Source organism: Streptomyces sp. NPDC046900 (assembly GCF_040644975.1).
In the GTDB taxonomy this organism is placed as follows: Bacteria; Actinomycetota; Actinomycetes; order Streptomycetales; family Streptomycetaceae; genus Streptomyces.
Genome location: NZ_JBEYXD010000068.1, coordinates 1 through 46,011 on the forward strand (window position 1 = coordinate 1; position 46,011 = coordinate 46,011).

Sequence of the window (46,011 nt, forward strand, 5' to 3'; positions counted from 1 at the left end):
GACGCGGCGAGACAGGAGTCCGATGCCCTCGGCGTCAAGGACCACGCAATGATGGTGCGTCTTGCCGGCGTCCACTCCGGCCCATATCCGGCTCATTATGCTCCCGAGCATCGTCGTGACAGTAGTCCTGCAACGACTTCGCCGGCGTTGTCCTACACAGCGATCTGCTCGCAACTCCCAATCAGCGGCCGAGTCGTCGCGGGGCGACAGGCGGCCAAGTCGATCGAGCCACGGACGGCAACCTGATAACAGCCACACCTGACACCCCTGGGTGAACGAACCCTACGAATGCCTCGCTCAGCCCGATCAAGAAGGTAGGACCTGATAAGGATGAGGCCCGACCGTCAAAGACGGCTGCGGAACGTGCCGTGGCCCGGAGCGGGGGGCCTTCCCGGCTCCGGGCCATCTGGTGTTCGGCATGTTCCGGTTCAGCTCAGTGCCCGAGGAGCGGCACGTCGATCTCGCCCATGTGGTAGGCGTGGACGGCCTGAACCAGCTCGTCGGCGGAGAGTTGGTCGTCGCCGTTGGCGTGCATCTGGCGGAATGCGTCGGCCGGGTCGATGTTCTCGACCCCCATGGCGTTCAGCCAGGTCTTGAACTCGGTCGGGCTGATCTGGTCGTCGTCGTCCACGTCCGCCAGCTTGATCATGGCCCGGATGGTCGGCTTGATGACCTTTCCGAAGTCCGCGCTGCCGTTCTCCAGGACGTGTTCCTTGACGATGTCGTTGAACTGCTCGGGGGTCAGCTGGCCGTTTTCCTTGTCGATCCCGGCCTTGTCGGCGAAGAAGTTCCACATGCCCAGGTAGGTGTCGGTCAGCGCGCGGCCCCTCGGGGAGCCGGGAGCCTCGCCCAAGGCCTGCAGGATGCGCTTGGACTCGGCCTCGCAGTCGGAGCGGTCGATGCGGCCGTCGCCGTTCACATCCCAGCTGTCGAAGCGCTTCTTGATGCGGTCGAGCTGCACGGAAGTGGTCATCTCGGAGATCTCCAGGTGGTTCGTCCGGGCGGGGCCGGCCCACCGGGCAGCTCGATCCTCACGGGAGTAGGTCTGCGTCCGGGTGCCTGACTGCCGACCGGGGCTCGGTCACCGCAACACGCGGTGACCGAGCCCCAGTGGTCGTGCCGGTGGTCCGGAGGGTCACCGGACCGGAACACGAACGGCACCACGAACCGGGACCAGCACTACACGGTCAAAAGCACGCCAGCGTAGGAAACGGCGGCAATGAGAATCCAGGAGATCAGGCCGACTGCCGCCACCCGTGGTCCGGTCCGCGCCAGGGTGGGCAGGTTGACCATGCTGCCCAGCCCCACCATGGCCATGGCCAGGAGCAGTTGCTGGGCCTGTTGCGCGGCGTCGAGTACGGGAGCCGGAAGAACTCCGGTGCTGCGTACCGCGATCATGGCGAGGAAACCGAGAACGAACAGGGGCAGCAGCGGGGTCCGCCGGCCGGACGCCGCGGCGCGCGACCCCGCGGTCCCCGCCGCCGTCCGCTGTCTGCGGAGGGTGTACGCCACCGTGGCCACCAGGGGCGCGAGGAGCGCGACACGCATCAGCTTGACGAGCACGGCCTCGCCGAGTGCCGCGGGACCCGCGGTCTGGGCTGTCGCGACGACCTGACCGACGTCGTGCACGCTGGCCCCCGTCCAGCGGCCGAACTGGACGTCATCCAGTCCGAGGGGGTGGTGCAGGAGGGGCAGCACCCCGATGGCGAGGGTGCCGCAGAGCGTGACCAGGGCGACGGACGCGGCGATGTCCTCCTCGTCGCTGCTGGTGACCTGACTCACCGCACCGATGGCGGAGGCGCCGCAGATGGAGTAGCCGGTCGCGATGAGCAGGGGCTGGTCGCCGCGCAGGCCCATGCGGCGGCCGAGCCAGGTGGTGCCCCAGAACGTGGCGGCCACGACGCAGAGCACCATCCCCGCCGTGGCCCAGCCGAGGCCGAGCACGTCCTTGAGGCTCAGCTGCAGCCCCAAGACCACGATGCCGATGCGCATCAGCCGTTTCCCGGCGAGAGTCAGTCCGGGCCGGGCCCGGCCGCGCACGGTCGCGCGCAGACCCGGCAGGTGGGCGGCAGCCATGCCGAGCACGACGGCGGCGGTGGGCACCGGCACAGCGGGCAGCAGCAGGTGCATGGTCCATGCCAGGCCGGCGCCGAGGGCGGCCACCAGCAGACCGCAGAGAACGGCCGCGGCGGCCCGGCGGCGGCGCCCGCCGCCGGTTCCGGGGGCGGGGGCGGCATCGGCAGGGGCAAGGAGCGTCGCCGGATGGGAGACGCCGACGGGGGTCCCGGTCGCGGTACGGCCGTTCACCGTTCGCCGACCGGCAGCCGGTAGATCCGCCTCACACTGGTGCCCAGGCGGGAGATGTCGGCCCCGTAGATGTGCAGCGATACGGCCATTCCGGCACCGCCGTTCCACACCTCGTGGATGTCGCCGGGCGGCGCGAAGCCGCAGACCTCGCCCTGGGCGTTGACGACCTCCTGGGTCGGGACGAGGCGGGAGGCGGCGCCGTCGGGGACCAGCCGGAACCGGCGTTCGTGCTCCTCGCCCTGGTGCACGCCCGTGACGCACCACGACACGTGGTCGTGGATGGACGTGCGCTGGCCCGGCAACCAGACCAGGGCGACGATCGAGAAGCTGCCGTCGTCCTCGGCGTGCAGGACGTGCTGGCGGTAGTGGTCCGGGGCGCCCTCGGTGTGCCGGTCGAGCAGCAGGTCGGGGGCCCCGAGGTGCGGCGCCAGCCGCTCACCGACGAGTCGGGCGGTGGGACCGGGGGGCAGACCGCGGCCGACCGTCTCCCGCACTTCGTGTACGAGGCGGGCCAGGCGGACGGTGGGCGCGGAGTACGCCGGAGCGGTCACGGAGGTCATATCGCCAGCGTCCGGTCGCACCGGCCCAGACGTCCACTGACAGTTCCTTCACCCGACCCCTGCAAACGCTTATGCGTGGAGTGGCCCGGTCAGCGGCCGCTGCGCCGTGCGGCGACCGTCTTGAGCGCGTCGAGCACCAGGGCCGCGGCCGGGATACGCAGATGCTCGCGCGGCACGTACGCCGCGACCCGGCGGCGGGAGACGGGGTCCAGCGGGCGACCGGTGATCCGCTCCAGCCGCATGAAGGAGAGCACCAGGCCGGGCATCATCGCAACGCCCAGCCCCTCGGCGACCAGCGACTGCACCACCAGGTTGTCGTCGGTGGCGAAGGCGATGTCGGGAGCGAATCCCAGTTCGGCGCACTCGTGGAGGAAGTTGACCCGGCAGCGCAGGCAGCCGGCGATCCAGCGTTCGCCCGCCAGATCGCCGAGCCTGACCGAGCGGGACCGGGCCAGCCGGTGCCCGGCCGGCATGAGCACCATGAGCTGGTCCTCCAGCAGCGGGATCTCGACCAGCTCGTCCGGCACCGCTTCCTCCAGCCCCGGATACGTGAAGGCGAGGGTGATGTCGCACTCGCCGCGGGTGACCCGCTCCAGCGACTCGGGCGGCTCGTCCCCCAGCAACTCCACCCGTATTCCGGGGTGGTCGGCCGCGAGCAGCGCCAGTGCCTCGGGGATCAAGGTGGCGTTGGCGCTGGGGAAGGCGCACAGCCGAACCCGCCCGGTCTCCAGCCGGGTCACCGCCGCTATCTGCTCCCAGGCCACGGACATGCTGTCGAGAATCGTGTCGGCGTGCCGGGCCAGCGCCTCTCCCGCCTCCGTCAGTCGCATGCGCCGGCCGATGCGGACGAACAGCGCGGTGCCGGCCGAGCGCTCCAGCGCCTTCATCTGCTGGGTGACGGCCGGTTGCGTGTAGCCGAGCACCGAGGCCGCGGCTGAGTAGGAGCCGGCCTGGACCACGGTGTGGAACGTCTTGATGTGTCTTGAGTCGAACACTCCCGAATCATAAGGGGAACTTTGGGCCCCTTCGGGGGTTGAGGAACATCCATGTCGGATCGTGCGCTAAGCCCTCGCAGCCTTGATTGGCGCTTTGACCAGGGCTGATCGTACGGCGCAGCCTTCGCAGATCGATGTTGTCGATCTTCGGAGGACCTGGTGGCAGTCGAGTTTCTGTCGGATCAAGCAGGCGGTACTGGTCCTGCGCCGGTTCGTCGACGGCACACGCATCGCCCAACTCGCCCGCGACAACGGCATCTCGGTCCCGACCGCCTACCGTTACCTGCATGAGGGCCTGACCGTGCTCGCCGACGATGCCCCGGACCTATCCACTGTACTGGAACGCGCCGTGGCGGCCGGCTACACGCACCTCAACCTGGACGGCACCGCCGTACGTACCGACCGCGTCGCCGCCCCCCGCCCCCAACGGAGCCGACCTGTGGTGGTCCGGAAAGCACCGCCACCACGGCGGGAACGTACAGGTCATCTCCGCCCCGGACGGCTGGCCGCTGTGGATCTCCCCGGTCCGCCCGGCCGCGAGCACGATGTCACCTGCGCCCGCGCCCACGCCTCATCGACGCCCTCAACCGGCTCGCTGCCGCCCTGGGCATCCCCACCCTGATCGACCTCGGCTACGAGAACGCGGGTGACGGCTTCCGCCACCCGGTCAAGAAGCCCGGGCGGCGAACTCACCGAACGAGCCCAGACATTCAACGCCATGATCCGAAGGGTCCACGCCGTCGCCGAACGCGCCAACGCCCTGCTGAAGGTCACCTTCAAGGCCCTGCGCCGGGTCAGCCTCGACCCCGCGGCCACCACCCGCATCGCCCGGGCCGCCCTCGTCCTGCTCCAGCTCGAACACGGCCGCACCACCTGAACGAAGATCACCAACCGTCACAAGACGTTACCGAGAAGGGTTCAATGCTTTCCAACGCGGTACCTATGTCGTCACGCTGCTGCTGACCGTTGTCACCTCTGCGGTTCTCGCTACCCCCGTCGCCCAGGGCGTCGGCGTAGTCGCATGACGCCCGGTTCGTAGCGATCTGTCAGTTCGGCGGTGTCCCGGAACGTGACAGGCACGGCTTCCAAGATCATGGAGTTCTCTACGCCCCATGATCCGAGTGGAAGACCGTGCCTGTCGACGCATCATCGCTGATCCCGCCTGCCCTTGACCAGCTCCGCGAGCATCCCGAGGCCGTATCCGACGAGGTTCCGCACCTGCTGGAGCGGCTGGCTGAGGTGCCCGACCCGCGAGACCCGCGCGGCGTACGGCACGCTCTGGTTGCCGTGCTCGCGCTAACCGCGTGCGCGGTTCTGGCGGGGGCGACCTCTCTGCTGGCAGTCAGCGAGTGGATCGCCGACGCCCCGCCGCACATCCTGGAACGCCTCGGCATACGCCTCGACCCACTGTTCCCGAAGCGGTTCCTGCCTGCGGAAACGACGGTCCGGCGGCTGCTGGCCCGCATCGACGGCGATGCGCTGGACCGGGCGATCGGACGCCGGCTCGCCGACCGACGCCCGAAAGCGACCGGGCTGCGCGGCCTCGCAGTGGACGGCAAAAGCCTGCGCGGCGCGGCCAAAGCGACGGGCCGCAAGATCCACCTGCTCGCCGCACTGGATCACACCACCGGCCTGGTCCTGGCCCAGCTGGACGTCGGCGAGAAAACGAACGAGATCACCTGCTTCCAGCCGCTGCTGGACACCATCGCCGACCTGGCCGGAGTCGTCGTCACTGGCGACGCGATGCACACCCAGCGCGAGCACGCCGACTACCTCATCGGCCGGGGCGCCCACTACATCGTGATCGCCAAGGGCAACCAGAAGAAGCTGCGCCGACAGCTCAAATCCCTTCCCTGGAACGACATCCCACTTCAGGGACGCACCCGGGGCATCGGCCACGGTCGCTCCGAGACCCGCCGGATCAAGGTCGCCACCGTGAACAGCCTCCTCTTCCCCGGAGCTCGCCAAGCTGTCCAGATCAAGCGCCGGCGCACCGACCGCAAGACCGGCAAGACCACCATCAAGACCGTCTACGCGGTCACCAGCCTCACCGCCGAACAGACCACCGCGGCCCAGCTCGCCAAACTCGTCCGCGACTACTGGAAGATCGAGTCCCTGCACCACGTCCGCGACACTACCTTCGCCGAGGACGCCTCCCAGCTACGGACCGGCAACGCACCCCGCGCAATGGCCACCTGGCGCAACCTCGCCATCGGAGCCCTCCGCACGGCCGGAGTGAAGAACATCTCGGCCGGCCTCCGCCGCAACGCCCGCGACCCCCGTCGCCCCCTCGCGCTCCTCGGCCTCAGGTGATCACAAACCGGGCATCGTGTCGCTGCGCCGAAACCCCGATCCCCGCCGTGGTCGCCGTACAGCACTTCCGGCAGTCCGGGGAAATGTGTGAGCTGCGGCCCACGGTGATCTGAACCCTGCTCAGCTACTGGGGGTCATGAGCTATCAGACTGAGAGATGAGATGAACTGAGAAAGAGACGACTCGCGGACCGCGCGCATCGCATCCATGCACTGGCGGCAGCAGTACCAGACGGCCGTCATGGCGGTCTGCCGCTTGCGGAAGCCGTTGCTGGAGGTCAATATGCCGGCGGACTGGGCAGTTCCCCCGGACCTGATCGGTTCCATGTTCGAGACCTTGCTCGCAGAGCCCACCGAAGCCCTGGATCACGAAGTCCGCGGTCAGGCGGATGAGGTCCTGCAGGCTCCCCTGTTCGAATTCGAGCTGGAACCTGAGTTCGTCGAGGAGGTTCAACTGGAGGCACTCAACGGTCTGCTGATGCTGGGTGAGGGGCTGATGGCGCTAGACGCCAAGCGTGCGGACTACATCGTGTACCGAGTCCGGGCTATGACCACCTATGTGGACGAGGTCATCGCCGATTCACTGAGACTGGACCCGGACGAGGGCACTCATCGGCGCTATCTGTCCCGACTCAGGAACGATATCCGAGCTTACGGCCTAGGCTACTTCGGCTCGCGGAACATCGAGCTGGAGTTCGCCTGCCATGGCGCAATCGTCCAGAGCTCAGATGTGGACTTCTTCTCCTCGGCGGCGGGTCGGGAGCTTCTGATACGAGGTGACGAGTACAGCGCCGAGGTCGCCACGGCACTTCGCCGGTTCCTGTCGTAAGCGTCCGGAGCCGGGATTCAGAAAGCCGTCACATTGCCACGAACCAGGCGTCACACGACTACGCCGAAGCCTTGCCCCGTCGCCTTGCACCGTGCACTGTTCCACCGCGGTTTGAAGCCACGCATCGTTGCCCTCTCTGCCCGGCTCGCGCAAATCGGCCTGGTCCTCCTGATGCTGTCGCTCAACGGCGCCGTTTTCCTGCTGATGGACGTCGTGCTTGGCCGCACGGCAGCCATCTCCATCACGGCCGTGACCACGGCGATCTTCGCTGGCCTGTGGTTCCTGCTGCCCTGGACCGCCCGACGCGCGTAATTCCGGGATTTCCGTGATGCGTACAACGAACACTCCCGAGCACGCCGACTGTTGGTCACGGGTGACCACGCGGACGAGTTGCCCACCGCGTGAAGCTGGCGACGTGCTGCCGTCTCAGTTTCCGTCTCATTCAGCCCCGTTCACGGCCGTTCAGGCGAGGCCTCAAGCCATCCCCGCATCGGCAGACAGCTAACCCTGAACGCAGGTGAACGCCCCTGCACATCACTCCGCAAGCTACCAACACAGTTGGAAAGCGTGTTGGGGCAACCGCCGCCTAGCACCGTCTCGCAGTCGGCATAGCCTTCGAATCTGGCCAGCTACGATTCGGGGGTGCTCACACGGTGCCCCCTCTGAGTACGCCGCCTGGCCAGCTGTTCGTCGATGTCATTGATGAAGAGAGCCAGGAGGTCGCCCGACTGTACCTGTCTGCCACTGTGCCCAAAGTCTCGGCGAATTGCGGTGAGGAGCTCCTCGAAACTAAATATCGTATCCTCGGATGCGAGAACTTGTGCTTCTCTTTTGAACTTTGACCAGGCGAGCAGAACATCGTCAGAAGCCCACGTAATCAGATCTGGCGTAATTTCCCGCAGGAACTGCGCCACCTCATCTGCGTTCGAAGAATCGGGATTCATAACCGTTCTCATGAGGCCACTTACTAGCCTAGTGTAAACGGGTATTTTGCTGGCCCGAATCTCTGCTTCAACAGCTTTGCGGCGTTCGAGGTAGCGCCCGATAACCAACGTGGCGACGGTTACGAGAACCGTCGCCATTGCAGTCACCGCTGCGGCGGCAACCGTGGAGTTAACGCCGTGAAAAACCTGATGCCCCACGTACCTCGCCAGAAAGGCTATGGCCTCCACCGCACCGAACAACAAAGCGGCAAGGACTGCGAGGCTGCCGATGCCTTAGATGAATGCACGCATGGGTGCACTGTGACACGAAGCTCGGCACCGACGAGGCGGATCCATCAAAGTCGGGGATCGGCCGGCCAGGTCGGCCTAGCAACCGGACAGGGGTGAACAGAGGCGAACCGCCCCGCATGCAGCCTGACAGCTACCAACAGACTTGGAAAGCGTGAACGCCAACGTTCAATCCACCGCTGCCCAGTCCGTGTCAGACCCGTGCCAGATCGTGCGGGGAACCACGGGGAACAGCGGACAATACGACGGCGAGCAGCCGAGCGCCAGTGCCACTCCGTTGCTAGCCAGCAGCCTATGCCTCTCTAGATCACCTCAGCTGGAGCTGTCACAAAGAGGGTGTGCCGGACGTCATAGCGCTGGCGGAGATCACGGCCATGCCGCGGGGGGATGGACCTCCCCGCCCTCGGGGTCTTCGTCAGGGGTGAGGTCTCCTGGCACGCCGACAACCGCCAGGTCAGGGTCCGGCTCGACGAGTGGCGGGCAGACGACGAGTGATCGTCCTTGGGCCGTCCCTGGGCCGTCCGAGGCCGCTCAGTGGTGGCCGGTGACGACTACTAACGACAGTCGCAGCAAGCGAGAGCCGCAGGTCACCCGATTGGATCTGCGACACTGATAAAGCCATGCCTAAGCCCGGAGAACTCACTTTCGTCGCGCCGCGCGGAGCCAAGACGCCGCCGCGGCACCTTGCCGATCTCACGCCCGCCGAGCGCAAGGAGGCGGTCGCCGCGATCGGTGAGAAGCCGTTCCGTGCCAAGCAGCTCTCGCAGCACTACTTCACCCGGTACGCGCACGACCCGGAGCAGTGGACCGACATCCCCGCCTCGTCCCGCGCCCGGCTCCAGGAGGCGCTGCTGCCGGAGCTGATGACGGTCGTACGGCATCTGTCGACCGACGAGGACACGACCCGCAAGACGCTGTGGCGGCTGTTCGACGGAACCCTCGTCGAGTCCGTGCTCATGCGGTATCCCGACCGGGTCACCATGTGCATCAGCTCCCAGGCGGGTTGCGGCATGAACTGCCCCTTCTGCGCCACCGGCCAGGCGGGCCTCGACCGCAACCTGTCCACCGCCGAGATCGTGCACCAGATCGTCGACGGGATGCGGGCACTGCGCGACGGCGAGATCCCCGGCGGCCCGACACGGCTGTCGAACATCGTCTTCATGGGCATGGGCGAGCCCCTCGCCAACTACAAGCGCGTCATGGCGGCCATCCGCGCCCTCACGGACCCCGCTCCGGACGGGCTCGGGCTCTCTCAGCGCGGCATCACCGTGTCGACCGTCGGACTCGTGCCGGCCATCCACCGCTTCGCCGACGAGGGCTTCAAGTGCCGGCTCGCCGTCTCGCTGCACGCGCCGGACGACGAGCTGCGCGACACCCTCGTCCCCGTCAACACCCGGTGGAAGGTCCGTGAGGTTCTCGACGCCGGTTTCGAGTACGTCGAGAAGTCCGGGCGCCGGCTGTCCATCGAGTACGCCCTCATCCGGGACATCAACGACCAGGCGTGGCGCGGTGATCTGCTGGGCCGGCTGCTCAAGGGCAAGCCCGTGCACGTGAACCTGATCCCGCTCAACCCGACCCCCGGCTCCAAGTGGACCGCGTCGCGGCCCGAGGACGAGAAGGCGTTCGTCGAGGCGATCGCCGCCCACGGAGTGCCGGTGACGATCCGGGACACCCGTGGCCAGGAGATCGACGGGGCGTGCGGGCAGCTGGCGGCCAGCGAACGTTAGGGCTGTAGTCTGAGCCCGGTCATTACATCTTCATATTCCGACAGGGGAGCGCCACAGCGCTGAGAGTGCGGGAGAGCCCGCAGACCCTCTGAACCTCGCCCAGGTCATTCTGGGTAGGGAGTTCGGTCTTCACTCGAGCTGTTGCGCCCTGCCCGGGAACCCTTCGAGGCTCCCGGGCAGGGCCGCGTCTCTTCCTGGTCACCCAGGAGGAATTCAGTGAGCATCACCGGCAAGCGGTTCGCGGCCGTGGTCGTCGGGCTGGGCATGGTCACGCTGTCCGCGTGCGGGTCGTCCGGCTCGGCGAGCGGGAGCGGCGGCGACTCCAAGACCGTGACCCTCGTCAGCCATGACTCGTGGGCCGCCTCGAAGAGCGTCGTCTCGGCCTTCGAGAAGGAGTCCGGATACACCGTCAAGGTCCTCAAGGACGGCGACGCCGGCCAGGCCGTCAACAAGGCGATCCTGACCAAGGACAACCCGCAGGGCGACGTCTTCTTCGGCGTCGACAACACGCTGCTGTCCCGGGCCGTGGACAACGGGCTGTTCCAGCCCTACGAGGCCAAGGGTCTCGACCAGGTCGGCGCGCAGTACCAGCTCGACAAGGGCGAGCACCGGGTCACGCCGATCGACTACGGCGACATCTGCGTCAACTACGACAAGAAGTACTTCGCCGACCACAATCTCACCCCGCCGGCCACCTTCGACGACCTCACCAAGCCCGCGTACAAGAACCTGCTCGTCACCGAGAACGCCGCCACGTCCTCGCCGGGTCTCGGCTTCCTGCTCGGCACCGCCGCGAAGTACGGCGACGGGGACACCGCCGGCTGGCAGAGCTACTGGAAGAAGCTCAAGGACAACGGAGTGAAGGTGGTCGACGGCTGGGAGCAGGCGTACGACCAGGAGTTCTCCGGTTCCGCCGGAGGCCGCAAGGCGGGCGGCGACCGGCCGCTCGTCGTCTCGTACGCATCGTCGCCGCCCGCCGAGGTCGTCTACGCCCAGCCGCGGCCCAAGACCGCGCCGACCGGTGTCGCGACGGGCACCTGCTTCCGTCAGATCGAGTTCGCGGGCCTGCTGAGCAACGCGCACAACAGCAAGGGCGCGAAGGCGTTCATCGACTTCCTGATCAGCAGGCGGTTCCAGGAGGACATGCCGCTCAACATGTTCGTCTACCCGGTGGTCCAGGGTGCGAAGGTGCCCGCCGAGTTCACCGAGTACGGCCCCGCGGCCAAGAGCCCCGAGACCATGGCCCCGGGCAGGATCGCCACCAACCGCGACCAGTGGGTGAAGTCGTGGACCTCGCTCGTACTGAAGTAGCCCGGGAGGCGGACGCGGAAGCAGGCGCGTCGGCCGCAGGGGCTCGGAGGAGGCGCGGGAGGCGGGGGAGCGTGGCGCGGCTCGGGCTGATGGCCCTGCCCGTCGCGTTCTTCGCGGTCTTCTTCGCCTACCCCGTCGCCGCGATCGTCGCCCGCGGTCTGCGCGTCGACGGAGTGTGGCAGCTCGGACGCCTCGTGGACGTGCTCGCCCAGCCCGACATCCGGCATGTCCTGTGGTTCACGACCTGGCAGGCGCTCGCCTCCACCGCCCTCACGCTGCTGGTCGCGCTCCCAGGCGCATATGTCTTCGCGCGCTACGACTTCCCGGGCAAGCAGGTGCTGCGCGCGGTCGTCACCGTCCCGTTCGTGCTGCCGACCGTCGTCGTCGGTACGGCCTTCCTGGCGCTCGTCGGCCGCGGCGGTCTGCTCGACGATCTGTGGGGGCTGCGGTTCGACACGACCGTGTGGGCCATCCTGCTCGCCCACGTGTTCTTCAACTACGCGGTGGTGGTCCGGACCGTCGGCGCGCTGTGGGCACAGCTGGACCCGCGGCAGGAGGAGGCGGCGCGCATGCTCGGCGCCTCCCGTCTCGCGGCGTGGCGGAAGGTGACACTGCCCGCGCTGGGCCCGGCCGTCGCGGCCGCCGCCCTGATGGTGTTCCTGTTCACCTTCACCTCGTTCGGCGTGGTGCAGATCCTCGGCGGTCCCACGTTCTCGACGCTGGAGGTCGAGATCTACCGGCAGACCTCGGAGATCTTCGATCTGTCCACGGCCGCCGTGCTGACGCTCGTCCAGTTTCTGGCGGTGGGGGCGATCCTCGTCCTGCACGCCTGGACCGTGCGCCGCCGGGAGAGCACGCTGCGCCTGGTCGACGCGTCCCGCACGGCGCGCAGACCGCGCGGGGCGGGGGAGTGGGCACTGCTCGGCTCGGTCCTCGCCACGGTCGCCGTCCTGCTCGTGCTGCCGCTCGCCGTCCTCGTCGGGCGGTCCCTGGACGCGCCGGGGTTCGCGTACTACGAGGCGCTGACCCACGACGACGGCGGCACCTTCCTGGTGGCGCCGATCCACGCGATCGGCACCTCGTTGCAGTACGCCGTCGCGGCCACCGGCATCGCCGTGCTGATCGGCTCGCTCGCCGCCGCGGCCCTCGCCCGCAGGGACGCGGGCCGGCTCGTACGGGGATTCGACGCGCTGCTGATGCTGCCGCTCGGCGTGTCCGCCGTGACCGTCGGCTTCGGTTTCCTGATCGCCCTGGACAAGCCACCGCTGGACCTGCGCGGTTCCTGGGTCCTGGTGCCGCTCGCCCAGGCGCTGGTGGGTGCCCCCTTCGTCGTGCGGACCATGCTGCCGGTGCTGCGGGCCGTGGACGCACGGCTGCGGGAGGCGGCCGCCGTGCTCGGCGCGTCGCCGTGGCGGGTGTGGCGCGAGGTCGACCTGCCGATCGTGCGGCGCGCACTGCTGGTCGCGGCCGGGTTCGCGTTCGCCGTGTCGCTGGGCGAGTTCGGGGCGACGGTGTTCATCGCCCGGCCGGACAACCCGACGCTGCCGGTCGCGGTGGCGCGGCTGCTAGGACGGCCCGGTGACCTCAACTACGGCCAGGCAATGGCTCTTTCGACGATTCTGATGGTGGTGTGCGCGGTGGCGCTGCTGGTCCTGGAGAGGCTGCGGACCGATCGGACGGGGGAGTTCTGACCATGCTCAGACTCGAGACGGCGACCGTGCGCTTCGCGGGACGCGCCGCGCTCGACGCGGTAGGCCTGGATGTCGCCGAGCACGAGATCGTGTGCGTGCTCGGGCCGAGCGGCAGCGGCAAGTCGACGCTGCTGCGGACCGTGGCGGGTCTGCAGTCCCTCGACTCCGGACGGGTGTTCCTCGACGGCCGGAATCTGGACGGCGTTCCCGCTCACCGGCGCGGCGTCGGCCTGATGTTCCAGGACCACCAGCTCTTCCCGCAGCGGGACGTCGGCGGCAACGTCGCCTTCGGGCTCCGGATGCACGGGGCGGCACGCTCCGAACAGCAGGCCCGCGTACGGGAGCTGCTCGATCTCGTCGGACTGCCCGGGGCCGCGCGCCGGGCCGTCGGCTCGCTCTCCGGCGGCGAGCAGCAGCGTGTCGCGCTCGCCCGGGCGCTCGCCCCTCGGCCCCGGCTGCTGATGCTGGACGAACCGCTGGGCCAGCTCGACCGGTCGCTGCGCGAGCGCCTGGTCGTGGAACTCCGTGAGCTGTTCGGCCGGTTGGGCACGACCGTGCTCGCCGTCACCCACGACCAGGGCGAGGCCTTCGCGCTCGCCGACCGGGTCGTCGTGATGCGCGACGGAAGGATCGCCCAGTCGGGTACGCCACTTGCGGTGTGGCAGCGGCCCGCGGACGAGTTCGTGGCACGTTTCCTCGGCTTCGACAACGTGGTGGAGGCGACGGTCGCCCAGGACGCCGCGGACACTCCCTGGGGCAAGGTGCCCGTCCCGGAGGGCTCCCCGCAGGGGCGCGGCACCCTGCTCGTGCGGCCCGCGGGCGTACGGCTCGTGGACGCGTCCGAAGGCCTGCGCTGCACCGTGGCCGCACGCACCTTCCGCGGCACCCATGTCGCGGTGCGACTGCGGCCCGCGGAGGGCCCCGCGCTGGAGGCGGCGTGCCCGCTGCGGGCGGCGCCGGACCCCGGGGACGAGGTCGGGGTCGTGTTCGACGCCGCCGAGGTCGTGGTGCTGGGCGGCGCTTCCGGTGCACAGCCGGGCTGAGATCCCGCCCCGGTGGGTGCGATGGCTCGCCCCGCTACGCACGACGGCCCGCCCCGGGAAGGGGCGGGCCGTCCTGCTTACGGGTTACGGGCCTGAAGGCGTCAGCCGGCCTTCGACGCGCCGCGACGGCGCATGCCGAAGAACACCGCGCCACCGCCTATGACGACCAGGCCGCCGGCGATACCGGCGATCATGGGCGTGCTGGAGCTGGCACCGGTCTCGGCGAGGTTCGACGTGCCGGCCGCGGGCGAGGGCGAGTTGTCCCCGGTGGTGGTGGGGGCCGTGCTCTCCGACGCCGACGCCGACGGGCTGTCGGACGGGGACGGAGTGGTGGAGGGCTGCGGGGTCTCCGAGGCCGGCGGCGTCGTCTCGGAGGTCTTGCAGGCGGTGGACGGGGTGGTCAGGTTCGGCTTGATGTCCTCGTCGACCAGGTTCTTCCCGGCGGTGACGTGGACGCGGTAGGTGGCGTTCGGCTTCCAGTCCTCGGCGAAGGTGATGGTGGTGCCTTCGCGGGAGCCCTTGACCTCCTGCGAGCCGACCTGGTGGTCGTCGGCGCCGTTGTTCTCGAGGAACACGGTCACGGTCGCCGGGGTGCCGGAGAAGTCCTTGTCGGTGACGACGATGACGCCCTTGTCGCCGTCGCACTTCGCATCGGCGGAGAACTCACTGATGTTGCAGGCGAGCGCGTTGCCGGCTGCGCCGAGCGCGAGCACAGCGGTTGCGGAGGCGACGCCAAGAATGCGCACCGTACGCGCGGTGCGGGAGGATTTGGACACGATTGCCCTTCACGGGATGCGCAACTGCGGGGGGTTTGAGGGGCGTTGCAGCAACAACAGCGCCCCCAAGAGGCTCACCTGTTTATAAGCGGCGACTAAGTGCTGTCAACGGCGATGTCCGGCATGACGGTCGACTTTGCCGGGTCGTTAACCATTGGCGTGTTTGAAACCCGCTCAGAGAGCTCAACCCCCCGCCGCGGCGACCCCGTTCAGGGGCGGCGGTTCAGCCCTGAACGGCCGCCGGGTCCATCCACATGACCTCCCAGGTGTGGCCGTCCGGGTCGTCGAAGGCACGGCCGTACATGTAGCCGTGGTCGATCGCCTCCCGGCTGCCCGTGCCACCGGCCCCGAGGGCCCGGTCGACGAGCTCGTCGACCTTCTCGCGGCTTTCGGCGCTCAGACAGAGCAGCACCTCGCTGGTCTTGGTGGCGTCCGCGATCTCCTTCTCGGTGAAGTCGGCGTAGCGCTGCCGGCCCAGCAGCATCGCGATGATGGTGTCGCTGATGACGACGCAGGCGCAGTCGTCCGTGGTGAACTGCGGATTGATCGTGTAGCCGAGCTCCGTGAAGAACTTCTTCGACGCGTCGACGTCGGCGACGGGCAGGTTCACGAAGATCATCTGCTGGTACATGAGCGGTGCCTCCCGGCGGTGAGGTGGTCCGTACGCAGAGATGGACCACGGACCGAGGAAGAACTCATCGGTGGCACGGGAGGAACTTCACGGCTTTTTCCAAGCGGGCCGGCGGCCGCCCCTCGAGGGGTCCCGCGCCGGTCTTCCGAGCGGCGCGTATTTCCCGAGCGGACCGGCGCCCGTCTCGCGAGCGGGTCGGGGCGTATTTCCCAGGCGAGCCGAGGTCGCGGCTCCCAGGCGGCGACCTTCCAGCAGGGTCCGCGGCGTCCTTCTCAGCAGGCCGGCGGCGTCCTTCTCACCAGCTCTCAGCGCGCCAGCGGCATCGCCGCGATCTCCGCCACCGCCCAGGTCACCGGCACGAACACCGCGACCAGAGTGCCCGTGCGCAGCAGTGCCGCGGTGCGCAGCACCCTGGCCGGAGCGCCCAGCCGCACCAGCGCCGCGACCGTGTCGGCGCGCTCCTGCTTGGCCTGCACCGCGGCCATGGCCAGCGTCGCGAGCGCGCAGCCGACCACGAGCACCGCGCCCAGCGTGGTGAGCGGCCCGAACGCGGGGCGTGCGCCGGTGTACATCGCCACCATCGCGTACGCCCCTGATGCCACCGCGCACACCACCCCGAGCGGCCGCCCGATCCGACGGGCCTCCTCCTGCAGGCCGCGCCCGGCGAGCAGCCGCATGGCACCAGGGCGCGCGGACTGCAGCATCCAGCCGCAGAGATGGGCGAGTGCAGGCCCGGCCAGGGCCAGCCCCAGCGCCGTCAGCGCCCAGCCGGCCAGCACCCCGGCGGGCCCGTCCGCGAGACCGCCGGGCAGGTGGAGCCCCGGTGCATGGTCGGTGCCGCCGGCGCGGGTCTCCACGGCGAGTCCCGCGGCGAGCGCGGCCACCCCCCAGGGGAGGCCGCCCGGGGCGGGCCGGGGAGGGGGCGGCAATACGGGCGCGGCTGCCTCGTCAGGAAGGCCGGGTGACTGCGCGTCCGGAGTGTTCTCGGCCTCGTCGGCGCTCGGTGTGCCGCGGCCCGCCCGCTTCTTGCGCTGCGGCCGTCCGCCCCGAGGGCGCAGGGCGAGTGCGCTCGCCAGGGACGCCGTGATCGGGACCACCGAGAGGAGCGTGAGCACAGCGGGCACCGGCAGGGACTGGTCGGCGGCGAGGAACCCGGAGGCCGTGCCGTCGAACGGCATTCCCGTCAGATCGCCGCGCAGATGCAGGAAGACCAGCAGTGCCAGCAGCGAGCCGAACACGGTCGACAGTGCCGTGGTCGCCATGGAGAGGCCCATCAGCCGGACCGGTCCCAGGCCGATGGCGGCGAGACCCGAGCGCGGCCGGGTCCCCGGGTCCGTGCGGGCGACGGCGACCGCGAAGTACACCGTGGCGGCCATCGGCGCGAGGCACCAGATGAGCCGCAGCACGGAAACGGCCGACGCCTCCGGGTGCCCCATGGCGTACCCCAGCGTGCACAGCAGCAGGAAGCCGGTGCCCGCCGAGGCCGCCGCGACCAGGAACCGGCGCAGCAGGATCAGCGGGTGCGCCCCGCGGGCTAGACGGAGAGTGAGCACGGCGCCCGGCCTTCCTCGGGCACAGGGGGCAGATGAACGGTCTTCACTTGCCGTCCGTCCAGCAGGGGTACTGTGCGGTCGGCGACGACCGCGGCGTCCGCCGGGTGCGCGGCAAGGATGATCGTGATGCCGTGCGAGCGGGCCGCGGCGGTGAGCGTGCGCAGGACCTGGACGCCGTCGGCCTGGTGCAGGGAGGCGGTCGGTTCGTCCGCGAAGAGCACCGTCGGGCACGCGGCGAGCGCCCGTGCGACGGCGATCCGCTGCCGCTCGGCCTGGGCCAGCTCGCACGGGCGCTTGCGGGCGCAGTCCCCGACGTCGAGGCGCTCCAGCCACTCCAGGGCGGTGGTCTTGGCCCGGCGGCGGCTGGTGCCGCGGAGCATCAGGGGGAGGGCCGCGTTCTCCCATGCGTTCAGTTCGGGCAGCAGCAGCGGCGCCGGATCGATCCAGCCGAACCGGTCGCGGCGCAGCCGTTCCCGCTTCATCGCTCGCATGGTGTGCACAGGTGTGCTGTTGAACCACACCTCGCCCCGCTGGACGGGGAGCAACCCCGCCAGGCACTGGAGCAGGGTCGTCTTGCCGCTGCCGCGCGGGCCCGTGACGGCGAGGACCTCGCCCTCGCGTACGCCCAGGGAGACACCGCAGAGCGCGGGTGAGCCGTTGTGCTGGAAGTACAGGGATTGTGCCCAGAGCACGTCGTTGTCCGGCGGGGCCACCATCGCGTACACCTCGGTTCAGATCCGTTGTCCCGTGCCGATCCCCGTCCGGGGGACCCGTTCGGGGGAACGAAGGCAGAAGCGATCGGTCACATCGCACGCTAGGCAGACTGCGCCGGGAGCTGCGGACAGCAACGGCCCCGGACCGCCGTTTCTCACTCCAACGGGCGGCACGGGGCCGTTGTTTGATCATCCAGAAGGATGATCGGAACCTCGGGCGACTCAGAGCTTGGTCCACGCCTCCGTCAGCGTCGCTCGCAGGATCTGCTCGATCTCGTCGAACGTCTCCTGGTTGGAGATCAGCGGCGGGGCGAGCTGGACGACCGGGTCACCGCGGTCGTCGGCACGGCAGTACAGACCGTTGTCGAACAGCGCCTTGGAGAGGAAGCCGTACAGGACGCGCTCGGTCTCCTCCTCGTTGAAGGACTCCTTGGTCGCCTTGTCCTTGACCAGTTCGATGCCGTAGAAGAAGCCGTTGCCGCGGACGTCGCCGACGATCGGCAGGTCGTGCAGCTTCTGCAGGGTCGACAGGAACGCGGACTCGTTGTCGAGCACGTGCTGGTTGAGGCCCTCGCGCTCGAACAGGTCGAGGTTGGCGAGGCCCACGGCCGCGGAGACCGGGTGGCCGCCGAAGGTGTAGCCGTGCAGGAAGGTGTTGTCGCCCTTGTAGAACGGCTCGGCCAGGCGGTCGGAGATGATGCAGGCGCCTATCGGGGAGTAGCCCGAGGTCATGCCCTTGGCGCAGGTGATCATGTCCGGGACGTAGTCGAACTTGTCGCAGGCGAACATCGTGCCGAGGCGGCCGAAGGCGCAGATGACCTCGTCCGACACGAGCAGCACGTCGTACTGGTCGCAGATCTCGCGGACCCGCTGGAAGTACCCGGGCGGCGGGGGGAAGCAGCCGCCGGCGTTCTGCACCGGCTCCAGGAAGACCGCGGCGACCGTGTCCGGGCCCTCGAAGAGGATCTGCTGCTCGATCTGGTCGGCGGCCCAGCGGCCGAAGGCCTCGGGGTCGTCACCGAAGATCGGGGCGCGGTAGATGTTGGTGTTCGGGACCTTGTGCGCGCCGGGGACCAGCGGCTCGAAGGGGGCCTTCAGGCCCGGCAGGCCGGTGATGGACAGGGCGCCCTGCGGGGTGCCGTGGTAGGCGACCGCGCGCGAGATGACCTTGTACTTGGTGGGCTTGCCGACCAGCTTGAAGTACTGCTTGGCGAGCTTCCAGGCGGTCTCGACGGCCTCGCCGCCGCCGGTGGTGAAGAAGACCTTGTTCAGGTCCCCGGGCGCGTGGTCGGCGAGACGTTCCGCCAGCTCCACGGCCTTCGGGTGGGCGTACGACCACACCGGGAAGAACGCCAGTTCCTGCGCCTGCTTGAACGCCGTCTCCGCCAGCTCGGTGCGACCGTGGCCCGCCTGGACCACGAACAGACCGGCGAGACCGTCGAGGTAACGCTTGCCCTTGTCGTCGTAGATGTAGGTGCCCTCACCCCGGACGATGGTGGGGACGGGCGCGTTCTCGTACGAGGACATGCGGGTGAAGTGCATCCACAGGTGGTCGTACGCGGTCTTGCTGAGGTCCTTGCTGCTCACGGCTATCGGGTTCCCCACATGTAGGTCTGCTTCTTGAGCTTGAGGTAGACGAAGCTCTCGGTGGAGCGCACTCCGGGGAGAGCCCGGATGCGTTTGTTGATGACGTTCAGAAGGTGGTCGTCGTCCTCGCAGACGACCTCCACCATCAGGTCGAAGGAGCCTGCCGTCATCACGACGTACTCGCATTCGGACATGGCGGTCAGCGCATCGGCGACGGACTCCAAGTCGCCCTCGACGTTGATCCCGACCATCGCCTGCCGCCGGAAGCCCACGGTGAGCGGGTCCGTGACAGCGACGATCTGCATCACGCCCTGGTCGAGCAGCTTCTGGACGCGCTGGCGCACGGCCGCCTCGGACAGGCCGACCGCCTTGCCGATCGCGGCGTACGGCCGGCGGCCGTCCTCCTGGAGCTGCTCGATGATGGCGAGGGAGACGGCATCCAGCTGGGTGCCGCCGTTCCTGGACTCGCGGGAGTCCCTCTGGTCTGCGCTTCGACTGGCCACGACCTCACTGTGCACGACGTCTCGATAGTTCCGCAAGGCTGGATCGATGAAATTCGTTGTTTCTGTGATGGAACCCTGCGGATTTCGCAGCCACGACGGGATCGGGGCTGTTGAAAACGTGGGTGCACGGACTAGGGTGGGTGTCTCAGCGATTGGACACCGAACTTGGAGGGCCGGCAGTGAGCACCGAGCTGCGTCGTCTGCGCAATTACATCGACGGCGAATTCCGTGACGCCGCCGACGGACGGACCACCGAGGTGGTCAATCCTGCGACCGGCGAGGCGTACGCGACCGCCCCGCTGTCGGGTCAGGCGGACGTCGACGCCGCGATGGCGGCCGCCGCCGCTGCCTTCCCGGCCTGGCGCGACACGACCCCCGCGGAGCGCCAGAAGGCCCTGCTCAAGGTCGCCGACGCGTTCGAGGAGCGCGCCGAGGAACTGATCGCGGCGGAGGTGGAGAACACGGGCAAGCCGATCGGCCTGACCCGCTCCGAGGAGATCCCGCCGATGGTCGACCAGATCCGCTTCTTCGCGGGTGCCGCCCGCATGCTCGAGGGCCGCTCGGCCGGCGAGTACATGGAGGGGATGACCTCGATCGTGCGCCGCGAGCCGGTCGGTGTCTGCGCCCAGGTGGCGCCGTGGAACTACCCGATGATGATGGCCGTGTGGAAGTTCGCCCCGGCGATCGCGGCGGGCAACACGGTCGTCCTGAAGCCGTCGGACACCACCCCGGCCTCCACGGTGCTGATCGCCGACATCATCGGCTCGGTCCTGCCCAAGGGCGTCTTCAACGTCATCACCGGCGACCGCGAGACCGGCCGCATGATGGTCGAGCACCCCACCCCGGCGATGGCGTCCATCACCGGCTCGGTCCGCGCGGGCATGCAGGTCGCCGAGTCCGCGTCCAAGGACGTCAAGCGCGTCCACCTCGAGCTCGGCGGCAAGGCTCCGGTCGTCGTCTTCGAGGACACCGACATCGCCAAGGCCGTCGAGGACATCTCGGTGGCCGGCTTCTTCAACGCCGGCCAGGACTGCACGGCCGCCACCCGCGTCCTCGTCCACGAGTCCATCCACGACGAGTTCGTGGCCGCGCTGGCCAAGGCCGCGTCCGAGACGAAGACGGGCCGGCCGGACGACGAGGACGTGCTGTACGGGCCGCTGAACAACCCGAACCAGCTCAAGCAGGTCTCCGGCTTCATCGAGCGCCTGCCTGCGCACGCCAAGGTCCAGGCCGGTGGCCACCGGGTCGGCGACCAGGGCTACTTCTACGCGCCGACCGTCGTCTCGGGCCTCCAGCAGGACGACGAGATCATCCAGAACGAGGTCTTCGGCCCGGTCATCACCGTCCAGTCCTTCACGGACGAGGACCAGGCGATCGAGTACGCGAACGGCGTCGAGTACGCCCTCGCGTCCTCGGTGTGGACCAAGGACCACGCGCGCGCCATGCGTATGTCCAAGGCCCTCGACTTCGGCTGCGTGTGGATCAACACGCACATCCCGCTGGTCGCCGAGATGCCGCACGGCGGCTTCAAGAAGTCCGGTTACGGCAAGGACCTGTCGGCCTACGGCTTCGACGACTACACGCGGATCAAGCACGTGATGACGTCGCTGGACGCGTAACAGGCGACGCCGACCGAGCGGCCCCGGACGGGAGTTGTTCCGTCCGGGGCCGCGGCGTTTCTCCGGCCGCGGGACAACTGGCCTCCCGAGCCGGCCGATTGACGTCCCGGTTCCGCGAAGGCGGCTCCCGGCGGGCACGGGCCCTCGAGGAACGCCTCCTCCCCGTCGGAGGCGAAGACCGCTCGAACCTGCTCGACTGTCTCAAGCGCCCTGCGGATGACCGGACTTCGCCGGCACGCACCGCCACGCGAGGCCCCCGGCCGTCAGATAGGCGAGCGCGCCGATCACCATGCTGATGCGCAGCCCCTCGCTGTAGTCGGCGCCCGTGGCGAGCAGGCTGCCCCCGAGGGCCACACCGGTGGCGCTGCCGATCTGGCGGGTGGTGTTGAACAGGCCCGAGGCGGCCCCCGAGTACGCCGCGGGCGCCGCACCCATCACGGTGGTGGTCGAGCCGGTGAGGGCGAAGGAGGTACCGAACCCCGCGGCCATCATCGGAGCCACCAGCAGCGGATAGGCGGGAGTGGCTCCTGCCGCGGCCCAGCCGGCGAGTCCCAGGGCGGCGAGCAGCATGCCGCAGACCACCAGCGGACGGTCGCCGGTACGACGGGCGAGCCGCCCGGACAGGACCGATGCGAACATGGTCATCGCCACCGCCGGGAACAGTGCGGCCCCCGTTTCGAGGGCGCTGAAGCCGCGCCGGCGCTGGAAGTCGAGGCTGGCGGTGAACACCATGCCGTAGAAGCCGAAGTTGAACAGCAGGCCGATGACGGCTCCGCCGCTCATCGCACGCGAGCGCAGCAGGCCCGGCGGCAGGGCGGGAGCCCTGGCCAGCCGCTCGCGCACCGCGAATGCCGCGGCGGCCGCGACGGCCAGGCCCAGTCCGGCGAGAACGGCGGGATCGGTCCAGCCGCGCCGCCCGGCCTCGTTGAGCGCGGCGGTCAGCAGCGCCACCGCCGCCACGACCGCGCACTGCGCGGGCCAGTCCGGAGCCCGGGTGGTGCGCCGGGGCGAGGGCGTCACATGGCGCAGCGTCAGCAGCAGACACGCGACGCCGACAGGCAGGTTGATGAGGAAGACCCACCGCCAGCCCACGGTGGAGACAAGCAGCCCGCCCAGCAACGGCCCGGCGGAGGCCGCGATGCCCGCCATCGACCCCCACAGTCCGAAGGCGCGCGAGCGTGCGGCCGGGGCGGGGTAGGCCTGCTGGAGCAGGGCCAGGGAACCGGGCACGATCAGCGCGGCGCCGAGCCCCTCCACCAGCCGGGCCTCTACCAGGAAGGAAGCGCTCGGCGCGAACGCGCACGCGGCCGAGGCGACGGTGAACACCACCACGCCCCAGCAGAAGACCCGGCGGTTGCCGAGCCGGTCGCCCAGCGCACCACCGGTCATCAGCAATCCGGCGAAGACCATGGTGTATCCGTCCGTGATCCACTGGATGCCGGTGAGCGAGGCCGACAGTTCCCGGCCGACCACCGGAACGGCGACGTTGATGATCGTCACGTCGAGGATCACCATGAAGTAGCCGGCGCACACCGCCAGCAGAGGTGCCAGGGACCGTTGTCCGGACTCCGGGGCCGACTTGGGAAGGGCCAGGGGCCCGTCGCCGCCGGCCGACTCCGCGAACGCCACGTCCCCCACCCCATCCCGTCCGCGCAGGGCTCTACGCAAAAGCCACAGTAAGGGACATGTGGTTCATGTCGTGGCACGGAGTCGATTCACACCGCCTCCGCCGCGGAGTGGGGCCCGAAAGTGTTCGAGCGGCAGCCGTAAGAGCCTTCACGCTTTCGTGGCACGGCCGTTGACGGTCGGTGGGGTACCCCATTCGGCGGTATTGCGGTGACGGGCGGTGCGCTGGACCGTTGAACCAGTATGAGCAGAAGTCGCAGGTTGCGGGATCTGTCGGGGGAGTTGGCATTCGACCAGTTGAGGGCCGAGTTGGCCAGAGCGGCCATGTCGGTGACCGGGCCGAAGTCGCCGCGGAAGAAGGCTGAGGAAACGCTTCGCCTGATGGGCGCGGAGCTGGACGACGGCCTCGGTGAGGCAGCGCCGCCCGGCTCGGACTGAAGTCGTTCACCGGCCTTCTCGGTTTTCCTAGGCGGTCGTCGGCGTTGTCTCGGCGACGGCCGGCCCGCTGTCGTCGGCGGGCGGCTGGACGACCGCGGGTGGCTGCTCCATGCCGCACACCCGGCCGTCGGCCGTCTCGGCGCGGACGGTGCCGGTGCAGGCGTATGGGCGCATGCGTGCGCACGAGGTGCGCGCGGTAGGCGAGTTGGGCTTCCCGGCGTCCCTGCCGCAGCCGATCGTCGTGGTGAGCACGCGAGTGACGCTCGGGCTTTGCCATCTCTTTACAACCTGCTCCGTCGCTGCCTCGTCTCTTCGCTCGACCCGTGACCCAGCCCACCGAGTACCGGGCGGGCCGACGAAAGAGAGCGATTCCATGCGCCGAACTGTCCTCAGCTCCATGGCACTTGCGTGCACCGCAGTGCTGGCGGGCACCGTGCCCGCGTTCGCCGACGGGGCGACCGCGACCCCCAGCCCCGTCCCGACCCGGGCGTCGAGCGCCGCCCCCAGCGCCGAACCCACCCGGGCCCCCAGCGCCGTACCCAGCCGCGCGTCGAGCCCGGCACCGGCCCGGGGCCAGGTCTCCGTCGTGCCGTCGGGCGCACCCGACACCGGCGTGGTGGCCGACTCCTCGCCGTCCGGGGCCACGGACGGTCTGATCGGCGGCGGCGCTGCCGCGGTGCTCGTCGCCGGGGGTGCGGCGGTCTTCGTCGTACGCCGCCGGCGGGCGACCGGGGCATGACCCCGCTCTCCAGGCGCGCATTCGCCACTGCGGCGCTGGCCTCGCTGCTCGTGGGCTGCGGTGGCCACCCGGCTCACCAGGCCACGGCCGCACGCTCCGGAAGCAGGCCGCCGTCCTCGCCGGCATCCGCGAAAGCGGTGCAGCCCCTGGGCCGTTCGGTCCCAATCAGGCTGCGGATCCCGGCCATCGGGGTCGACTCCTCCGTCATGCCCCTGGGGCTGGCGCCGGACGGCACCGTGCAGGTGCCCCCCGTCACGGCACACGACCGGGCGGGCTGGTACCAGCACTCGCCGACGCCGGGTGAGGTGGGACCGTCGGTCATCCTCGGCCATGTCACGGTCGGCGTCTACGGGGCCGGGGTCTTCCGCCGGCTCGCGCGGCTGCGCCGGGACGACCGGATCGTGGTGCGCCTGGAGAACGGCACGGCGGCGGTGTTCACCGTCAGTGCCGTACGGACGGTCGCCAAGGCGGACTTCCCGGCGAACGACGTCTACGGGGACGTGGACCGTCCGGAGCTGCGGCTGATCACGTGCGGCGGACCCCGCACCGGCGACGGATACCTCGACAACGTGATCGTCTTCGCCGCGCTGACCTCCTCGACCCCCTGACCCTCCCGGCGCCCTCCGGGCTCATCCCTCACCCTCGGCTTCGCTCGAGCGAAGGGACCCCATGAGCGGGGAGGACCGCCATCCGGGATGCCGGGCCCACGGAACGTACGCCGACGGCCCGGCATCCTTCTCTACGAGTGCCCTCACGACCATGGAGAGCGTTGAAACGGTCCCGTGACAAGGCGGCGTCCGAGCTGTTCGCCGTCCTCTATCCACGCCTCGCCGGCTGGTGCCGCCGTCTCGTCGACGACGACGAGACGGCCCACGAGATCGCCTCGGAGGCGTTCACCCGGCTCTGGGCCCGCTGGACGTCCGTGGAGGAGCCCCGCGGTTTCCTCTACGTCACCGCGGCCAACCTCGTCCGGGACCACTGGCGCAAAATGGAGCGCGAGCGCAGAGCCATGCGCCGCGCCACCTCGGAAGCCGCCGTCCACCCTCACAGCGAACAGGCGGACCCTTCGGTGCGTCTGCTCGTGCAGTCGCTGCCCGAACGACTGCGGGTCCCGATCCTGCTGCACTACTACGCCGACATGCCGATCCGGGAGGTGTCCGTGCTGACCGGGCGCAAGGAAGGAACCGTCAAGGCCGATCTCCACGCGGCCCGCGAACTGCTCCGCGTCCACCTGAGGAGAAGCCTTGACCACACGCTTTGACGACGACCCGGAGCACGGATCCGAGGACCCCCTCGCGGTGATCCTGCGCCCCGCTCCCGAGCACCTCGGCCCGCCCCCCGGCCGGTTCGAGGCGATCCGCCGCGCCGCAGCGCGCCGCCGGCTGCTCCGCGCCGCGGCCGGGGCGGGCGCGTCCGTGGCCGTCGCCGTCCTCGTCGCGTTGCCGCTCCGCCTGACGGCATCCGAGGCACCCGCGTCCCCGACGGTGCCCCTGGCCCCGCCGCCCGCGACCGGCCCCGCGCAGCGTCACGCCCCGTCGGAGCCGCCAGCCACGTCGGCGAACCCCACTCCGTCGGCGTCGCCCCCGCGCGTCAGCCCCACTCCGACCGGCGGGCCGCAGGACGGCGGCTCCCGCCGCCCGAGCAGCTCGGCGGTCCCGACCCGCGAGCCGTCGGCGACACGGACGTCGGCGCGATCCGAGCCGTCGGCGGGAAGGACCGGGGCCCCCGCCTCACTCGACGGCCGTACCCCGCGGTAGGCGGCGGGCCGTGCCCGGTGCCGCGGGTGCCCTCGCGGGCCTGCCTCGCCGCGCCTGAATCGCTGTACCTGGGTACGGTTTGACCACAGGGTCCGGATGAGGGAGTGAACATCCGTGGTGTTCTGGTATGGCCACAACCTCGGCGGATGGGGCTGGTTCGCCATGTCGGCGGCCGCGATCCTCTTCTGGGCGCTGATCACCAGCGCCGGTGCCCTGTTCGTCCGGGCCCTGCTGCGATCCGAGGGCAGCGGGGCGCCGGATGTCACCGCGCCGGACGGGCCTGCTCCCGAGCGGCTGCTCGCCGAGCGCTTCGCGCGCGGAGAGATCGGCGAGGACGAGTACCGCCGCCGTCTGGACGTTCTGCGCAACGACGGGCGACCGCTCGGACAGAGGTGACCCGGGCGCTGCGGCGGCTACCGGTCGCAGCGGACCGCAGACCGGGACGGCGACGAAGGGAGTCCTTCGATGGCGCAGCAACCGCCCATGGCACCGGTCGACCGGCCGGTGGTCGCCTCGTATCCGACCTATCAGCAGGCCCAGCGCGCGGTCGACTTCCTCTCCGACAGCAAGTTTCCGGTGGAGCGCACCGCGATCATCGGTTCGGACCTGCGGATGGTGGAGACGGTGCTCGGCCGTCTCACCCGCGGCCGGGCGGCCTTGGCGGGCGCGGGCTCGGGCGCCTGGTTCGGACTGCTCATCGGTCTGCTTCTGTCGCTGTTCGCCGCGGGCAACCATGACGTCCTGCTGCTGATGGTGAGCGGATTGTTCTGGGGCGCGATCTTCGGTGCCCTCTTCGGTTTCGTCGGCCACGCCCTGACCGGAGGCCGCCACGACTTCGCCTCCCGCAGCCAGATCGTGGCCGCCCGCTATGACGTGGTCGCCGAGGCGGCCGTCGTGGAGGAGGCGAAGAACCTGCTCATCAAGCTGGGCTGGCGCGAAGGCTGAGCCAAAGGAGCGGTCGCTTCGAGCGGACCGCTGCCGCGGGCACGACCGGACCGGGTGCCCGCTTCCGGGGCGGTCACCGTGCCGCGCGTCTGCGGAGCCGCCCGGTGCGACAACGGAATGATTGATGAGCGAATGTCCGGTTCGCGCCCTACAGCAAGGAGCCGAGAAGCCATGTCCGTGATGCGAGTCGCCCAGGTGGCCGAGCCCCGGGGGAGTTTCGAGATCGTCGAGCGGGAACTGCCGGAGCCGGGGCCTGGGCACGTGCGTATCGCCGTGGAGGCCGTCGGTGTCTGCCACACGGATGCGGTGTTCGTGCAGACCCCCTCTCCGGCCATCCACTTCCCGCTCGTGCCCGGGCACGAGGTGGCGGGCAGGATCGACGCGGTGGGTGAGCGGGTGGTCGGCTGGGGAGTCGGCGCCCGGGTGGAGGTGGGCTGGTTCGGCGGTCAGTGCGGCCACTGCCGCCCCTGCCGCCAGGGCGACTTCATCAGCTGCGTCAATCTGAAGGTGCCGGGCCTGTCCTACGACGGCGGATACGCCACCCACATCGTGGTGCCCGTCGAGGCGCTGGCGCGCATCCCCGAGGGTCTCTCCGCGGTCGACGCCGCCCCACTCGGGTGCGCGGGCGTCACCTCCTTCATGGGGCTGCGCAGCAGCGTGGCCCGTGCCGGGGACCTCGTCGCCGTCCTCGGCGTGGGCGGCCTCGGGCATCTGGGCATCCAGTACGCCACCAGGATGGGCTTCGAGACCGTGGCGATCGCCCGCGGCCGGGACAAGGAGGATCTGGCCAGGCATCTGGGCGCGGACCATTACATCGACAGCTTGTCCTCCGATCCCGCGCAGGTGCTGAAGGACCTCGGGGGCGCCAAGGTCGTCCTCGGCACCGCGGCGAACTCCGACGCCATGTCGGCGACGATCGACGGGCTCGCCCCGCGCGGGCAACTGGTCGTGATCGGGGTGACGAACGAGCTGCTCAAGGTGACGCCGACGCAGCTCATCGGGGGCAGCAAGTCCCTGAGCGGGCATCCGTCGGGCACGGCGCGGGAGGTCGAGGAGACCATGGCCTTCAGTGCGCGCACCGGGGTACGGCCGATGGTCGAGACGATGCCGCTCGAGGAGGTCAACGACGCCTTCGCACGTATGCTGTCCGGGGCTGCGCGCTTCCGCATGGTGCTGACCACCGGTGGATGACGATGCCACCGCGCGGTCCCACGAGAGGCGGGGTGGTCACCCCGGCCGTCCGGTGCGGCCGGGGGAGGCCTCGGATCCGTCCGTGCCCGGTGCCGACCGTCGAGTGAGTGTCCGAGTATGTCCTTCCAAGCCGGCGACTACACGTTGCAGAGCGCCTGCGGCAAGAACCAGCGCTCCCCGCTGCGCGACTTCCTGCACACCGAGACCGGCAGCGCGGCCGTCCTGGTGGCGGCGGCGCTCGCGGCACTCGTCTGGGCCAATGCCGCCTTCCCGGACTACGAGGAGTTCTGGCGGACTCATCTGTCCCTCCGGGTGGGCCCGTACGGGGTGTCGCTTCCGCTGCGCGAGTGGGTGAACAGCGGACTGATGGCGCTGTTCTTCTTCGTCGTCGGCCTGGAGGCGCGCCGCGAGTTCGACATGGGCGAGCTGCGTGACCGCACACGTCTGGCGCTGTCGCTCGCGGCAGGCGTGAGCGGCATGCTCGTGCCGATCGGTGTCTACCTCGCGTTCAACGCCGGCCACGCGACGACGCAGGGCTGGGGCACCGCGATGTCCACCGACACCGCCTTCGCCCTCGGCATGCTCGCCGTCGTCGGCCGCCACATGCCCCCCGGGCTGCGGGTCTTCATCCTGACCCTCACCGTGGTCGACGACTTCCTGGCCCTCGGTGTCATCGTCATCGCCTACAGCGGTCGCCTCAACATGCCGTCGCTGCTGGTCGCCGCCGGCACCTTCGCCGTCGTTCTGCTCGTCCGGTCGCTCGGCGTCCGCCACTCCGCCGTGTACGCGCTGCTGGCGCTGATCGCATGGGTCGCCCTGCTGGAGTCGGGCGTGGACCCCGTGGTCATCGGACTGGCCATGGGCCTGCTGACATACGCCTACCCGGCGGCGCGCACCGAACTGGAACGCATCACCGGACTGTTCCGGCTGTTCCGCGAGCAGCCGACGCCGGAACTGGAACGCACCGTGCGCGCCGGTATCGCCGCGGCCATCTCCCCGAACGAGCGGCTTCAGCGCATGTTCCACCCATGGACCAGCTACGTCGTCGTACCGCTCTTCGCCCTGGCCAACGTCGGCATGCCGATCGGTCTCGACCAGCTGGGACGGGCGTTCACCTCACCGGTCACCCTGGGCATCCTCCTCGGCTACCTCCTCGGCAAACCGATCGGCATCGTGGGGGCCGCGGCGCTGGTGACGGCGGTGAGCCGCGGACGGATCCGGGTCCCGGTCGGCTGGGGCTCCGTCCTCACGGGCGGGACCCTGGCGGGAGTGGGGTTCACCGTCTCCCTGCTCATCGCCACCCGCGCCTTCGCCGGCCTGCGACTCGAGGACGCGAAGATCGGCATCCTGAGCGCCGTCCTCGGCTCCTTTGTGGTCAGCCGGCTCGTCACCGCAGCCATACAGATGCTGCCGCGCCCCCTTCGGATGCGGGCGCTGCTCGGGAAGTCGGAGACGATCGTCGATCTGGCGGTGCCCGTCGACCCCTACCGCGACCACGTCCGTGGCCCGCGCGACGCGCCGGTGACCGTCGTCGAGTACGGCGATTACGAGTGCCCGTACTGCGGGCAGGCGGAAAGCGTGGTGCGCGAACTGCTCGGGGACTTCGGGGACGTGCGGTACGTGTGGCGGCACCTCCCGCTGACCGACGTCCACGGGCACGCCCAGATCGCCTCCGAGGCCGCTGAAGCGGCCGCTCTGCAGGGGCGTTTCTGGGAGATGAACGATCTGCTGCTCGCTCATCAGGGGGCCCTGGACTTCGACGACCTGTCGCGCTACGCCACGGACATCGGGCTCGACGCGGTCCGCTTCGAACGGGACATGCGTGCTCACGCCGGCGCGGTACGCGTGGCCGAGGACGTCGAGTCGGCGGACCTCAGCGATGTGGCGGGGACGCCCACCTTCTTCGTCAACGGGCGCAGACACCAGGGCGCGTACGACATCGCCAGTCTGTCCGAGGCCGTACGCGTGGCTCGTGAGCGCGCTGCCCTGGCCGCCTGACGCCGCACCGAGGTACTTCTTCCGTACGAACGGCGCGCCGAGCCACGCCGGCGCCTCGCCCGGTGTCGGTCCTGATCCGGTGTCCGCCTCAGAGCCCGCGCAGTGCGCACAGCTGGTCGACGCGGTTCGTGGTGATCGAGTCGACGCCCAGGTCGAGCAGGCGCCGCATCGAGCGGCGGGTGTCGGGAGTCCACACGGACAGCAGATGGCCGCCCCGGTGGACTCGGGCCGCGAGATCGCGATCGATCAGGCTGAAGCGGTAGTTGAGCCAGCGCGGACGCACCGCGTCGAGCAGGCCGGGACGTGGCGGAGCCAGGGTCGTCCAGGTCAGCGCGATCTCCGCGGAGGGGTCGGCGGCACGGACCGCGAGCATGGTCTGCGCTCCCGCGGAGTAGTACACCCGCTCCTCGGCGCCGCACTGCCGGACGGCGTCCACGATCCGGCGCACCTCCCTCAGCGAGGGGTGGCCCGGCACGTCGATCATGACCCGGGTGCCGTCGGTGGCCGCCAGCGCGTCCGCCAGTGTCGGCACCCCGCCCGCCGTCAGTCCCCGGACCTCGTCCGAGGAGAGCGCGGCGAGCGGGCGGTCCTGCTCCCACAGCCGTTTCAGTGTTCCGTCGTGCAGCAGCACCGGGACGCCGTCCCGCGTCAGCCGTACATCGATCTCCACCGCGTCCGCGCCCCGCCGGACGGCGGAGCGCAGCGATGCCAGCGTGTTCTCGCGATGACGGTAGGGGTCGCCGCGGTGGGCGACGGCAGTCACGGTGCGCATGGGCCCATTGTGAAGGTGGAGAGCCGCGAGCCGGGTCCCCGGGGGTCCGGACGGCCCGTGGTGTCAGGGGGCGAGCCACGCCGTGGTGTAGGCGTCGATCTCGGCGGCCAGCTTCGCCTTGCCGGCTTCGTCCAGGAAGGACGCCTCCACCGCGTTCTGGGCGAGGCCGGCCAGACCCCGCTCGTCCAGGTCCAGCAGCCGCGCGGCGACCGCGTACTCGTTGTTGAGGTCGGTACCGAACATCGGCGGGTCGTCCGAGTTGACGGTGACGAGGACACCCGCGTTCATGAACTCCTTTATGGGGTGCTCGTCCAGCGTGCGGACCGCCCGCGTCGCGATGTTGGAGGTCGGGCAGACCTCCAGCGCGATGCGGTGCTCGGCGAGGTGGGCGAGCAGCTTCGGGTCGCGGGCGGAACTCGTGCCGTGTCCGATCCGCTCGGCACGCAGCTCGTTCAGCGCGTCCCAGACCGTCTCGGGGCCGGTCGTCTCGCCCGCGTGCGGCACGGACCGCAGTCCGGCGGCGATGGCCCGGTCGAAGTACGGCTTGAACTGCGGCCGGGGGACACCGATCTCGGGTCCGCCGAGCCCGAAGGAGACCAGCCCCTCGGGACGCAGCCTGTCGTCGGTGGCGAGCCGGGCCGTCTCCTCCGCGGATTCCAGTCCCGCCTCGCCGGGGATGTCGAAACACCAGCGCAGCACGGTGCCGAACTCGGCCTCCGCCGCCTTGCGGGCGTCCTCGATCGCCTCCATGAAGGCGCGCTCGTCGATGCCGCGGCGGGTGGACGAGAAGGGGGTGATGGTGAGCTCCGCGTAGCGCACCTGCTGCCGGGCCATGTCGCGGGCGACCTCGTACGTCAGCAGGCGGACGTCCTCGGGGGTCCGGATCAGGTCGACGACGGACAGATAGACCTCGATGAAGTGCGCGAAGTCGGTGAAGGTGAAGTAGTCGGCGAGGGCCTCGGGGTCCGTGGGCACCTTGGAGTCGGGGTGGCGGGCCGCCAGTTCCGAGACGATGCGGGGGGAGGCGGAGCCGACGTGGTGCACATGCAGTTCGGCCTTCGGCAGTCCGGCGATGAAGGCGTGCGGATCCCGCACGGCGGGCGCGTCGTGGTAGGCGCTCAAGGGTTCCTCCCCGGGAACGGCGCCCCGGCACGGGCTCGGGCGGGACGCGGATGATCGGCTGATCGATGACTCAGGGATCATCGTAGGGCGCGGGTCACGCCGGGCAGGCGCGGGCCGTAGCATGACGGAACGTACGACAGAGGGGGGACCTCACGCATGTCCGACGACGCGCAGGCGCCGGGAACGCCGCAGGACGCCGTCCCGGGCCCATGGGATCGGCCGGGCGACGGGACGGACGGGTCACCGGGCACGCCGGCCGCCGGGGGCGTCCCGGCCGCGCAGGCGTCCGGCACCGAGTCCGGCGGGCGAATACCGCCGGGTGCCGCCGCCGTCCAGGCGCCCAAGGTCCCGCTCGACAAGCCCGCCGCAGGCCCGGAGTCCGGATCCTGGACGTCGCCCGCCGACCGGGCGCCCTTCGCGAGCCCCGCCGATCCGGCGGCCGGAACCCCCGCCGCCCCCCGGGACACCGTTGTCTCCGGCGGCGCCCCCTCCGTGCACGACCAGCCCACGGTCGTCTCCCCTCCCGGCTCCGGAACACCGGGCGCTCCCGCTCACCCGGCCTGGAGCAACCCGTTCGCCCCGCCGAGCCCCGGCCCCACGCCTGCGGCCCCGTCCGCGGGCAACCCGTTCGCTCCTCCGTCTCCCGGTGCCGCCGGAAACCCCTTCGCGCCGCCCGCCGCCCAGGCCGTGCCACCACCGCCCATAGGACCCGAGGGACCCGGGCAGCTGTCGTACGGCTACCCCCAGTACCCCGGCTACCCGGGGTACGGCATGCCGTACGGACCTCAGGGCCCCGGCTACGGCTGGCCCGGACTGGTGCCCGTACCGAGCAACGGCATGGGCACCGCCTCGCTCGTGCTGGGCATCATCTCGGTGGTCGTGTTCTGCCTCGGACCGGTGGCCGCCGTCATCGGTGTGCTCGCCGTGATCTTCGGCATCGTCGGCCGCCGCAAGGCACGCCGCGGGGAGGCGACGAACGGCGGGATGTCCCTCGCCGGACTCATCTGCGGAGCGGTCGGAGTCGTCCTCGGGATCCTGATGCTCATCGTCTACATCACCGCTCCGGACAGCGGCGACGACCCTTGGAGCAGCACGGACGACGGCTACTCGACGTCCTTCGTGACGCACGGGCTTCCGTAGCGGCACCGTCGGCCGTATCTGCCGCCAACCCGCCCATATTTGTGCGGATCGGACGAATCATGTCCGGGCGGCGTCCCCGCCCGGGCGCCCCGGAGCCGACGGCCCGTGGACCCGGCGGCCCGGCGCCGTCAGGACGCGCCGAGCCGCTCCCGGGCCTCCATCAGCGCGAAACCCAGCAGATTGAGTCCCCGCCAGCGCTCCGGGTCCGCCGCCCGTTCGTCGTCCGCCGCGAGTCCGATGCCCCAGATCCTGTCCACCGGACTCGCCTCGACGAGCACCCGGTTGCCCGTGCCCAGCAGAAAGGCCCGTAGACCGGGGTCCGCGGCGAACTTGTGGACGCTGCCCTCGACCACGATCCCGAACCGCTCGCGCTCCCATGTCGTCCCGTCGAAGCCGCGCACCAGCCGCCCCGCCTTCTTGGCGAGCGCCGGGTTCCGTGCCTCGACGGCCATCCGCTCGGCCTCCAAGTCACCGAACAGCCGCGCCTTCGACGCCATCATCCAGTGCTCCGCCGTCGCGTACCGCACGCCGTCCACGGTGAACGGGAACGGCCACCACTGGCTCAGACAGCCGGCCCCGAGCTGTCCGTCCGGGCGCGGGCGATGACCCCAGAAGTGCAGGTATTTGACCCTCGCCCCGGTCCGGACCTCGCTGACCAGGGCCTCCAAAGTATTGATCCTCCCCATGCACGTGAGTCTGGCAGCCACCACTGACACTCCGTCCTCCCTATATCGGGCGGAGTCGACACCCTGGTCGACAGATTCCGTCGCGTAACCAAAAGGCAACAACGGAATCACTTGTTGGAGTGCACTTGCTCTGTCAGGATCGGCACTCAAATCGAGCCGAAGCTACGCCAGACCCCGTGGGACGCGGGCCGGCGGCGGAGGAGAGCGACATGTACAACCCGGGCAACGCCGGCGACGGCGACATCCGCACCCGGACACAGGCGGCCGTACAGGAGCGCTTCGCGGACGGCGCGCAGTACATCGCGGGCAGTGCTGCCAAGGGCACGTCGGGCAACCGGCACGCGGTCGTCGACCCGTCGACGGGCGCCGAGGTCTACCGATACGAGACGGCCGGCCCGCAGGACGTCGACCGCGCCGTCGCCGCCGCCCGTGCCGCCTTTCCCGGCTGGTCGGCCGCCACGCCGGGTGAGCGCTCCGACGCGCTGCACCGCTTCGCCGCCGTTCTCGCCGACCGCGCGGAGGAGTTCGCCCGCTTCGAGTCCCTCCAGTGCGGCAAGCCCCTGAAGCTGACGCGGGAGTTCGACGTGCCCGGCACGATCGACAACACCGCTTTCTTCGCCGGCGCCGCCCGGCACCTCCAGGGGCAGTCGGCAGGTGAGTACTCCGGCGACCACACCTCCTATGTACGCCGCGAGCCCATCGGCGTCATCGGCTCCATCGCGCCCTGGAACTACCCGCTCCAGATGGCCGCCTGGAAGATCCTCCCGGCGATCGCCGCGGGCAACACCATCGTGCTGAAGCCCGCCGAGCTCACCCCGCTGACCTCGCTGCTGTTCGCCGAGGCCGCCACCGCGGCCGGGATCCCGGACGGTGTGATCAACATCGTCACGGGCACCGGAAAGGAGGCGGGCGAGCGCCTCGTCGGTCATCCCGATGTGGCCATGACCTCCTTCACCGGCTCCACCGCCGTCGGCAAGCGCGTCGCCGAGATCGCCACCGCCACCGTCAAACGGCTCCATCTGGAACTCGGCGGCAAGGCGCCCTTCCTCGTCTTCGACGACGCGGACCTCGAGGCCGCGGTCCAGGGCGCGGTCGCGGGATCGCTCATCAACACCGGCCAGGACTGTACGGCCGCCACGCGCGCGTACGTGCAACGTCCCCTCTATGAGGAGTTCGTGCGGCGGACCGCCGCCCTCATGGAGACCGTCCGGCTCGGCGACCCGTTCGCCCCGGGCACCGATCTCGGCCCCCTGATCTCGCACGTCCAGCGCGACCGCGTCGCCGGTTTCGTCGACCGGGCGCGTGCCTACGCGCGCGTGGTCACCGGCGGTGAGGCCCCCGACGGGGACCTCAAGGACGGCGCCTACTACCGGCCCACCCTTGTCGCGGACGCAGCGCAGGACAGCGAGATCGTCCAGTCCGAGATCTTCGGGCCCGTCCTCGTCGTCCTGCCCTTCGACAGCGACGACGACGGCATCCGGCTCGCGAACGACACCCCATACGGCCTCGCCGCGTCCGCCTGGAGCCGGGACGTGTACCGGGCGAACCGCGCCACCCGTGAGATCAAGGCCGGGTGCGTGTGGGTCAACGACCACATCCCGATCATCAGCGAGATGCCCCACGGGGGCTACCGCGCATCGGGCTTCGGAAAGGACATGTCCATGTACTCCTTCGAGGAGTACACCCAGATCAAGCACGTCATGTTCGACAACACCGCGGTGGCCGAGAAGGACTGGCACCGCACGATCTTCGGGGACCGCTAGCACACAGGCCGCCCGACCCGCGGCCGTTCACCCTCCCGAAAGGGCACCACGCGCATGGAGCAGTACGAGCCCGACCGCCTGACCCCGGTCCAACTGGCCGCTATGCGGCGCAGCTTCCGCAATGGCAGGGCCTCCCTGACCCGCCGTTCGCTGCTGCGCGCCTCCGCGGGCGGCGCGCTCGCACTGGGCGGCCTCGGGGCGCTGAGCGGCTGCGGTATCCCCGCGGCCGGCAAGACACAGGGCGGCACCACGACCGAGGACCACTCGGCGAAGGAGAAGGTCGTCAACTTCTCCAACTGGCCGGAGTACATCGACGTCGACGACAGCGGCAAGAACCACCCGACGCTCGAGGCCTTCGCCAAGCAGACCGGCATCCAGGTCAAGTACACCGAGGACATCAACGACAACAACGAGTTCTTCGGCAAGATCAAGCCGCAGCTCGCCGCGGGCCAGGACACCGGCCGCGATCTCATCGTCCTCACCGACTGGCTGGCCGCCCGGCTGATCCGCCTGGGATGGGTGCAGAAACTGGACGCGGAGAACCTTCCGCACGCCTTCGCCAACCTGTCGAGCCAGTTCCGCACCCCCGACTGGGACCCGGGCCGCGCCTACTCCTATCCCTGGCAGGGCATCTCGACCGTCATCGCCTTCAACAAGAAGGCGCTCGACGGTGTCGAGGTCAAGTCGATCTCCGATCTGCTCGACAACCCGAAACTCCGGGGCCGGGTCGGCTTCCTGTCGGAGATGCGCGACAGCATCGGCATGACCCTGCTCGACATGGGCAAGGACCCGGCGAAGTTCACCGACGACGACTTCGACGCGGTGATCGCCCGTCTGCAGAAGGCCATCGACAAGGGCCAGATACGCCGGTTCACCGGCAACGACTACACGTCCGACCTCACCAAGGGAGACCTGGCCGCCTGTGTGGCCTGGGGAGGTGACATCGTCCAGCTCCAGGCGGACAGCCCGGACATCGACTACATCATCCCGGCAAGCGGCTACATGACGTCGACCGACAACATGCTGGTCCCGAACAGGGCCCGTCACAAGGCGAACGCCGAGCGGCTGATCGACTTCTACTACCAGCCCGACCAGGCCGCCGCCCTCGCCGGTTACGTCAACTACGTGAGCCCGGTCGACGGGGTGAAGCCCTATCTCGAGAAGATCGACGAGAACGCGGCGCACAATCCGCTGATCCTTCCCGACAAGGCCATGGCCGCGAAGTCGCACCCCTTCCGCTCGCTGACGCAGAAGGAAGAGACGGCCTATGAAGAGAAGTTCGCGAAGCTGACAGGGGCGTAACCACGATGACGACAGACAACAGCGGCGACGTCCGCCTCTCCGGGATCAGCAAGACGTACGGCTCCTTCACGGCCGTCCACCCGCTGGACCTGACCGTGCCGCAGGGCTCCTTCTTCGCCCTGCTCGGCGCCTCCGGGTGCGGCAAGACCACCACCCTGCGCATGATCGCCGGTCTGGAGGAACCTTCCTCCGGTACGGTCCGCCTCGGCGACCAGGAGGTCACGCATCTGCCGCCGTACAAGCGGCCGGTGAACACCGTCTTCCAGTCCTACGCCCTCTTCCCACATCTCGACATCTTCGAGAACGTCGCCTTCGGCCTGCGCCGGCGCGGCATCAAGTCGGTGAAGAAGCAGGTCGAGGACATGCTGGAGCTGGTGCAGCTGGGCGAGCAGGCGCGCAAGAAGCCGCACCAGCTCTCCGGCGGCCAGCAGCAGCGCGTCGCGGTGGCCCGCGCGCTCATCAACCACCCCAAGGTGCTGCTCCTCGACGAGCCGCTCGGCGCCCTCGACCTCAAGCTGCGCCGGCAGATGCAGCTCGAACTCAAGCGCATCCAGACCGAGGTGGGCATCACCTTCATCCATGTCACGCACGACCAGGAGGAGGCCATGACGATGGCCGACACCGTCGCCGTGATGAACGCGGGCAGCGTCGAGCAACTCGGCTCACCCAGCGACCTGTACGAGAACCCGCAGACCACGTTCGTCGCCAACTTCCTGGGCACGTCGAACCTGATCGAGGCCGAAGTCGACTCCCGGAACGGCGCGGAGATCGTCCTCAAGGCCGGCGGCGGCAAGCTCACCCTTCCCGAGGCGCGCTGTTCCGCGCCGGCGACGGCGGGCGGCAAGGTGCTGGTCGGCGTGCGCCCGGAGAAGATATCCCTGACCCACGCCGACGACGCGGGCGAAGTCCCCGACGGCCGCAACCGCATCACCGGCAAGATCGCCGATTCCAGCTTCATCGGCGTCTCCACGCAGTACGTGATCGACAGCCCCGTCTGCCCCGAGTTCGAGGTGTACGTCCAGAACATCGACCGCGATCCCCGTCTGGTGCCCGGCGCCGAGGTCGTCCTGCACTGGAACCCGGCGCACACCTTCGGGCTGGACGCGGCGCAGGACATCGACGCCGGTGTGGAGTCCGTCGAGGAGGAGGCTGCCTGATGGCCGCTGTCACCGAGGCGCCGCCACCTCTCGCGCCCACCGCCCTGGAGGCGAAGCCCCCGCGCAAGCGAGGCCGCTTGACTCCGTACTGGCTGCTGCTGCCCGGCATCCTGTGGCTGCTGATCTTCTTCGCACTGCCGATGGTCTACCAGGCCTCGACATCCGTGCAGACGGGCTCCCTGGAGCAGGGCTACAAGGTCACCTGGCACTTCGCGACCTACTGGGACGCGCTGTCCACGTACTGGCCGCAGTTCCTGCGCTCGGTCCTCTACGCCGCCGCCGCGACCCTGCTGTGCCTCGTGCTCGGCTACCCGCTCGCGTACCTCATCGCGTTCCGCGCGGGCCGCTGGCGGAACCTGATCATGATCCTGGTGATCGCGCCGTTCTTCACCAGCTTCCTGATCCGCACGCTCGCCTGGAAGACCATCCTGGCCGACAACGGGCCGGTGGTCGGCGCGCTCGGCACGCTGCACGTGCTCGACGTCACCAACTGGCTCGGCTGGACCCAGGGCGACCGGGTCCTGGCGACGCCACTCGCGGTGGTCTGCGGTCTGACGTACAACTTCCTGCCGTTCATGATCCTGCCGCTGTACACCTCGCTGGAGCGCATCGACGGACGCCTCCACGAGGCCGCGGGGGATCTGTACGCCAAGCCGTTCACGACGTTCCGGAAGGTCACCTTCCCGCTGTCGATGCCGGGCGTGGTCTCCGGCACGCTGCTGACCTTCATCCCGGCGGCCGGCGACTTCGTCAACGCCGACCTGCTCGGTTCCACCGACACCCGCATGGTCGGCAACGTCATCCAGACACAGTTCCTGCGGATCCTCGACTATCCGACGGCCGCGGCGCTCTCGTTCATCCTGATGGCCGCGATCCTCGTCATGGTCACGGTCTACATCCGCAGGTCCGGCACGGAGGATCTGGTTTAAATGGCCTTCGTCAACTGGCTCAAGCGCAATCTCGTCATCCTCGCGGGACTGCTGACACTCGGATATCTCCTGCTGCCGAACGTCATCGTCACGGTGTTCTCCTTCAACAAACCGAAGGGGCGCTTCAATTACGAATGGCAGCAGTTCTCGCTGGACGCCTGGAAGGACCCCTGCGGCGTCGCCGACATGTGCGGCTCGCTGTCGGTCAGCCTCCAGATCGCGGTCTGGGCGACGATCGGCGCCACGATCCTCGGCACGATGATCGCCTTCGCGCTGGTCCGCTACCGGTTCCGCGCCCGCGGCAGCGTGAACTCGCTGATCTTCCTGCCCATGGCGATGCCCGAGGTCGTCATGGCGGCCTCGCTCCTCACCCTGTTCCTCAACCTGGGTGCGCAACTCGGCTTCTGGACGATCCTGATCGCGCACATCATGTTCTGCCTCAGCTTCGTCGTGACGGCCGTCAAGGCGCGTGTCATGTCGATGGACCCGAGGCTGGAGCAGGCCGCACAGGACCTGTACGCGGGCCCGTTCCAGACCTTCCTGCGGGTCACCCTGCCGATCGCGGCACCCGGAATCGCCGCGGGCGCGCTGCTGGCCTTCGCGCTCTCCTTCGACGATTTCATCATCACCAATTTCAACGCGGGCTCGACCGTCACCTTCCCCATGTTCGTGTGGGGCTCGGCCCAGCGCGGAACGCCCGTCCAGATCAATGTGATCGGCACGACCATGTTCATCATCGCCGTGCTGTTCGTCCTGTCCTCCATGGTCATCGGTAATCGCCGGAATCGCCGGAAGGCGTAATGCACGCGTAGGGAGTTGACATCATGGCCCCAAGCGCCATGACCCGTTGGACCAAGTCTCTTTCCGAAGCCCAGCCGGTTCCCTACTGGCTGGACGACCCCGGCAAGCCCCACCCCGAGCCCGCCCTGACCGGCACCGAGACCTGCGATCTGCTGGTCGTCGGCGGCGGCTACAGCGGACTGTGGACCGCGCTCATCGCCAAGGAGCGCGACCCGCGGCGGGACGTGGTGCTGCTGGAAGGCCGCGAGGTGGGCTGGGCCGCCTCGGGCCGCAACGGCGGCTTCTGCGCCGCCTCCCTCACCCACGGCCTGGCCAACGGTCTGACCCGCTGGCCCGACGAGATCCACCGACTCCAGGAGCTGGGCGCCCGCAATCTCGACGAGATCGAGAAGGCGGTCGCCCGGCACTCCCTGGACTGCGAGTTCGAGCGCACCGGCGAGATCGACGTGGCGACCGAGACGTACCAGGCGTGGGAACTGCGCGACTGGTACGAGGAGATGGAACGCCGTGGCCTTGCCGGGGACACGGAGTTCCTGGACGCGGAGGCGGTAAGGGAACAAGTCGACTCGCCGACCTTCCTCGCCGGTCTGCACGACCGCCGGGGCGTGGCCCTGGTGCACCCGGCCAAGCTCGCCTGGGGCCTCAAGCGGGCCTGCCTCGCGCTCGGCGTCCGGGTCTACGAGCACACGCCCGCGCTCACCCTGAAGCCGTACGGCGCCGGTATGGCCGTCCGGACCCCGTACGGCCGGGTACGCGCCCGCAAGGTGGCGCTCGGCACGAACATCTTTCCGAACCTGGTGCGGCGTGTGCGGTCCTACACCGTCCCGGTCTACGACTACGCCCTGATGACCGAGACGCTCAGCGACGAGCAGCTCGCGTCGATCGGCTGGAAGAACCGTCAGGGACTCGGGGACTCGGCGAACCAGTTCCACTACTTCCGGCTCTCGGCCGACAACCGCATCCTGTGGGGCGGCTACGACGCGGTCTACCCCTACGGCAAGCGGGTGCGGGCCGAGTACGACGACCGCCCGGAGACCTACGCCAAGCTCGCGGAGCACTTCTTCACCTGCTTCCCGCAGCTGGAGGGCGTCCGCTTCACCCATGCGTGGGGCGGCGCGATCGACACCTGCTCGCGCTTCTCGGCGTTCTTCGGGACGGCGCACCAGGGGAAGGTGGCCTACGCGGCCGGCTTCACAGGCCTGGGCGTCGGCGCCACCCGCTTCGGCGCGGACGTGATGCTCGACCTGCTGGCGGGGGAGCGCACGGAGCGAACCGAGCTGGAGATGGTCCGGAAGAAGCCGCTGCCGTTCCCGCCCGAGCCGTTCGCCTGGACGGGCATCGCGCTCACCAAGTGGTCACTGGCCCGCGCCGACGCACAGGGCGGACGGCGCAACCTCTGGCTGAAGACGATGGACAGGCTGGGCCTCGGCTTCGATAGCTGAGGCCGGACCACCTCCTCGCGGACCCCAGGGGCCCCCGGGCGGCAGCGGGTACATGCCAAGCCTCTTGACAACCGAATTGGTCTGGACCAAGTTGGGCGCGCTCCACCCTCCAATTCCCCCATGCCCGGAGGCACTTGTGGATCGCACCAGACCTTTCGTCCGCCATCGCCTGCTCGCCGTGGGTACGGCCGTCGCCCTGGCCGTACCCGGCCTGACCGCGCTCGCGACCGATGCCGGCGCCGCCGACGCGGATCTCGCGCGCAACGGCGGTTTCGAGGCCGGCCTCGACGGCTGGACCTGCACCGCCGGCACCACGGTCGGCTCCCCGGTGCACGGCGGCGGTTCGGCGCTGCAGGCGACCCCGGCCGGCAGCGACAACGCCCAGTGCACCCAGACGGTGACGGTCCAGCCGGACTCCCAGTACACGCTCAGCGGCTATGTCCGGGGCTCCTACGTCTACCTCGGTGCGAACGGCACGGGCACCACAGATGTCTCCACCTGGACCCCGTCGGCGGCCGACTGGCAGCAGCTGACGACCACCTTCCGCACCGGCGCGTCCACGACGAAGGTCACGATCTACACACACGGCTGGTACGGCACCGGCGCCTACTACGCCGACGACATCTCGCTGGTCGGACCGGGCACCGCTGCCGGGCAGCCGCCCGCCGCGCCGACCGGTCTGCGGACCGGCACCGTCACGTCCTCCAGCGTGGCCCTGTCCTGGTCGGCGGTGACCGGCGCGACGGGTTATGCCGTCTACCGCGACGGCGCCGAAGTCCAGACGGTGAGCGGCACCTCGGCCACGGTCACCGGACTGTCGCCCTCCACCGCCTACAGCTTCCAGGTGGCGGCCGTGAACGACGCGGGCGAGTCCGCGAAGTCGGCCGCGGTGAGCGCGACGACCTCCGCCGGATCGGGCGGCTCCACGGACCTCCCGGCGCACGCCCTGATCGGCTACCTCCACGCGAGCTTCGCCAACGGATCCGGGTACACGCGCCTCGCGGACGTCCCCGACAGCTGGGACGTCATCGACCTCGCCTTCGGGGAGCCGACCTCGGCCACCTCGGGCGACGTCCGGTTCACCCGCTGCCCGGTGACCGAGTGCCCGAACGTGGAGAGCGACGCCGACTTCAAGGCGGCCGTCAAGGCCAAGCAGGCGGCCGGCAAGAAGGTGCTGATCTCGATCGGCGGGCAGAACGGCCAGGTGCAGCTGACGACCACGGCGGCCCGGGACACCTTCGTCTCCTCGGTCTCGAAGATCATCGACACCTACGGCCTCGACGGCGTGGACATCGACTTCGAGGGCCACTCGCTGTCCCTGGACGCCAACGACACCGACTTCAGGAACCCGACGACACCGGTGATCGTCAACCTCATCTCCGCCCTGAAGAGTCTGAAGGCCAGATACGGATCGAAGTTCGTCCTCTCGATGGCCCCGGAGACCTTCTTCGTGCAGATGGGCTACCAGTACTACGGCACGGGCAAGTGGGGCGGCCAGGACCCGAGGTGCGGGGCCTACCTCCCGGTCATCAACGCCCTGCGGGACGACCTCACCCTGCTCCACGTCCAGGACTACAACTCGGGCCCGATCATGGGCCTCGACAACCAGTACCACTCCATGGGCGGGGCCGACTTCCACATCGCGATGACCGACATGCTGCTCACCGGCTTCCCGGTGGCGGGGGACACGAGCAAGGTCTTCCCGCCGCTGCGGCCCGACCAGGTGGCGATCGGCATGCCGGCGTCCACGAACGCGGGCAACGGCTACGTCGCCCCGTCGGAGGTCACCAAGGCGCTGGACTGCCTGACGAAGAAGACCAACTGCGGCTCGTACCCGACCCACGGCACCTGGCCCGCCCTGCGCGGCCTGATGACGTGGTCGGTCAACTGGGACCGCTTCGGGAGCTGGGAGTTCCAGCGGACGTTCGACGGCTACTTCGGCTGAGCACGCCCCACAGCAAGGAGAGCAGCACCGTGCACAGGCACCAGCTGGCCAGCACGTCCAGCGGCCAGTGGTAGCCACGGCGCACCAGGCCGAAGGCCACGCCGAGATTCAGGCAGAGGCAGACGCCGAGGAGTCCGAGGCGGGCCTGCGGTGTGCACAGCCGGGGCCACAGCAGCAGGGTGGCCGAGCCGTAGGCGATCGCCGCCGTGGCCGTGTGCCCCGAGGGGTAGAAGCCCGTGGCCGGGCCCATGACCGGTGGGCCCGGCCGGGCGATCAGCGCCTTGAGCGGGACGACGAGCGCCGGGACGGCCACCATCGTGCCGGCCGCCGCCGCGGGCGGCAGCCACCACCGGTCCGTGCCTTCCAGCCGGTCGTGCCAGGCGATGCCGATCAGGACGCCCGCGAGCACGGGCAGGGCGATGGAGACGTCGCCCAGGGCGGAGAGGAACTCGGAGAGCCGGCCGGGGTGGGTCAGGGTCCCGCTCAGCCGCTCGTCCAGCCGCAGGAGCGGGCCATGGACGGAGACCTGCCAGGTGATCAGCAGGAAGAGGAGAGCCGCGAGGCCAAAGAGAGCCGGAAGGCAGGCCGGCCGCCCCGGAACAGGGGGCCTTCTACCTTGCCCGGTAGGTGCAGACTCGAGGTCTGATTCTGGGGAGGGCGACACGGTGCACAGCTTGGCAGGGATGACCGGTCGCGAGTACGTGCGGGTCTCGGCGAAAGGCGAACGGAGTATCCCGGAGCAGCGTGACGACAACACCCGCACCGCTGAACGCGAAGGCGTCGCCCTTGGCCGGCCGTACCAAGACCAGGGCTCGGCATCCCGGTACGCGCGCACGAACCGCGACGACTTCGACCGGCTGACCGATGACCTGAAGAACGGCCGGTTCGGTGCTGATCTCCTGTGCTGTGGGAGAGCAGCCGCGGCTCCCGCCGTGTCGGTGAGTGGGTCACTCTGATCGTCGTCTTCGGCCGGCGGGCTCTGCTGAGGTTCCAGCCTGCCCGGTATGTGCCAACAGCTGTGGGGTTGCGTGTACCCCTGGGCGGGACGCGCCGTGGGCACCGTGGCGGGCCGCACCGGGCGCAGCTCGGCGCAGATCCTCGTCTGGGTGAAGCAGTGGATCGCGGTCGTCGAGGACGCCTTCCCCGGCCGGCGGGTGGACGTCTACACGTCGGCGGGGTGGGTGGCCTGGTCGCCGCGGTGGTCGTGTTCTTCGTCCACTGACCCGGTCCGCGCCCGTACTGAGCCCCCGTCGCCTAGGGCGGCGGGGGCGTTTTGGCGTGCTCGAGGGCCTGGCAGTGGGGCACACAAAGCAGCAGCGGTCTCGCGAAGATCAATGGTGCCTGGTCTTCAGCACCATGACGACGAGGGCCACAATCAGGATGACGACCATGATCCCGTACCACGTGAAGAATGATTCCGTTCCGGTCATTCGGATCGCCTTCTTCCGGAAAGCCGGCGGAAACGGCAGATTCCGCGGTTCCGGGTACCCTCCAGCGGCTGTCCGTCACCTCACCCACTGGTGCTCCGCTCGATAGCCCTGCAGTGGGGGCCTATTCGCATGCTCGGGCGCGGGTGGGTGCCTACGGTGGGCCAGGTGCGCAGGTTGCGGCTAGTTCTCCTGCCAAGGGGGTCCAGGAGCCTGACGCCGGGTGACCGAAGCGCCACCGTCCGAACGCTCACTCGAATAGTGATCATGCTGTGACCTAGTTGTGCACACCTCAGAAGCCGTGATCAATACGGTCTCACTGTGTCTAGCAACGAGAATCCACTTCCGCATCACCACAGACCCGACGGCGACCAGTGGAACGCGGTCCGCAACGACGGCTTCGTGCAGGGGGCCGGCATCAAGGAAGGCCCGGTTCCCGCCCGGAAGCGTGCGTGGCCCCGGAATACCGCGCTGGCCGTAGCGGCGGCCACCGTGGTCACGGCGGCCCTCCTTGCTGCGAGTTACAGGAGCTCGTCATCCCCCGAACACGAAGCCGCCGCACCCGCGACGACAACGGCCGCACCCACACCGCGTGCCTCAGTGACGACCGCTCGTGCCGCAGAACGGCCGATGATCCCCCTGGCCGAGGCGTTTCCCGACCATGCGGCGGACGGTAACGGTGGAACCTTCACCAGGCTGGGCCGGGCCGCGCTGAAGTCCTGCACCGAGCCCGACTCGGTCGGGTCGGCACTGGCCGCCGAGATCGCCGCCGGCAGAGGGTGTCTCGGCGAGGAGATCGCCCTGTACAAGGACACGCACGACAACCAGTTCAACCTGGCCATCTTCACAATGAAGGACCCCCAGGAGACGGTGAAGCTGGTGACCCGACTGTCCATGAACTTCAACGACTACGAGGTGGCCGCGCAAGCTCCACCGCCCGGATCCGGTCTGCCGACCCTGCCGGCTGACAGCGGAATGGTGCAGGCCTTCACCGGGCAGGGCCGCGCCATGGTGGCGGGACTTGGCCAGTGGTCGGACGGCCGGACGAGCGAGTACCAGAAGCTGGTGGATCGCTTGGAACCGCTGCTCAAAGCGGTCTCGAAGAACGTGGCTCGCTACGAGACCGCAAATTGAGCCATTCGAGGCACCACATCCCTCTCACCTCGAACGGTGTCTCCCTCAGGAACGATGGGGCGGGGGTGCCTATTCAAGAGGACGTCTGAGCCGGTATGTGCGCTTCGGATGCGGGCTTGAGTGTGCCACGCTCGGAAGATCACGCGGTCCCTTCGACAGCTACTGCAGTGTCCCGAGACGAACGGGTCGGGGACATGGCGATCAGAAGGGTTGGCCTCGATTCGTCTGTGGTCTGACGTTGCCGCCGTGAACGGCTGGGTGCCCGATATATCCCTTGCCGTGCGGGGACGGGTCGTCGCATGCGCTGCG

43 protein-coding genes, 2 pseudogenes and 1 riboswitch are annotated in these 46,011 nt (G+C 69.6%); of the genes and pseudogenes, 28 read left to right on the top strand and 17 right to left on the bottom strand.

Annotation, left to right across the window (positions count from 1 at the left end; genetic code table 11):
• Positions 1 to 433: 433 nt before the first annotated feature.
• The 4 genes from ABZ904_RS38405 to ABZ904_RS38420 form a co-directional block, all read right to left on the bottom strand.
• Entirely contained in the window at positions 434 to 973 is a 540-nt protein-coding gene (locus ABZ904_RS38405; protein ID WP_361828774.1) for an EF-hand domain-containing protein, read from the bottom strand.
• A gap of 206 nt (positions 974 to 1,179) precedes the next feature.
• Complete coding sequence (locus tag ABZ904_RS38410) at positions 1,180 to 2,169, bottom strand: putative sulfate exporter family transporter (RefSeq protein WP_361828795.1); 990 nt, start codon at positions 2,167 to 2,169, stop codon at positions 1,180 to 1,182.
• Positions 2,170 to 2,303: 134 nt separating this feature from the next.
• Positions 2,304 to 2,867, bottom strand: a complete 564-nt coding sequence (locus ABZ904_RS38415; protein ID WP_359397227.1) for a cysteine dioxygenase family protein — start codon at positions 2,865 to 2,867, stop codon at positions 2,304 to 2,306.
• A gap of 89 nt (positions 2,868 to 2,956) precedes the next feature.
• Positions 2,957 to 3,862 carry a LysR family transcriptional regulator gene (locus tag ABZ904_RS38420; RefSeq protein WP_359397229.1) on the bottom strand — a complete coding sequence of 302 codons (906 nt, stop codon included), beginning with the start codon at positions 3,860 to 3,862 and terminating at the stop codon, positions 2,957 to 2,959.
• Positions 3,863 to 4,293: 431 nt separating this feature from the next.
• On the opposite strand from ABZ904_RS38420, the pseudogene ABZ904_RS38425 reads away from it, so the two are divergent.
• The 4 genes and pseudogenes from ABZ904_RS38425 to ABZ904_RS38440 all read left to right on the top strand — a co-directional run.
• Positions 4,294 to 4,739, top strand: a pseudogene (locus ABZ904_RS38425) (transposase family protein); the annotation flags it as partial.
• 254 nt (positions 4,740 to 4,993) lie between these two features.
• Positions 4,994 to 6,175 (top strand): ISAs1 family transposase, encoded by a 1,182-nt coding sequence (locus ABZ904_RS38430; protein WP_361828776.1) that lies wholly within the window; start codon positions 4,994 to 4,996, stop codon positions 6,173 to 6,175.
• 206 nt (positions 6,176 to 6,381) lie between these two features.
• Positions 6,382 to 7,002: a hypothetical protein gene (locus tag ABZ904_RS38435; protein WP_361828778.1), complete on the top strand. Its 621-nt coding sequence runs from the start codon at positions 6,382 to 6,384 to the stop codon at positions 7,000 to 7,002.
• 84 nt (positions 7,003 to 7,086) lie between these two features.
• Entirely contained in the window at positions 7,087 to 7,314 is a 228-nt protein-coding gene (locus tag ABZ904_RS38440; protein WP_360998522.1) for a DUF6328 family protein, read from the top strand.
• Between the two features lie 317 nt (positions 7,315 to 7,631).
• Here the strand turns inward: ABZ904_RS38440 and ABZ904_RS38445 are convergent, their stop codons facing one another.
• The gene (locus ABZ904_RS38445) at positions 7,632 to 8,174 is read right to left on the bottom strand and encodes a hypothetical protein (RefSeq protein WP_361828780.1); all 543 of its coding nucleotides are present in this window, start codon (positions 8,172 to 8,174) and stop codon (positions 7,632 to 7,634) included.
• A 680-nt stretch (positions 8,175 to 8,854) separates the two neighbouring features.
• On the opposite strand from ABZ904_RS38445, the gene rlmN reads away from it, so the two are divergent.
• From rlmN to ABZ904_RS38465, 4 genes are all read left to right on the top strand, one after another.
• Positions 8,855 to 9,961 carry a 23S rRNA (adenine(2503)-C(2))-methyltransferase RlmN gene (rlmN, locus tag ABZ904_RS38450; protein WP_360998526.1) on the top strand — a complete coding sequence of 369 codons (1,107 nt, stop codon included), beginning with the start codon at positions 8,855 to 8,857 and terminating at the stop codon, positions 9,959 to 9,961.
• Positions 9,962 to 9,993: 32 nt separating this feature from the next.
• Positions 9,994 to 10,099: riboswitch (TPP riboswitch) on the top strand.
• A 126-nt stretch (positions 10,100 to 10,225) separates the two neighbouring features.
• Positions 10,226 to 11,272 carry a thiamine ABC transporter substrate-binding protein gene (locus ABZ904_RS38455; RefSeq protein ID WP_360998586.1) on the top strand — a complete coding sequence of 349 codons (1,047 nt, stop codon included), beginning with the start codon at positions 10,226 to 10,228 and terminating at the stop codon, positions 11,270 to 11,272.
• 89 nt (positions 11,273 to 11,361) lie between these two features.
• Positions 11,362 to 12,963 (top strand): iron ABC transporter permease, encoded by a 1,602-nt coding sequence (locus ABZ904_RS38460; protein ID WP_359402833.1) that lies wholly within the window; start codon positions 11,362 to 11,364, stop codon positions 12,961 to 12,963.
• 2 nt (positions 12,964 to 12,965) lie between these two features.
• The gene (locus tag ABZ904_RS38465; protein WP_361828782.1) at positions 12,966 to 14,006 is read left to right on the top strand and encodes an ABC transporter ATP-binding protein; all 1,041 of its coding nucleotides are present in this window, start codon (positions 12,966 to 12,968) and stop codon (positions 14,004 to 14,006) included.
• 101 nt (positions 14,007 to 14,107) lie between these two features.
• Here the strand turns inward: ABZ904_RS38465 and ABZ904_RS38470 are convergent, their stop codons facing one another.
• From ABZ904_RS38470 to ABZ904_RS38495, 6 genes are all read right to left on the bottom strand, one after another.
• Entirely contained in the window at positions 14,108 to 14,782 is a 675-nt protein-coding gene (locus ABZ904_RS38470) for an LAETG motif-containing sortase-dependent surface protein (RefSeq protein WP_360998529.1), read from the bottom strand.
• Between the two features lie 223 nt (positions 14,783 to 15,005).
• Positions 15,006 to 15,413, bottom strand: a complete 408-nt coding sequence (locus ABZ904_RS38475) for a VOC family protein (RefSeq protein ID WP_359402806.1) — start codon at positions 15,411 to 15,413, stop codon at positions 15,006 to 15,008.
• Positions 15,414 to 15,718: 305 nt separating this feature from the next.
• Positions 15,719 to 16,966 (bottom strand): hypothetical protein, encoded by a 1,248-nt coding sequence (locus ABZ904_RS38480; RefSeq protein WP_359402803.1) that lies wholly within the window; start codon positions 16,964 to 16,966, stop codon positions 15,719 to 15,721.
• Positions 16,948 to 17,682, bottom strand: coding sequence for an ATP-binding cassette domain-containing protein (locus ABZ904_RS38485; protein WP_359402800.1), 735 nt, complete (start codon positions 17,680 to 17,682; stop codon positions 16,948 to 16,950). Before ABZ904_RS38485 ends, ABZ904_RS38480 begins: the two co-directional genes overlap by 19 nt.
• Positions 17,683 to 17,901: 219 nt before the next feature.
• Entirely contained in the window at positions 17,902 to 19,284 is a 1,383-nt protein-coding gene (locus tag ABZ904_RS38490; RefSeq protein ID WP_359402797.1) for an aspartate aminotransferase family protein, read from the bottom strand.
• Positions 19,269 to 19,784 carry an Lrp/AsnC family transcriptional regulator gene (locus tag ABZ904_RS38495; RefSeq protein ID WP_359402794.1) on the bottom strand — a complete coding sequence of 172 codons (516 nt, stop codon included), beginning with the start codon at positions 19,782 to 19,784 and terminating at the stop codon, positions 19,269 to 19,271. Before ABZ904_RS38495 ends, ABZ904_RS38490 begins: the two co-directional genes overlap by 16 nt.
• A gap of 164 nt (positions 19,785 to 19,948) precedes the next feature.
• On the opposite strand from ABZ904_RS38495, the gene ABZ904_RS38500 reads away from it, so the two are divergent.
• On the top strand, positions 19,949 to 21,388 hold the full coding sequence (locus ABZ904_RS38500) for a gamma-aminobutyraldehyde dehydrogenase (protein ID WP_359402791.1): 1,440 nt from the start codon (positions 19,949 to 19,951) through the stop codon (positions 21,386 to 21,388).
• A 201-nt stretch (positions 21,389 to 21,589) separates the two neighbouring features.
• On the opposite strand, the gene ABZ904_RS38505 is transcribed toward ABZ904_RS38500, so the two are convergent.
• A complete protein-coding gene (locus tag ABZ904_RS38505; RefSeq protein ID WP_359402788.1) occupies positions 21,590 to 23,017 on the bottom strand; it encodes an MFS transporter in 1,428 nt (475 codons plus the stop codon).
• 240 nt (positions 23,018 to 23,257) lie between these two features.
• Between ABZ904_RS38505 and ABZ904_RS38510 the strand changes: the two genes are divergently transcribed.
• Positions 23,258 to 23,452: a hypothetical protein gene (locus ABZ904_RS38510; RefSeq protein WP_359402785.1), complete on the top strand. Its 195-nt coding sequence runs from the start codon at positions 23,258 to 23,260 to the stop codon at positions 23,450 to 23,452.
• Between the two features lie 27 nt (positions 23,453 to 23,479).
• Here the strand turns inward: ABZ904_RS38510 and ABZ904_RS38515 are convergent, their stop codons facing one another.
• Positions 23,480 to 23,704, bottom strand: coding sequence for a hypothetical protein (locus ABZ904_RS38515; protein ID WP_359402782.1), 225 nt, complete (start codon positions 23,702 to 23,704; stop codon positions 23,480 to 23,482).
• A 121-nt stretch (positions 23,705 to 23,825) separates the two neighbouring features.
• Between ABZ904_RS38515 and ABZ904_RS38520 the strand changes: the two genes are divergently transcribed.
• The 8 genes from ABZ904_RS38520 (at position 23,826) to ABZ904_RS38555 (ending at position 30,082) form a co-directional block, all read left to right on the top strand.
• Entirely contained in the window at positions 23,826 to 24,191 is a 366-nt protein-coding gene (locus ABZ904_RS38520; RefSeq protein ID WP_359402779.1) for a sortase-dependent protein, read from the top strand.
• Positions 24,188 to 24,799, top strand: coding sequence for a class F sortase (locus ABZ904_RS38525; RefSeq protein WP_360998533.1), 612 nt, complete (start codon positions 24,188 to 24,190; stop codon positions 24,797 to 24,799). Before ABZ904_RS38520 ends, ABZ904_RS38525 begins: the two co-directional genes overlap by 4 nt.
• 161 nt (positions 24,800 to 24,960) lie before the next feature.
• Positions 24,961 to 25,452 (top strand): RNA polymerase sigma factor, encoded by a 492-nt coding sequence (locus ABZ904_RS38530; protein ID WP_359402773.1) that lies wholly within the window; start codon positions 24,961 to 24,963, stop codon positions 25,450 to 25,452.
• Positions 25,436 to 25,948, top strand: coding sequence for a hypothetical protein (locus ABZ904_RS38535; protein ID WP_360998535.1), 513 nt, complete (start codon positions 25,436 to 25,438; stop codon positions 25,946 to 25,948). The genes ABZ904_RS38530 and ABZ904_RS38535 overlap by 17 nt, the downstream gene beginning before the upstream one ends.
• Positions 25,949 to 26,062: 114 nt before the next feature.
• A complete protein-coding gene (locus ABZ904_RS38540; RefSeq protein WP_359402767.1) occupies positions 26,063 to 26,344 on the top strand; it encodes an SHOCT domain-containing protein in 282 nt (93 codons plus the stop codon).
• Positions 26,345 to 26,413: 69 nt separating this feature from the next.
• Positions 26,414 to 26,893, top strand: coding sequence for a general stress protein (locus ABZ904_RS38545; protein WP_359402764.1), 480 nt, complete (start codon positions 26,414 to 26,416; stop codon positions 26,891 to 26,893).
• A 171-nt stretch (positions 26,894 to 27,064) separates the two neighbouring features.
• Positions 27,065 to 28,084 (top strand): alcohol dehydrogenase, encoded by a 1,020-nt coding sequence (locus ABZ904_RS38550; protein WP_360998538.1) that lies wholly within the window; start codon positions 27,065 to 27,067, stop codon positions 28,082 to 28,084.
• Between the two features lie 117 nt (positions 28,085 to 28,201).
• Positions 28,202 to 30,082: a Na+/H+ antiporter NhaA gene (locus tag ABZ904_RS38555; RefSeq protein ID WP_359402757.1), complete on the top strand. Its 1,881-nt coding sequence runs from the start codon at positions 28,202 to 28,204 to the stop codon at positions 30,080 to 30,082.
• Between the two features lie 88 nt (positions 30,083 to 30,170).
• Here the strand turns inward: ABZ904_RS38555 and ABZ904_RS38560 are convergent, their stop codons facing one another.
• Both ABZ904_RS38560 and ABZ904_RS38565 read right to left on the bottom strand, forming a co-directional pair.
• Positions 30,171 to 30,854, bottom strand: coding sequence for a glycerophosphodiester phosphodiesterase (locus ABZ904_RS38560; RefSeq protein ID WP_359402755.1), 684 nt, complete (start codon positions 30,852 to 30,854; stop codon positions 30,171 to 30,173).
• Positions 30,855 to 30,917: 63 nt separating this feature from the next.
• Positions 30,918 to 32,043: pseudogene (locus tag ABZ904_RS38565) on the bottom strand (adenosine deaminase).
• An 89-nt stretch (positions 32,044 to 32,132) separates the two neighbouring features.
• Here ABZ904_RS38565 and ABZ904_RS38570 point away from each other — a divergent pair.
• Complete coding sequence (locus tag ABZ904_RS38570) at positions 32,133 to 33,116, top strand: DUF4190 domain-containing protein (protein ID WP_359402752.1); 984 nt, start codon at positions 32,133 to 32,135, stop codon at positions 33,114 to 33,116.
• Positions 33,117 to 33,244: 128 nt separating this feature from the next.
• On the opposite strand, the gene ABZ904_RS38575 is transcribed toward ABZ904_RS38570, so the two are convergent.
• A complete protein-coding gene (locus ABZ904_RS38575) occupies positions 33,245 to 33,802 on the bottom strand; it encodes an NADAR family protein (RefSeq protein WP_359402749.1) in 558 nt (185 codons plus the stop codon).
• A gap of 209 nt (positions 33,803 to 34,011) precedes the next feature.
• Here ABZ904_RS38575 and ABZ904_RS38580 point away from each other — a divergent pair, with 209 nt between their 5' ends.
• The 7 genes from ABZ904_RS38580 (at position 34,012) to ABZ904_RS38610 (ending at position 43,141) form a co-directional block, all read left to right on the top strand.
• A complete protein-coding gene (locus ABZ904_RS38580) occupies positions 34,012 to 35,565 on the top strand; it encodes a gamma-aminobutyraldehyde dehydrogenase (protein ID WP_361828798.1) in 1,554 nt (517 codons plus the stop codon).
• Between the two features lie 54 nt (positions 35,566 to 35,619).
• The gene (locus ABZ904_RS38585; protein ID WP_359402746.1) at positions 35,620 to 36,867 is read left to right on the top strand and encodes a spermidine/putrescine ABC transporter substrate-binding protein; all 1,248 of its coding nucleotides are present in this window, start codon (positions 35,620 to 35,622) and stop codon (positions 36,865 to 36,867) included.
• A gap of 5 nt (positions 36,868 to 36,872) precedes the next feature.
• Positions 36,873 to 38,024, top strand: a complete 1,152-nt coding sequence (locus ABZ904_RS38590; protein ID WP_360998542.1) for an ABC transporter ATP-binding protein — start codon at positions 36,873 to 36,875, stop codon at positions 38,022 to 38,024.
• The gene (locus ABZ904_RS38595) at positions 38,024 to 38,953 is read left to right on the top strand and encodes an ABC transporter permease (RefSeq protein ID WP_360998544.1); all 930 of its coding nucleotides are present in this window, start codon (positions 38,024 to 38,026) and stop codon (positions 38,951 to 38,953) included. The genes ABZ904_RS38590 and ABZ904_RS38595 overlap by 1 nt, the downstream gene beginning before the upstream one ends.
• Positions 38,954 to 39,754 (top strand): ABC transporter permease, encoded by an 801-nt coding sequence (locus ABZ904_RS38600; protein ID WP_359402737.1) that lies wholly within the window; start codon positions 38,954 to 38,956, stop codon positions 39,752 to 39,754. It begins immediately after the preceding gene.
• A gap of 23 nt (positions 39,755 to 39,777) precedes the next feature.
• Entirely contained in the window at positions 39,778 to 41,196 is a 1,419-nt protein-coding gene (locus ABZ904_RS38605) for an FAD-dependent oxidoreductase (protein WP_359402734.1), read from the top strand.
• Between the two features lie 136 nt (positions 41,197 to 41,332).
• Positions 41,333 to 43,141 (top strand): glycoside hydrolase family 18 protein, encoded by a 1,809-nt coding sequence (locus tag ABZ904_RS38610; RefSeq protein WP_360998547.1) that lies wholly within the window; start codon positions 41,333 to 41,335, stop codon positions 43,139 to 43,141.
• Here ABZ904_RS38610 and ABZ904_RS38615 read toward each other — a convergent pair.
• Positions 43,080 to 43,805 carry a phosphatase PAP2 family protein gene (locus tag ABZ904_RS38615; protein WP_361828791.1) on the bottom strand — a complete coding sequence of 242 codons (726 nt, stop codon included), beginning with the start codon at positions 43,803 to 43,805 and terminating at the stop codon, positions 43,080 to 43,082. The genes ABZ904_RS38610 and ABZ904_RS38615 overlap by 62 nt on opposite strands.
• 19 nt (positions 43,806 to 43,824) lie before the next feature.
• On the opposite strand from ABZ904_RS38615, the gene ABZ904_RS38620 reads away from it, so the two are divergent.
• Entirely contained in the window at positions 43,825 to 44,097 is a 273-nt protein-coding gene (locus ABZ904_RS38620) for a recombinase family protein (RefSeq protein WP_361828793.1), read from the top strand.
• Positions 44,098 to 44,889: 792 nt separating this feature from the next.
• On the top strand, positions 44,890 to 45,702 hold the full coding sequence (locus ABZ904_RS38625; protein ID WP_359402722.1) for a hypothetical protein: 813 nt from the start codon (positions 44,890 to 44,892) through the stop codon (positions 45,700 to 45,702).
• Positions 45,703 to 46,011 lie beyond the last annotated feature (309 nt).

Bases quoted from the DNA above. Each gene is read 5' to 3' on its own strand.
- ABZ904_RS38550 (WP_360998538.1), top strand. From the start codon at position 27,065: ATGTCCGTGATGCGAGTCGCCCAGGTGGCCGAGCCCCGGGGGAGTTTC.
- ABZ904_RS38560 (WP_359402755.1), bottom strand. From the start codon at position 30,854: ATGCGCACCGTGACTGCCGTCGCCCACCGCGGCGACCCCTACCGTCAT.
- ABZ904_RS38575 (WP_359402749.1), bottom strand. From the start codon at position 33,802: ATGGGGAGGATCAATACTTTGGAGGCCCTGGTCAGCGAGGTCCGGACC.
- ABZ904_RS38435 (WP_361828778.1), top strand. From the start codon at position 6,382: ATGCACTGGCGGCAGCAGTACCAGACGGCCGTCATGGCGGTCTGCCGC.
- ABZ904_RS38605 (WP_359402734.1), top strand. From the start codon at position 39,778: ATGGCCCCAAGCGCCATGACCCGTTGGACCAAGTCTCTTTCCGAAGCC.
- ABZ904_RS38525 (WP_360998533.1), top strand. From the start codon at position 24,188: ATGACCCCGCTCTCCAGGCGCGCATTCGCCACTGCGGCGCTGGCCTCG.
- ABZ904_RS38585 (WP_359402746.1), top strand. From the start codon at position 35,620: ATGGAGCAGTACGAGCCCGACCGCCTGACCCCGGTCCAACTGGCCGCT.
- ABZ904_RS38510 (WP_359402785.1), top strand. From the start codon at position 23,258: ATGAGCAGAAGTCGCAGGTTGCGGGATCTGTCGGGGGAGTTGGCATTC.
- ABZ904_RS38465 (WP_361828782.1), top strand. From the start codon at position 12,966: ATGCTCAGACTCGAGACGGCGACCGTGCGCTTCGCGGGACGCGCCGCG.
- ABZ904_RS38415 (WP_359397227.1), bottom strand. From the start codon at position 2,867: ATGACCTCCGTGACCGCTCCGGCGTACTCCGCGCCCACCGTCCGCCTG.
- ABZ904_RS38520 (WP_359402779.1), top strand. From the start codon at position 23,826: ATGCGCCGAACTGTCCTCAGCTCCATGGCACTTGCGTGCACCGCAGTG.
- ABZ904_RS38485 (WP_359402800.1), bottom strand. From the start codon at position 17,682: ATGGTGGCCCCGCCGGACAACGACGTGCTCTGGGCACAATCCCTGTAC.
- ABZ904_RS38595 (WP_360998544.1), top strand. From the start codon at position 38,024: ATGGCCGCTGTCACCGAGGCGCCGCCACCTCTCGCGCCCACCGCCCTG.
- ABZ904_RS38545 (WP_359402764.1), top strand. From the start codon at position 26,414: ATGGCGCAGCAACCGCCCATGGCACCGGTCGACCGGCCGGTGGTCGCC.
- rlmN (WP_360998526.1), top strand. From the start codon at position 8,855: ATGCCTAAGCCCGGAGAACTCACTTTCGTCGCGCCGCGCGGAGCCAAG.
- ABZ904_RS38580 (WP_361828798.1), top strand. From the start codon at position 34,012: ATGTACAACCCGGGCAACGCCGGCGACGGCGACATCCGCACCCGGACA.
- ABZ904_RS38620 (WP_361828793.1), top strand. From the start codon at position 43,825: ATGACCGGTCGCGAGTACGTGCGGGTCTCGGCGAAAGGCGAACGGAGT.
- ABZ904_RS38600 (WP_359402737.1), top strand. From the start codon at position 38,954: ATGGCCTTCGTCAACTGGCTCAAGCGCAATCTCGTCATCCTCGCGGGA.
- ABZ904_RS38475 (WP_359402806.1), bottom strand. From the start codon at position 15,413: ATGTACCAGCAGATGATCTTCGTGAACCTGCCCGTCGCCGACGTCGAC.
- ABZ904_RS38460 (WP_359402833.1), top strand. From the start codon at position 11,362: ATGGCCCTGCCCGTCGCGTTCTTCGCGGTCTTCTTCGCCTACCCCGTC.
- ABZ904_RS38405 (WP_361828774.1), bottom strand. From the start codon at position 973: ATGACCACTTCCGTGCAGCTCGACCGCATCAAGAAGCGCTTCGACAGC.
- ABZ904_RS38570 (WP_359402752.1), top strand. From the start codon at position 32,133: ATGTCCGACGACGCGCAGGCGCCGGGAACGCCGCAGGACGCCGTCCCG.
- ABZ904_RS38555 (WP_359402757.1), top strand. From the start codon at position 28,202: ATGTCCTTCCAAGCCGGCGACTACACGTTGCAGAGCGCCTGCGGCAAG.
- ABZ904_RS38590 (WP_360998542.1), top strand. From the start codon at position 36,873: ATGACGACAGACAACAGCGGCGACGTCCGCCTCTCCGGGATCAGCAAG.
- ABZ904_RS38455 (WP_360998586.1), top strand. From the start codon at position 10,226: ATGGTCACGCTGTCCGCGTGCGGGTCGTCCGGCTCGGCGAGCGGGAGC.